The organism is Paenarthrobacter sp. NPDC089988 (assembly GCF_044748465.1).
Classification (GTDB): domain Bacteria; phylum Actinomycetota; class Actinomycetes; order Actinomycetales; family Micrococcaceae; genus Arthrobacter.
Genome location: NZ_JBIVGD010000025.1, coordinates 1 through 50,249 on the forward strand (window position 1 = coordinate 1; position 50,249 = coordinate 50,249).

General features: G+C 61.1%; 49 protein-coding genes. 21 read left to right on the top strand and 28 right to left on the bottom strand.

The window, feature by feature from the left end:
- Positions 1-310: 310 nt before the first annotated feature.
- The 6 genes from ACIPV6_RS21185 (at position 311) to ACIPV6_RS21210 (ending at position 6,792) form a co-directional block, all read left to right on the top strand.
- The gene (locus ACIPV6_RS21185; protein WP_400272793.1) at positions 311-2,587 is read left to right on the top strand and encodes an AAA family ATPase; all 2,277 of its coding nucleotides are present in this window, start codon (positions 311-313) and stop codon (positions 2,585-2,587) included.
- A 562-nt stretch (positions 2,588-3,149) separates the two neighbouring features.
- The gene (locus tag ACIPV6_RS21190) at positions 3,150-3,371 is read left to right on the top strand and encodes a hypothetical protein (protein ID WP_400272794.1); all 222 of its coding nucleotides are present in this window, start codon (positions 3,150-3,152) and stop codon (positions 3,369-3,371) included.
- 443 nt (positions 3,372-3,814) lie between these two features.
- Entirely contained in the window at positions 3,815-4,612 is a 798-nt protein-coding gene (locus tag ACIPV6_RS21195) for an amino acid ABC transporter ATP-binding protein (protein ID WP_400272838.1), read from the top strand.
- Entirely contained in the window at positions 4,609-5,265 is a 657-nt protein-coding gene (locus ACIPV6_RS21200; RefSeq protein ID WP_400272795.1) for an amino acid ABC transporter permease, read from the top strand. The genes ACIPV6_RS21195 and ACIPV6_RS21200 overlap by 4 nt, the downstream gene beginning before the upstream one ends.
- On the top strand, positions 5,262-5,960 hold the full coding sequence (locus tag ACIPV6_RS21205) for an amino acid ABC transporter permease (protein ID WP_400272796.1): 699 nt from the start codon (positions 5,262-5,264) through the stop codon (positions 5,958-5,960). Before ACIPV6_RS21200 ends, ACIPV6_RS21205 begins: the two co-directional genes overlap by 4 nt.
- A complete protein-coding gene (locus ACIPV6_RS21210; RefSeq protein WP_400272797.1) occupies positions 5,953-6,792 on the top strand; it encodes a substrate-binding periplasmic protein in 840 nt (279 codons plus the stop codon). The genes ACIPV6_RS21205 and ACIPV6_RS21210 overlap by 8 nt, the downstream gene beginning before the upstream one ends.
- A gap of 137 nt (positions 6,793-6,929) precedes the next feature.
- Here the strand turns inward: ACIPV6_RS21210 and ACIPV6_RS21215 are convergent, their stop codons facing one another.
- Positions 6,930-7,766 (bottom strand): substrate-binding periplasmic protein, encoded by an 837-nt coding sequence (locus ACIPV6_RS21215; protein WP_400272798.1) that lies wholly within the window; start codon positions 7,764-7,766, stop codon positions 6,930-6,932.
- A gap of 346 nt (positions 7,767-8,112) precedes the next feature.
- On the opposite strand from ACIPV6_RS21215, the gene ACIPV6_RS21220 reads away from it, so the two are divergent.
- On the top strand, positions 8,113-8,496 hold the full coding sequence (locus tag ACIPV6_RS21220) for a RidA family protein (RefSeq protein ID WP_400272799.1): 384 nt from the start codon (positions 8,113-8,115) through the stop codon (positions 8,494-8,496).
- Positions 8,497-8,608: 112 nt separating this feature from the next.
- On the opposite strand, the gene ACIPV6_RS21225 is transcribed toward ACIPV6_RS21220, so the two are convergent.
- Genes ACIPV6_RS21225 through ACIPV6_RS21245 form a run of 5 tightly spaced genes read right to left on the bottom strand, consistent with a single transcriptional unit; the run spans position 8,609 to position 13,468 of the window.
- Positions 8,609-9,448, bottom strand: coding sequence for a polysaccharide deacetylase (locus ACIPV6_RS21225; protein WP_400272800.1), 840 nt, complete (start codon positions 9,446-9,448; stop codon positions 8,609-8,611).
- A 40-nt stretch (positions 9,449-9,488) separates the two neighbouring features.
- Positions 9,489-10,625, bottom strand: coding sequence for an acyl-CoA dehydrogenase family protein (locus ACIPV6_RS21230; protein WP_400272801.1), 1,137 nt, complete (start codon positions 10,623-10,625; stop codon positions 9,489-9,491).
- Complete coding sequence (locus ACIPV6_RS21235; RefSeq protein WP_400272802.1) at positions 10,606-11,826, bottom strand: NAD(P)/FAD-dependent oxidoreductase; 1,221 nt, start codon at positions 11,824-11,826, stop codon at positions 10,606-10,608. Before ACIPV6_RS21235 ends, ACIPV6_RS21230 begins: the two co-directional genes overlap by 20 nt.
- A 26-nt stretch (positions 11,827-11,852) precedes the next feature.
- Complete coding sequence (locus tag ACIPV6_RS21240) at positions 11,853-12,614, bottom strand: SDR family NAD(P)-dependent oxidoreductase (RefSeq protein ID WP_400272803.1); 762 nt, start codon at positions 12,612-12,614, stop codon at positions 11,853-11,855.
- Positions 12,599-13,468 carry a citryl-CoA lyase gene (locus tag ACIPV6_RS21245; protein ID WP_400272804.1) on the bottom strand — a complete coding sequence of 290 codons (870 nt, stop codon included), beginning with the start codon at positions 13,466-13,468 and terminating at the stop codon, positions 12,599-12,601. Before ACIPV6_RS21245 ends, ACIPV6_RS21240 begins: the two co-directional genes overlap by 16 nt.
- A 127-nt stretch (positions 13,469-13,595) precedes the next feature.
- Between ACIPV6_RS21245 and ACIPV6_RS21250 the strand changes: the two genes are divergently transcribed.
- Positions 13,596-15,317, top strand: a complete 1,722-nt coding sequence (locus ACIPV6_RS21250) for a helix-turn-helix domain-containing protein (RefSeq protein ID WP_400272805.1) — start codon at positions 13,596-13,598, stop codon at positions 15,315-15,317.
- 106 nt (positions 15,318-15,423) lie between these two features.
- Here the strand turns inward: ACIPV6_RS21250 and ACIPV6_RS21255 are convergent, their stop codons facing one another.
- Genes ACIPV6_RS21255 through ACIPV6_RS21275 form a run of 5 tightly spaced genes read right to left on the bottom strand, consistent with a single transcriptional unit; the run spans position 15,424 to position 19,804 of the window.
- The gene (locus tag ACIPV6_RS21255) at positions 15,424-16,464 is read right to left on the bottom strand and encodes an NAD(P)H-dependent flavin oxidoreductase (protein ID WP_400272806.1); all 1,041 of its coding nucleotides are present in this window, start codon (positions 16,462-16,464) and stop codon (positions 15,424-15,426) included.
- Positions 16,461-16,907 (bottom strand): acyl-CoA thioesterase, encoded by a 447-nt coding sequence (locus ACIPV6_RS21260; RefSeq protein WP_400272807.1) that lies wholly within the window; start codon positions 16,905-16,907, stop codon positions 16,461-16,463. Before ACIPV6_RS21260 ends, ACIPV6_RS21255 begins: the two co-directional genes overlap by 4 nt.
- Complete coding sequence (locus ACIPV6_RS21265) at positions 16,900-17,814, bottom strand: nitrilase-related carbon-nitrogen hydrolase (protein ID WP_400272808.1); 915 nt, start codon at positions 17,812-17,814, stop codon at positions 16,900-16,902. Before ACIPV6_RS21265 ends, ACIPV6_RS21260 begins: the two co-directional genes overlap by 8 nt.
- On the bottom strand, positions 17,811-19,334 hold the full coding sequence (locus ACIPV6_RS21270; RefSeq protein ID WP_400272809.1) for a class I adenylate-forming enzyme family protein: 1,524 nt from the start codon (positions 19,332-19,334) through the stop codon (positions 17,811-17,813). Before ACIPV6_RS21270 ends, ACIPV6_RS21265 begins: the two co-directional genes overlap by 4 nt.
- Positions 19,331-19,804, bottom strand: coding sequence for a MaoC/PaaZ C-terminal domain-containing protein (locus ACIPV6_RS21275; RefSeq protein ID WP_400272810.1), 474 nt, complete (start codon positions 19,802-19,804; stop codon positions 19,331-19,333). Before ACIPV6_RS21275 ends, ACIPV6_RS21270 begins: the two co-directional genes overlap by 4 nt.
- Positions 19,805-20,068: 264 nt before the next feature.
- Here ACIPV6_RS21275 and ACIPV6_RS21280 point away from each other — a divergent pair, with 264 nt between their 5' ends.
- The 7 genes from ACIPV6_RS21280 to ACIPV6_RS21310 all read left to right on the top strand — a co-directional run bounded on the left by ACIPV6_RS21280 (position 20,069) and on the right by ACIPV6_RS21310 (position 28,480).
- Entirely contained in the window at positions 20,069-20,881 is an 813-nt protein-coding gene (locus ACIPV6_RS21280) for an aspartate/glutamate racemase family protein (protein ID WP_400272811.1), read from the top strand.
- Positions 20,882-22,093, top strand: a complete 1,212-nt coding sequence (locus ACIPV6_RS21285) for an NAD(P)/FAD-dependent oxidoreductase (protein WP_400272812.1) — start codon at positions 20,882-20,884, stop codon at positions 22,091-22,093.
- Positions 22,094-22,118: 25 nt separating this feature from the next.
- The gene (locus ACIPV6_RS21290) at positions 22,119-22,547 is read left to right on the top strand and encodes an acyl-CoA thioesterase (RefSeq protein WP_400272813.1); all 429 of its coding nucleotides are present in this window, start codon (positions 22,119-22,121) and stop codon (positions 22,545-22,547) included.
- A gap of 312 nt (positions 22,548-22,859) precedes the next feature.
- The gene (locus ACIPV6_RS21295; RefSeq protein WP_400272814.1) at positions 22,860-24,335 is read left to right on the top strand and encodes an APC family permease; all 1,476 of its coding nucleotides are present in this window, start codon (positions 22,860-22,862) and stop codon (positions 24,333-24,335) included.
- A gap of 5 nt (positions 24,336-24,340) precedes the next feature.
- Positions 24,341-25,843, top strand: coding sequence for a GMC family oxidoreductase (locus ACIPV6_RS21300; protein ID WP_400272815.1), 1,503 nt, complete (start codon positions 24,341-24,343; stop codon positions 25,841-25,843).
- A complete protein-coding gene (locus ACIPV6_RS21305; RefSeq protein ID WP_400272816.1) occupies positions 25,840-27,291 on the top strand; it encodes an aminobutyraldehyde dehydrogenase in 1,452 nt (483 codons plus the stop codon). Before ACIPV6_RS21300 ends, ACIPV6_RS21305 begins: the two co-directional genes overlap by 4 nt.
- Positions 27,292-27,604: 313 nt before the next feature.
- Positions 27,605-28,480 (top strand): SDR family NAD(P)-dependent oxidoreductase, encoded by an 876-nt coding sequence (locus ACIPV6_RS21310; RefSeq protein WP_400272817.1) that lies wholly within the window; start codon positions 27,605-27,607, stop codon positions 28,478-28,480.
- Here ACIPV6_RS21310 and ACIPV6_RS21315 read toward each other — a convergent pair.
- Positions 28,477-29,283: a helix-turn-helix domain-containing protein gene (locus ACIPV6_RS21315; RefSeq protein ID WP_400272818.1), complete on the bottom strand. Its 807-nt coding sequence runs from the start codon at positions 29,281-29,283 to the stop codon at positions 28,477-28,479. The genes ACIPV6_RS21310 and ACIPV6_RS21315 overlap by 4 nt on opposite strands.
- A gap of 71 nt (positions 29,284-29,354) precedes the next feature.
- On the opposite strand from ACIPV6_RS21315, the gene ACIPV6_RS21320 reads away from it, so the two are divergent.
- Positions 29,355-29,867, top strand: a complete 513-nt coding sequence (locus tag ACIPV6_RS21320; protein ID WP_400272819.1) for a VOC family protein — start codon at positions 29,355-29,357, stop codon at positions 29,865-29,867.
- 105 nt (positions 29,868-29,972) lie between these two features.
- On the opposite strand, the gene ACIPV6_RS21325 is transcribed toward ACIPV6_RS21320, so the two are convergent.
- The 10 genes from ACIPV6_RS21325 to ACIPV6_RS21370 form a co-directional block, all read right to left on the bottom strand.
- Positions 29,973-30,335 carry a VOC family protein gene (locus tag ACIPV6_RS21325; RefSeq protein ID WP_400272820.1) on the bottom strand — a complete coding sequence of 121 codons (363 nt, stop codon included), beginning with the start codon at positions 30,333-30,335 and terminating at the stop codon, positions 29,973-29,975.
- Positions 30,336-30,338: 3 nt separating this feature from the next.
- On the bottom strand, positions 30,339-30,599 hold the full coding sequence (locus tag ACIPV6_RS21330) for a DUF4235 domain-containing protein (RefSeq protein WP_400272821.1): 261 nt from the start codon (positions 30,597-30,599) through the stop codon (positions 30,339-30,341).
- A gap of 77 nt (positions 30,600-30,676) precedes the next feature.
- The gene (locus tag ACIPV6_RS21335; protein WP_397325462.1) at positions 30,677-30,853 is read right to left on the bottom strand and encodes a CsbD family protein; all 177 of its coding nucleotides are present in this window, start codon (positions 30,851-30,853) and stop codon (positions 30,677-30,679) included.
- Between the two features lie 86 nt (positions 30,854-30,939).
- Positions 30,940-31,614, bottom strand: coding sequence for a dihydroxyacetone kinase phosphoryl donor subunit DhaM (gene dhaM / locus ACIPV6_RS21340; protein ID WP_400272822.1), 675 nt, complete (start codon positions 31,612-31,614; stop codon positions 30,940-30,942).
- The gene (dhaL, locus tag ACIPV6_RS21345; protein WP_400272823.1) at positions 31,611-32,255 is read right to left on the bottom strand and encodes a dihydroxyacetone kinase subunit DhaL; all 645 of its coding nucleotides are present in this window, start codon (positions 32,253-32,255) and stop codon (positions 31,611-31,613) included. The genes dhaM and dhaL overlap by 4 nt, the downstream gene beginning before the upstream one ends.
- A 2-nt stretch (positions 32,256-32,257) precedes the next feature.
- Positions 32,258-33,259, bottom strand: a complete 1,002-nt coding sequence (gene dhaK, locus ACIPV6_RS21350) for a dihydroxyacetone kinase subunit DhaK (RefSeq protein ID WP_400272824.1) — start codon at positions 33,257-33,259, stop codon at positions 32,258-32,260.
- A 98-nt stretch (positions 33,260-33,357) separates the two neighbouring features.
- The gene (locus tag ACIPV6_RS21355; protein WP_400272825.1) at positions 33,358-33,528 is read right to left on the bottom strand and encodes a hypothetical protein; all 171 of its coding nucleotides are present in this window, start codon (positions 33,526-33,528) and stop codon (positions 33,358-33,360) included.
- 9 nt (positions 33,529-33,537) lie between these two features.
- Positions 33,538-34,926, bottom strand: coding sequence for an FAD-binding oxidoreductase (locus ACIPV6_RS21360; protein WP_400272826.1), 1,389 nt, complete (start codon positions 34,924-34,926; stop codon positions 33,538-33,540).
- Positions 34,927-35,133: 207 nt separating this feature from the next.
- The gene (locus ACIPV6_RS21365; protein ID WP_400272827.1) at positions 35,134-35,643 is read right to left on the bottom strand and encodes an amino-acid N-acetyltransferase; all 510 of its coding nucleotides are present in this window, start codon (positions 35,641-35,643) and stop codon (positions 35,134-35,136) included.
- Between the two features lie 78 nt (positions 35,644-35,721).
- Positions 35,722-36,732, bottom strand: a complete 1,011-nt coding sequence (locus ACIPV6_RS21370; RefSeq protein WP_400272828.1) for an NAD(P)-dependent alcohol dehydrogenase — start codon at positions 36,730-36,732, stop codon at positions 35,722-35,724.
- A 91-nt stretch (positions 36,733-36,823) separates the two neighbouring features.
- Here ACIPV6_RS21370 and ACIPV6_RS21375 point away from each other — a divergent pair, with 91 nt between their 5' ends.
- Both ACIPV6_RS21375 and ACIPV6_RS21380 read left to right on the top strand, forming a co-directional pair.
- Positions 36,824-37,483, top strand: a complete 660-nt coding sequence (locus tag ACIPV6_RS21375) for a TetR/AcrR family transcriptional regulator (RefSeq protein WP_400272829.1) — start codon at positions 36,824-36,826, stop codon at positions 37,481-37,483.
- Between the two features lie 110 nt (positions 37,484-37,593).
- Positions 37,594-38,832 carry a Fic family protein gene (locus ACIPV6_RS21380; RefSeq protein WP_400272830.1) on the top strand — a complete coding sequence of 413 codons (1,239 nt, stop codon included), beginning with the start codon at positions 37,594-37,596 and terminating at the stop codon, positions 38,830-38,832.
- Here ACIPV6_RS21380 and ACIPV6_RS21385 read toward each other — a convergent pair.
- From ACIPV6_RS21385 to lysS, 6 genes are all read right to left on the bottom strand, one after another.
- A complete protein-coding gene (locus ACIPV6_RS21385; protein WP_400272831.1) occupies positions 38,829-40,925 on the bottom strand; it encodes an alpha/beta fold hydrolase in 2,097 nt (698 codons plus the stop codon). The genes ACIPV6_RS21380 and ACIPV6_RS21385 overlap by 4 nt on opposite strands.
- An 80-nt stretch (positions 40,926-41,005) precedes the next feature.
- On the bottom strand, positions 41,006-42,268 hold the full coding sequence (locus ACIPV6_RS21390) for a glycosyltransferase (RefSeq protein ID WP_400272832.1): 1,263 nt from the start codon (positions 42,266-42,268) through the stop codon (positions 41,006-41,008).
- An 83-nt stretch (positions 42,269-42,351) separates the two neighbouring features.
- A complete protein-coding gene (locus ACIPV6_RS21395; protein ID WP_400272833.1) occupies positions 42,352-44,844 on the bottom strand; it encodes an ATP-dependent Clp protease ATP-binding subunit in 2,493 nt (830 codons plus the stop codon).
- 359 nt (positions 44,845-45,203) lie between these two features.
- A complete protein-coding gene (locus ACIPV6_RS21400) occupies positions 45,204-45,533 on the bottom strand; it encodes an Lsr2 family protein (protein ID WP_387439078.1) in 330 nt (109 codons plus the stop codon).
- Between the two features lie 127 nt (positions 45,534-45,660).
- Positions 45,661-45,834 carry a hypothetical protein gene (locus ACIPV6_RS21405; RefSeq protein ID WP_397325475.1) on the bottom strand — a complete coding sequence of 58 codons (174 nt, stop codon included), beginning with the start codon at positions 45,832-45,834 and terminating at the stop codon, positions 45,661-45,663.
- 2 nt (positions 45,835-45,836) lie between these two features.
- Positions 45,837-47,366 (bottom strand): lysine--tRNA ligase, encoded by a 1,530-nt coding sequence (gene lysS, locus ACIPV6_RS21410; RefSeq protein WP_400272834.1) that lies wholly within the window; start codon positions 47,364-47,366, stop codon positions 45,837-45,839.
- A gap of 56 nt (positions 47,367-47,422) precedes the next feature.
- On the opposite strand from lysS, the gene ACIPV6_RS21415 reads away from it, so the two are divergent.
- The 3 genes from ACIPV6_RS21415 to ACIPV6_RS21425 are packed head-to-tail and all read left to right on the top strand — an operon-like array spanning position 47,423 to position 50,060.
- On the top strand, positions 47,423-48,313 hold the full coding sequence (locus ACIPV6_RS21415) for an alpha/beta fold hydrolase (RefSeq protein ID WP_400272835.1): 891 nt from the start codon (positions 47,423-47,425) through the stop codon (positions 48,311-48,313).
- 9 nt (positions 48,314-48,322) lie between these two features.
- Positions 48,323-49,177, top strand: coding sequence for an alpha/beta fold hydrolase (locus ACIPV6_RS21420; RefSeq protein WP_400272836.1), 855 nt, complete (start codon positions 48,323-48,325; stop codon positions 49,175-49,177).
- Positions 49,178-49,226: 49 nt separating this feature from the next.
- Entirely contained in the window at positions 49,227-50,060 is an 834-nt protein-coding gene (locus ACIPV6_RS21425) for an alpha/beta fold hydrolase (protein ID WP_400272837.1), read from the top strand.
- Positions 50,061-50,249 lie beyond the last annotated feature (189 nt).

Genomic DNA, 50,249 nt, shown 5'->3' on the forward strand with positions numbered 1-50,249 from the left:
TCGCAAAGCCCCGTGAACCACGGTAAATGCAGCGTCGCGGTAGGTCTTGTCAGAGGAGATTAGTACCCAAACGAATATGCATCGTTACCAGTAAACCCCTGTGTATTGCAGCAGATGCATCACTTCGGTGCTCCGGCAGCGTCATTTCTGCCGGTTCCCGCTGCTTCCGGATGTCAGCCCTTGGTTTATGAGACAAATCGTGCAGGAGGTGGAGAAGGTTATGAGCCTCCTCATTGCCGGGGCGCGTCGTACTCACAAATCGCCGGGCGTGAGACACAATGATTGTAGGTCCAACTAAATAGGGGGAGAAGTGCTCTGCAGAATCGAGCAAATACATGGTGTCGGCCTGTTCCACCAAGTATCCGCAGCTCAGCATAAGCTCGAGGAAGCGACTCTCATCTATGCAGACAACGGCCGCGGCAAGTCAACCTTAGCGAGTATTCTGAGGTCTGTCGCCGAGAACGAACCTTCGATCCTCAACGAACGTCGGACCGTCGATGGCAAGGTGGACCCTGCCGTCACCCTGCAATTCCTAGCTGGGCATAGGGTGAAGTTCGAAAACGGCACCTGGACTGAAGCTCGGCCTGAAATCAAGATCTTCGACACGTCTTTTATCGAACAAAATGTTCATTCAGGCGGTCAGATCAGTCCGGAGCATCGAAAGAACTTGCTCGACTTCGCTATAGGCGATCGAGCAGTGGCTTCTCTAAAGAAGGAACAAGCTGCCGTTGAGGACCAGCGCACCGCCACAGCAGCCATCAATGCTTTCAGTCAGCAACTTTCACCCTATACGCGCGGTTATTCACTTGCGGCCTTTCGAGCGCTGAATCCTGTCAGTGACGCAGACAACCAAATCGCGTCCTTGGTGAAACGACGCACGGAGGCGCGGCGTGCGGGCGCTATCACTGCGCTGAATGTGCCTAGCCCAATGCCTGTGCCCGATCTCGACATCGAGCACATATTCTCATGCCTTCGAAGCACTCTGGAAAGCATTCATGACGACGCTGAGGAGCACATCGAGAAACATCTTAAAGCCTTGGGTGACACTAGCGCGGCATCATGGCTGAGCCAAGGCCAAGGTCTCGATAACGGAAATAGCTGCCCCTATTGCGGGCAGACTACGAACGGCGTGGCTCTAGTCCAGATGTATCGGCGCCACTTCAACGAGGCTTACCAGTCCCTCAAGAAAAAGGTCGCCTCCACTGCTGCCCTTATAGCTGAGAAGACCCGGGAGTCAATTGCCAAAACTATTATTGACCATCGTGCACACGCAAACGAACAACTCCAAGTTTGGTCGGAATACGTCACAATCGAAAAGCTTTCGGCAGATCAAGACGATTTGATAATTACCTCTCTAGCCAGCCTTGCAGCTCTCCTGGATAGACTAATAACTCAGAAGTCGTTGGCCCCCGCGGAATCCGTGGGAGCTCCTGAAGAGTATCAGGAAGCGATGAGATTATGGGGAGAAATCCAAGGAGCAGTGGAAGGCTGCAACGTGGATCTTAATGATTATCACGAAATCATCATTGATTATAAGTCCAAGCTCCACAATGAAGACGCTGAGGAACTGCAGAAATCCATCTCACTACTTGAGCTATCCCAGATACGCCACTCCCCTGCTGTCACATCGCTCCTCACCAAGCTTGCTGAGGCAGAAAATGCACTGAAGGAGGCTGAGGAACGAAAGAAGAAGGCTCGCGCCGATCTATCCGCGCTGATGTCCACGACCTTAGATCAGTATCATTTAGAAATAAATCGACACTTAGGGAATCTGGGCGCATCATTCAGAATTGACGCTATAAAGACGAATTACACCGGCAGCAAACCGCGGACGGATTATGGCATCTTGCTTCGGGGCCGTTCCGTAAGGCTGAACGGAAACCCCTCTTTTGCTACCGCGCTAAGCGAAGGGGATCGAAGGACGCTAGCCTTTGCATTCTTTATCGCCTCCACACTTTCAGACCCGAACCTCGGCAAACATATTATTGTTGTGGACGATCCTGTGAGCAGCTTGGATCGGTCCCGTCGAAATTACACCATAAATCTCTTGACGCAAATCGCCGATGAGTCCGCCCAGCTCATTCTGCTGGCTCACGACGCGAATTTCCTTCGCGAGGCCGGTAAGGCCTTCGTAAAGAAAAACCAGAACCTTAAAGTATCGACACTTCAGGTAACTCGAGTTGCCAATGCCTATTCCGCATTGGGTTCGATTGATCTCGACAAGGAATGCGAAACTCCCTATTTCACGCATTACCGCGTTGTTGATGAATATCTGGAAGGCAAGCATGCGGACGTGAAGCAGACCGCGGTCGCGCTCCGACCACTGCTTGAAGGCTACCTTCATCGTAAGTTTCCAGGGAAACTGCCAACAGACCTAACTCTAGGGTCGGTGTTGACTCAGATGGAATCGGCCCCCACCCCGGGCCCGTTCGATGCCCTGAGAAAGAATCTCCCGGAGTTTCGGGAGCTCAACACCTTCGCAGGCAAGTTCCATCACGATACTAATCCAGGATTCATTACAGACACGCCCGACGCCAATGAGGTTGCGGCTTTCGGTCACCGCGTTCTGGCTGTGATCCATGGCTAAAAATGAAGTGCGGCTATCACCTAGAGACCTAGCTTGACGGAATATCCGTTATCGGCTTTCCGGAGGAGATGTCATTAGACGCGAGAATCGCGCATTAAACGATGGTTAGCTGGTCAGATGAGCGACACAGATCTGGCTGATCGCGTCATTAACGCGGTCGCCGCTCACTGGACTGCAGATGTCCGCATTATCGGTGCCTGGCAGGATGGACCAGGCGCCTGCGTTGTGCATCAAAGAACCCGCGATCCGGACCGCGTGCTGGGCCACAGGTTTGAGTTCCACCTCCGAGGCAGTCGGGCGGTCCGAAGGAAGTCCACGACGAACGAGTGCGGGCTGCGCAAGGCGGCGGCCGTCACCCCGGGCGCTGGCATACCCCGAACCGCCCCGGCAGCAGACCAATTACGACCATTGCTGGCCTACCGAGGACGGTCTTGGAATACTCCCCATTCCGCGAGCCCTAAATCAGCAGATCTCCGATGGGGGTTATCCTGTTTCGCCGTCAGTATTGAATGTGTGCTGGACCGGGGCGGTGAATCGCCTTGCCGACGGAGGGAGGCCAACAGTGACGGAAGCACAGAACGTGCCCAGCTTGCCGTGGCCGACGATACTCGCCGGACGAATCGCGGAGCTCGTCTCCCATGGGGAAACTCTTTTCAGGGGCGTAGTGGACATCGTTACTGAAGACGGTGAAACCGTGTGGTTGATCGATCTTCTGGGTGAACGACGCATGTTCCACTCAGGCGATGGTTACACGGTCAACCTCCTGGGGATGGCAGCCGAATGAGCGGGATCCGCACCTCGCAACGGGAGAACAGAAATCCGAACATGCGCCCGGTTCGTCGCCAAGAGCAGGGCCCCTTTGCGGATTGTGAAGAACCCTGCCACTACTGCCTCGGCCCTGAAACGGACTAGAAGCCGCTGCCGGCTACCTCGAAGGCCACAGCGGCATCCTTTCTGGTTCCTTCTGCACCGGGGCCTCCCGTTCCTTATGAAGTGCGCGAGGCCCCGGCCAACATGGTTCCTGCTGCCCTGATAGATGTCCCCGGGCTCGTCCCCGGGTGTGGGCCGCCAGAAATCTAATCGAAGCAAATTCTTCTGATTCCGGGGCAAATACTTCGTTAGTATTCCGATTCTTGCGAATCCGCTCATTTCGTATGTTCTTAATCACCTGTTGAGGCGAGTTTGTACGCCGCACCCGAGTCACTGAGAAATGAGCATGCTGTGAATATTACTGAACCCGCTGAGGACCGTCATGGTGCTTCCAAACATGATCTCGTAAGTGATCGAAGAGTCGCCGCGGAGGCTCGGGGAGTTGTCGTTGACTTCCACGGACACAAAGCCGTAAACAATGTGGACCTGAAGCTATCTGCAGGTGAGGTTGTCGCGCTCATCGGCCCCAGCGGTTCGGGGAAAAGCACGCTGCTACGCACTTTCAACCATCTCCAGGAGCCGTCATCCGGCGAAATTCTCATCGACGGTCGTCCAACCACGAATTCAAGTCGAAACGACCTCCTTGCGCTGCGCCGGAAGGTAGGCATGTGTTTCCAGTCATTTAACCTCTTTCCTCATTTGACAGCGCTGGAGAATATTGAACTCGCCCAGATACACGCATTGGGCCGCTCACGCAAGGACTCAAAAGAACGCGGTATGGAGCTCCTCAAACGGGTCGGTCTGGAGGCGAAGGCCGACTACAAGCCGGCCAACTGCTCTGGCGGTCAGCAGCAGAGAATCGCCATCGCCCGCGCCTTGGCCTTGGACCCTGAAGTGATGCTGTTTGACGAACCGACATCGGCCTTGGATCCAGAACTCGGTGTGGAAGTGCTGAACGTGATGAGGGAGCTGGCACAGAGCGGAATGACCATGATGGTGGCCACCCACGAAATGCACTTTGCGGAGGACGTCGCTGACAGGGTGGTCTTTATGGCAGACGGGCAGATCCTGGAGTCCGGTCCGCCGAGCGCACTCCTGCGGACACCCCAACACGCCCGCACGCAGAAGTTCCTGGAGGCGGTGATCGGGCGATGAACGAGTACCTGCGTTGGCTCCAGGTCATCGGGACGGGTCTGGGAACGACCTTCATCCTCACCGTGGCCAGCTTTGTCATTGGCGGCGTCCTGGCCTTTCCGCTGGCGATGGCACGGGTAGCAAAAAATCCCCTGCCCCGGCTCCTGTCGAGTGGCTTTATCGCTGTTGCCCGTGGCATACCACCCATAGCCTGGTTGTTCGTGATCTTCTTTGGCCTCGGACAATTGGGTCTTAAGCTGAACAGCCTCACCGCGGCCATCTTCGGCCTTTCGGTGATCTCAGCCGGCTACCTGGCTGAAATTTATCGCTCAGGACTCCTGGCCGTCCCCGCGGGACAGCGGGAGGCCTCCTCCGCGCTGGGCCTAGCCTCTTCCGTAACCCTGCGAAAGATCATCATCCCGCAGGCAGTAGTGACGGTAGTGCCTATCGCCGTGGCATTCTTCATCGGCCTGCTGAAGGACTCAGCGATCGCATCTGTTATCGGCGTCCAGGAAGTCACCGCTTTTGCTCTGGCGCTGAGCCGGAGGGAAGCCGACAGCTTCGGTGTCTTTCTTGCCGCAGGCGCGCTGTACCTGATCATCAGCATACCCATCGCCGTCTTCGGCCGATGGCTCGGGCCGTGGACAGCACGACGGGTGGGAGTGGCAGCATGACTGACTCATGGATGAAACTGTTCGTCGATCTTCTCCCGGGACTCGCCTTGAGCCTGGGACTCACCGCGTCGCTGTTGGCAGTGGGGCTGCCGCTCGGCCTCTTGTTTGCTATTGGCCTGGGGCAAAAGAGCCGCATCCTGCGCGGCACTGCCATCGCTGTGGTCGAATTTGCCCGCGGAGTTCCTGCTCTCATCCTGCTCTACCTGGTGTACTTCGGGTTCCCGGAGTTCGGAGTGATCATCGACTCCTTCCCGGCAGCGGCTATTGCCTTGGGATTCAGCTTCGCCGGCTATGTCAGCGAAGTATTCCGCTCAGGCCTTGAAGCCGTAGGCAAGGGCCAGCATGAAGCCGCCGCCGCCCTGGGATTGTCCTCGTGGACGGCGTTCAGCAAGGTCGTCCTCCCACAGGCAGTCAAAATCGTCATCCCTCCGCTGCTTGGTTGGTCCATCAGCTACTTCCAGGCCACCTCCTTGGCCTTTGCCATCGCCGTCCCTGAGCTGATGAGCAGGGCCTACGTTCTGGCGACTACAAACTTTGCCTATCTGTTGATCCTTTCACTCGCTGCGCTCCTGTATGCGATTGTCTCCATACCCCTGGCGAACCTGGCCGAAAGGCTCAGCAGAGGACGGCAGCTCCGGCGAAACCCCACCTCAGTTCCCCTGGCCTCGATCAAAGAAGGATCCACCCATGCGTGATTTCTCTACCCGCACATCTACCGCAACTGTTCTCCTGGGAGCACTCGTCGCTTCCCTGCTCACCTCCTGCGCGGGAGCAACCTCAGCACAATCCCCGGAGTGCGTCCCCAAGTTCAAAACCGAAACCAGCACAGCCGGGACGCTCAAAATCGCGGCGCCGGACTACCCACCCATGTTTACGTACCAGAACAATGAACTCGGCGGCGTTGACGGCGTGTTTTACAAGCAATTTGCCCAAGATGCGTGCCTGACAACCGAGGTGACCATTCTTCCTTCTGCCGGGGTCATCGAAGCCATTAAGAACGGACAAGCGGACGTCGCCGGCGGCGGGTGGTTCCCCACCGAGGAACGCGCCAAAGTCATTGGCCAAACAACTCCCGCCTTCGACAACCCCGCCGTCTTCGTGGGTAATAGCCCACAGAGCAGCCTGGAGTCATACAAAGGAAAGACCATCGGCACGGTCCAAGGATTCCTGTGGGTCTCCGATCTGCAGGCATGGGGTGGGGACAAAGTGAAACTCTATGAATCTGCCGACGCAGTATTCTCCGATCTTCAGAACGGGCGGATAGACACCGCTCTTCTGTCCGTAAGCTCGGCGTCGTACCGGATCAAAGCCATGAACTCCAAGCTCACCTACGAAGTTGTGGACCCGCATCCGGCCATCAAGGCGTTCAACCAGCCGGCGGTAACCAACTTCCCGCACGTTAAGGCCAACACGTCCCTGGGCGAAGCATTGAACCTGGCAATCAAGACTTACCGGGAAGACGGGACCTTGGAGCGGATTGTTACAGCCAACGGCTTCAAACCCGAAGCTGCCCATCCTAAGAGCTGAGAATTCCCTCCGCAGTTACACTTACAAACGAGGACAGCCGCCGGATCCGAGGGGATCCGGCGGCTGTCGCCGTTCGGCTGGGGACGGCGGTGCTCCAGAAGACGCCGACGCTGCTGCCGGTCCTCTGGGGCCGTCCGTTATTCGGTGGCTGGGTTGGCCTGCTTTGGATCGATTCCGTATTCCTCCAGGATTTTTGCCAGCGTACCGTTTTCGCGGATCTTTGCCAGGTAGGCGTTGATGGCCTTGGTAAGGTCCGGGTTGTCCTTGGCATGGGGGAAGTTTGTCACAGCAGGGTGTTTCGTAGCTTCGACGAGGTCTGTCTTTTCAAACGAGACGTAGGACAGCCCGGACTGTGAGCCTTTGCCCAAGCGGAAGGCCGCCTCATTGACGGCCATGACCGCCACGTCAATGCGGCCGTTGGCCAGGTCCTGGTAGACGGCGTCCGGGGACTGGTAGAGCTTTACATTGTCCCCGCCCCAATTCACTAGGTCATCGACCCACAGATAGCCCTGGGTCGTGCCAACCTTCTTTCCGGCGTAGTCCTCGAGTTTGCCGGAAGGGTTCTTTCCTACGAGCACAGAGGGGTCGCCGTACGCCGGCACGCTTTGAGAGACGACCTTGGCGCGTTCCTCGGTGGGGTACCACCCGCCGGCCGCGATGTCGGCTTGACCATTTTTGAGCCCTTCAATGACTGACGCCGCAGGCAGCACCTTTGTGTCGGGCGTGAGGCAGCTGGCTTCGGCGAAACCCTGAAGTATCTTTCCGTCCACACCTCCGAGTGTCTGATTCTCAAAGGTGAACAATGGCGGATAGTCCGGGCCGACGATGGACAAGGTCCCAGGCGTGATGGTCTTGAACGTAGCATCAGGCTGGCAGGAGGTCTGGGCAGTGTTGGCGGAACTGCTGGAGCATCCAGACAGCAGCGTGGCCGCGGCAGCTATCGCTGCACAAGCAGCTGTCATGCGAATCTTCATGGGACTCTCTTTCTCGGATGGGTGAGAGGGATGCCGGACGGGAATCCACAATCAGCCGCAGTGTGGCGGGCTGCTACCCGCCAAGAAATGCCAGATTACGCAAAAGCTGCAGCTGAAATCACTGGAAAAACTCTCAAACTCACGTTCCTGAATTGTTATGCCGCTCACATATGGCAAACACGGCAAATCATGGCCCTTTGGAAAACTTCTGAAAAGACCGGCGGTATTTAGTCATTGTCCCTAGGGACTTGCAGGTGCCGAAGCGGGACCATGAAAGAGAAGCAAACATCCCCCGCATGGACGGCCCGGATTCGGGACCCTTCGCGGCTCTCCTGAAGGAATACTCTTGCGTATAGAAATTGACTCGGACAAGAACGCCTCGACCGGGACGAACTATAGTCAGGCAGTGGTTTTCGGCAATCTACTTTTCACCACCGGGCAGCTTCCCGTCGATGCCGACGGAAAGACAGTCGGTGACAACATCGTGGATCAGGCACGGCAAGTCTTCGTCAACATCAAGAACATTCTCGACGAAGCCGGCAGCAGCTTCTCACACGTCCTTAAGACGACAATGTATGTCACCAATCTTCATTCCATAGCCGAACTGGCTGAACTGCGCGCTGAGGTCTTCGGCGGAGTTCGTCCGGCCAGTGTCGGCATTGAAGTTCAGAGGTTCTGGGAGGCAGACCACCTTATCGAAGTCGAAGTAGTGGCAGCGATTCCCGCTTGAGAGCGCCAATGCCAAAGGGAGCCTCCCACTGGAGGCTCCCTTTGTGTTTCACCGATGTGTGATCGCTTTCCGCAGAGTGAGGCCGTGGCAGCCTGGTTCAGTCCTTCCGCGTTTAGTCTTGCCAGCATTCTGCGATGTCGCTGAGCGAGGCAAACCAGACGCCCTCGCGAGCGGCGAGGTGGTCGAGGAACCGTTCGAGCATCATTAGGTGATGGCCACGGCCGATGGTCTGTGGATGAAGGGTCAGTGTATAGACCCCTCCAGGCACGCGATCGTAGGCGAAGTCGAACAGGTCCGTCCAGCGGGCCAGGACACCGTCAGTGGCGGCCATTCCAACGCTGCGGGGCAGGTTTTCCAAAGGCGGAAAGTCGTCGAGATACCAGGACACGGGAATCTCGAGGACGGGGCTGGGCTGCCCAAACGTGTTGCCTTTTTCCCTGTCCTGGGCGATGACCGGGCGCGGCTTATAAACCTCGAAGTCCCGTCCCATGAGGGACGAGTCCCACGTGAAGCCAAATTCCTCCAGCAGCCCGAGTGTGTTCTCGGAAAAATCCCAGGCCGGCGAACGGTAGCCGCGCGGGCGCTGCCCAAGCAGCTGCTCGTGTTGTTGGAGCTGCAGTTCCATAAGCCGCCTCTCCTCCGCGGCCTCCAACTTGGGAATGTATTCGTGGTAGACACCGTGGGCAGCGATTTCGTGTCCGTCCACCAAGATGTCATCGCATTGTTGCCGGAAGGTCTGGATGGTGTGGGTAGGTACGCACCAGGTTGTCTTGATTCCGTAGCGTCGAAAGGTCTCCAGCAACCTAGGGACTCCCACTTCGGCACCGAACTCCCCCCTCGAAAGGTAACTCGGGGACGTTGAGCCGAATGAGCCCATCCATACGCTGTGGGCGTCGAAGTCGGCTCCGACCGACACTGCAAGGCGTTTCCCTTCGGGGAGTTTCAGTGGCATGCCGCGTTCCCTTCAGCCAGTCTTGTCTCCTGCGCGGAAGTTAGATCCATGAGAGGTCTTTTCTTCCCTGTCTGATCTTGTTTCCGATCAGTGCGTTCAATACACCGTTAGATCCTTCGCCAGCCAAAAACAGGGTGGCGTCGCGGAGGATGCGGGCAAACCGGTGGTCTTCGAGATACCCGTTCCCACCTGCCAATTCCATGGCAACGAGCGCGGCACGTACAGCGGTATCCGAGGCGAACACCTTCGCCGACGACGTTTCCAGGTCCCGTCTCCCACCGGACTGCTTGGCAGTCGCGGCCGCGAGGGTCAGGGCCTTTGACGCGGCGAGGGCATTGCCCACTTCTGCGAGCTGGGCATGGACAGCTGGCTGGTCGCCTACCAGCTTGCCGAAGGCTTCGCGCTGCTTGACGTAGTCAACGGCATTCCAAAGGGCGCTGCGGCCGACACCGACCGCTGCCGCCGCGACAGCCAGACGGCCTACTTCAAGGGCGTCCATGACTTGACCAAAGCCATGGCCAGGCACGTCTCCGATGAGCCTGTCCTGCGGGACACGCAGGTCACTTATGCGCACTTCGCAGGTTTCGACGGCCTTGGTACCCAACTTGGGCAGCGCACGCACAACCTCCCATTCCTCCCGCTGGACCATGAACAGGGACAGACCTGGAACTCCCGGGCTACGTTGGGCGGTCCTTAGGAGAATCATCATGGCGTCACTGTGTTCGGAGTGAGTGATGAAGGTTTTGTGCGCGTCGATGACCCAACCGTCGTTGACCCGGCGGGCCGTCGACGAGACGTTCTGAAGATCGGAACCACCATGGGGCTCTGTCAACCCCAGGCACGCCGTCCACTGCCCGGTTTTGAGCCGTTCCAGCCACCGGTACTTTTGGGCGTCGGTGCCATAGTTTCGGATGGTCCATACCGACGATGTGTGGGCATTCACCACGGGGATGAGACTCAGCCATCCTCTGGCCAGTTCTTCCAAGGCCAGGCAATACGTGGGCAGTGCCCTGCCGCTGGCGCCAAAGAAATCGAGTTCCTTTAAACGCTTGACCAGATCGTGGGGGTAGGTTCCCTCCGCATCAAGAGCGTCGGCGGCCGGGATGACTTCTTCGTCGACGAAGCGCGTAATACGCTCAAGAAAGTACTGGTCCTGTTCAGACAGTCTCGCGTGCATATCGTGGGTTTCTTTCCGTGTTCAGTCCCGGGCGCCGCGCGGAGAACGAGTCCAATGGAATCGTCGGGTCTTCGCCAGCAACCAGCTGCGCCGTCAACTCGCCACCGTAAAGTCCGGTGGCCGCCCCCGCGCTGTGCCCGGTGTTTACATACAAACCTTCAACGTGATCAATGATGGGGAGTTTGTCCGGGGTGTAGCCCACGATGCCCGCCCAAAGCCCGGTGACGCCCAACTCCCCATACTCCGGTCGGCGCTGGAGAATTGTGTCAATCATCGACCTGGAAGCTTCCATCGTGATGTGCGGGTTCAAGGAGTTGGCAGCGTCCAGCGTGTGGCCTACGAACAGATTGCCCTCCCCGTTCTGCACCACGACATCTTCGTACCCGGGTTTCCCAGGTTCGGTGGCGGGGGCAAAGACATCCGCCTGAAAAGACGGCAAAGCGCACAGTGGTCCGACATGCAGGGCTCCGCGCGGCCCCCTGGTCATGGCTGGCAGAACCTCCCGGATGGGTTGGGTCATCAGCAGGCCGACCCGGACAAGTTCCAAGGGAAGATGGATTCCTTCAGAGTCCAGGTTGGTGGCCCATGGCCCGGCGCACCAGACCACTCCGCCGGCCACGATATTGCCCCGGACGGTGCGGATACCCACAACTGTATCCCCGGAACGGATCAGGCTCAGCGCGGCGGTATTTTCATAAATCCGCACACCTCGCTTGCGGATGCTCTGCCCGAGGCCCTTGACGAGCTTGGACGTGCTGAGCTTGGCGTCCTCGGAGAAAAAGAGTGCACCCGTAGCTGTCTCTGGAATGCCGGGCGCCAGCTTTCGGGCCTCGTCCGCGGTGATGGAATCGGTGGCTATGCGCAGCCCCCGGCGTTCGGCGGCGAAGTCCGCCAGGATGCGCTCCTGGTCGTCGGTTTCGTGGAAGAAGACGCCGCCGGAAGTGACGTAGTCGAAGGTAGGTCCGAGCTCATCCTCAAGGCCTCGAAGAAGACCGAGGCTTTGGCGGGCAAGATCCAGCTCGGCTCCGGCGGACATGGACTGCAGCCAGACACCGCCGGAGTTCCGGCCTGATGCGCCGAAAGCAAGAAAGCGCTGTTCGACGAGAACAACGTCATAGCCCCTCCTGGCCAAGGAATGGGCCGTGGCGAGTCCCGCAATACCGCCACCGACGACTACGATGTCCGCTTGGTCCAAGTGCATGATCTTCTTTCCTACCTGGTGGCACCCTAGGTGGCGTGCCAACCTCCGTCGACGTGGATTACCTGACCAGTAATGTACGACGCCAAAGGACTGGCGAGGAACACCACCAAGTTGGCGACCTCCTCCGGGGTGCCGGACCTCTTGAGAGGAATGAGGAAGTCCATCTTCTCCGGGCTCGCCCCGACGCCACGATTCATGTCCACAAGGTGACCGATCTGGTCACCGGAGTTAGCCCGGATGTTCGTTGAAGTTACACCTGGGGCAACGACGTTGGCCGTGATTCCGTCCGGGCCGAGGTCAACAGCGAGGCGTCGTGTCATGCCTTCGATCGCTGCCTTACTCGCCGCATAGGCGAGACCATCGGCAGAGCCATGCTGGCCGGCAACAGATCCGATGTTAACGATCCTGCCGCCCTGTGGCTTCAGGGCCTTCCGGGCAGCCTTGCAGCCGTTGAAGTAGCCGGTGAGGTTCACGTCGATGATCCGCTGCCACAGCTCGTGGGTGGTGTCGTCGATGCCTGCATAGCCATCGAAGAGCCCGGCGTTGTTCACGAAGACGTCAAGACCGTCCTCACCGGCCGCTTCGCGGACGAAACTTTGCATTGACTTGTAGTCTGAAACGTCCAGTTGTGTGAAATGCACATCGCCGCTGATGGAAGCCTTGAGCTCGCCCAGGCGTTCTTCGGAGATGTCCCCAACATGTACTACATCGCCCTGCTCGGCGAATGCTGCTGCTATGGCACGGCCAATTCCAGCTCCGGCCCCGGTGATAGCTATCCTGCGACCCATCCCAATCCCTTCCAATCCTGTTCGAAATTCTTGATTGCCGTGTCGTATTCGGCCGTGCCTTCGGGCACAGTGCGGATCGGACGGCCACTGTTGAGTTCTTCGGCCACGTGGGCCACCACACCGGGCAGCATTGACAAGATGGCGATGCCGGTGGTTTCTTCCGGGCCGAAGCCCATCTCCACCAGGACCAGTCCCATCATGCCGATGTCGTTGAGGACGATGGATTCCTTGCCCGGCAGAGCCGTGAATGCGCGGTGGATCTCCTCAAAGAATTCCGCGCGGGGACCCCAGATGCCGGCCTCGACAGCCTTTTCCTTAAGTTTCTGGGCCCTGGGATCCTCGTATCGGAACACAGGGTGGCCAAGCCCGGGGATACGCTGCTTTTTGGTCCTAAGTTCCTCGACGATGGTTGCTGCGAGCTTCTTCGCAGGCACTCCCTCGACCTGCAACCTCTCGTAGGCGGCTAGGCAGAACGCAGCTGTTTCGGACGGGTCCATGGTGTTTTTGCCTACGCCCAAAACACTCGCTGCAACTGCCGCGGCCATGCTGGGGTTGGCGGATGCAATGTACCGGGCTGCTACCGTGCCGGATTTCTGGAGCGAGTAGTCGAGAATGGCGGAGAGCACGGCATCGAGAAGGTCAGCTTCGGTTGGAGTGGGCAAACGTCCTTTCAAGAGCAGGAAGGATGCCGCCGTGAAAGGCAGCTTTCCAATCATCTCCTCAAGGTCATAACCGCGGATAAATACTTTGGAGTCCGTAACCCGGCTGACGGACGTTGACCAATAGGCAGGGGCGATGACTCGGTCATCATTTTCCAGATCCTGTGGTGCTGCTGGTGCGGGGTTAGCGTTCATGAAAGGAAGCCTAGTTTGGATCACCACGAGCAAGTATTGGCAGGATTCTAGTAAGAGGCTCCTATTTTCGTTAGTTTAACCGAAGATTTGCGATCCTCACAGGTTGAACCCTCGATAAACTCTGGCTATGCCAGACTCAACGGACCGGCCCCAAGGGCCCCCCGAACATGATGGAGAACAGGCCGCGGGCCTGCCCTGTACCATCAATGACTTGCTGGCGCACCCTGCCTTACAGTTGCGGCCCATCCGGGTGCTCGACACGATGCGCGCCAGTCCGGTGGAGTCCGCCCAAATTATTGTGGAGCCCGAGGACCTTGATGGGCTCGGCCGCAATGAGCTGGTCCTCATCTTGGGCTCTGTCCCCAAGGACACCGAAGAACTTGAATCCCTGCTCGTGAAGATCAAGGACGTGGGCGCCGTTGCGGTTGCCCTACCTGAGACGTATCGGGGCATGCTTCGCAGTGAATTGATAGATGGACTCGTGACGGCGGGGCTGCCAGTTCTTGAAGTTCCGCTAACTACGCGGTTCGCCGATCTGATCGACACGGTCAACAGGTTCCAGTCGAGCCCGGACGCGGTGCGTTTCAACAAGATGGTGACCATGCAGCAGTCCCTGGTCGCTGCCTTGGGTCCCCGTGAACCTTTGCCGGCGCTGCTGACGCGATTGGCCAAGATTTGCGGCGGGGGTGCTGCCATGGTGGCCGCTTCCGGCGAGGTCCTGGCTTCCCAAGGTGTGCTTCCGGTAAGACTGCTGCTGGAGCAAGTGGCCGGGTCGGCCTTTCCGGAAACCGAAGTCAATTCGTCCGGGTGGAATGCTTTGGCGGTCCGGTTCGATGAGACTGCCTCCCGAAGTGCGCGCTGGTTGTTGGTCGGTGGCCGAAGGGATCATTTTGTCAGCTCCTATGTCAGGGCGGCTGCGAGGGTGGCCGCTTCGCTCATTGATGCCGCAGACCGGATTGACGTTCTGGTGGCCAACCAGGATCAGGCCGTTCGCAGTTCGGTCCTTGAACAGCTGCTGAATCTGAAACCGTACGACAGCCCGGATGTTCTGGCTGGTCGGGCTTCGTCGTTGGGAATCGTGTTTTCAACGGTGGTGCGGGTGCTGGACATTGTCAGCTACGGCCCCCAGACCGGAAAATCCGCGTTGGCGCGCCCCTTGGAAGAACGCATCGGCCGCGCCCTGCTCAAGGTCGGTGCTACGGCTCTTGTCTGCCGTCGGAGTACCAGCACTGCGGTGTTGGTCGAAGCTGATCCCGCGGTCCTCAGCCAGGGCCTGTCTCTACTGTTGGCCGAGGACCCCGGTCTGGTCGTTGGGCTGGGCCGGTCAATCAACCATGTGCGCGAGGCCAGCACGTCGCATTACGACGCTGTACTGGCCCTCCAACAGGCGCGCCAGCAGCCTGGGGCAAGAATATTCAGCTATGACGACTTCAAATTCACCACACGTCTGTTGGCCCACGTGGGCCTCGAACGCATGGCTGAGTGGTCCCTCGACACGATCGGAGCGCTTCAGGACAAGCCCATTCTTTTGGAAGCCCTGGACGCCTTCTTTACTGCTGAGCTGGATGTAATGGCCGCAGCCAAGGCGCTGCATATTCATCACAATTCGCTCCGGTACAGGCTACAGAAGATCGAGGACATCGTGGGAGGTTCGCTTCGCTCCCCCGACGTCATAGCCTCAGTCCATCTGGCCCGGTTAGCGGAGCAGGCCGGAACCGCTGCAGGCCGCGTGGTTCGGGTGCCGCGAGCGAAACAACCAGGAGTGGCCCGAGCAGCACTGGCCGCAGAAAGTCCCCTCGACTCGGGAGAGCAGGCTGCGGGGTCGATCGGCGCCGTTCCTTCCGACTAAAGGCGCGCGATGGCTCGCACGCAGGGAGTCCCTAGTCCATGACTCTGACCACAGAAGAGCCCCGGCGCTGATTCCATCGTGGATCATCGCCGGGGCCACTGTTGCCCTAGCTGAAGCGGTTGAAGATACTCTGAGCTTCCTCAACCATGTCTGTGACGATTTGCCCAGCGGGCAGGATCGCACGGACGCTCTGCACCCCCTGCCCCGCCGGCATCATTCCGGTGGCCAGGTCACCGTCCTGATAGCCGGTTTCCACCAGTGTTCCGGCGACGGCGTACTGCCCTGGGAAGTTGGAGATCTCAGCGGCGCGGGTCTCCCACTGCGCCGTCCAATCGTTTCGGAAAGCACGCAGCGGCTTGCCGGTGTAAGAACGGGTTAGGACGGTGTCCTTGCTTTGTCCCTCAACGACGCGCTGTTTGAAGGCGTCATGACCGTAGGCCTCGTTCGAGGCGATGAAACGTGTTCCCACCCACACAGCTTCGGCACCAAGACTCAATGCAGCCGCCAGGCCTCGCCCATCCGTAATGCCTCCAGCCGCAGCGACAGGCACGGATACGGCGTCCACGACGCCTGGGATCAACGCCATGGTACCGACATGGCCGGTGTGTCCGCCGCCCTCGGTGCCTTGCGCGATGATGAAGTCGACACCGTTTTCAACGGCCCGGCGGGCGTTTCCGATCGAACCGCTCAGAGCTCCTACGATGATGCCCTTTTCGTGGCACTGGGCAATGAACTCGCGGGGCGTCGCAAAAGTAAGGATAACGACAGGTGGAGCTTCGTCCATGACGACATCCACCTGCCCCTGCACCGCACCCTTGGTGAGCAGGGCCTCGACGCCTTTGAGTTTGGTACGTTCCTCATTGGAGAGCCGCTCCCAGAGTTCCCGCACCGGCGCCCAACTGCTGTCATCCTCCGAAGTCAGGATCTCGGGAAGGAGGAGGTTGACTGCGAACGGCTTGGTCGTGCGGGACTTGATGTCCTTTATCTCTGCCCTCAGGGCATCAGGAAGGAAGCTGACCCCACCGAGGCAACCCATGCCTCCGGCGTTGCTGACAGCCACAACCAGGTCAGCTTGGGCAACCCTTGCCATGCCTGCCGAAAGGACGGGATGCTCGATGCCCAGCAGCTCGGTCAGCCTGGTCTTCATGTTCGTACTCCTAGTGTTGGTAAATCACGGGGGTTTAAGGTTGCTGCCCTCAGCTTCGAGGCTATGGCCTCGGGTATGGAACGGGAGGCGGCAATGGAAGAGTCGACGTTGACGTAAACGCTTTCGACCTCGCATATGTTCAGGTCATCCACAAAGAAAACGAACCCAAGTGTGAGACTGGAAGTGCCGACTCTGGAGCATCTGACCTGGACTTCAACCAGGTCGTCCAATCGTGCAGGGCTGCGGAACTCCAGGGAAGTTTTCACAACGGACGGGTCAAAGCCTTCGGCCAACATTTGCGGGTAAGTCCAGCCAAGAGACCTGAAGAACTCCGTCATCGCGACGTCTGCATACTCAAGGTAGCGGGAGTTGAAAAGGAAGGTCTGAGCATCCGTCTCGTGGTACCTCACCCGGATCCGGTGGCTGAAGACGACCTCAGACATGGTGCACTGCACCTGTATTCCGTATCGACTCGTAGAGGTCAGGGCGGATGTATTTCAGGCCCGGAGGCTCAGGGTTCGCCCTGGACGCTGCCAAGAGCTCAGTGTCCAGATCCGCAAGAACCAAACCTTCTTGGCGATTATCCTCATGCGCAGCGAGGACGCCGTCGTTAAGTCCGAAGGTGCGGTCCAAGGGTGCGGTAACCATGGCATAACCAGTGCACCGAAGGGGGGAACCGTAAGGGATCCCGTTGTGCCCTACCAACGGGGACACCGCAACGTAGAGCTGGTTTTCCATAGCCCGCGCATGAGCACCGTACCGGACGCGGTTTGCGCCGCGGGTGTTCCAAGTCAGCGATGGCGCCAACAACAGGTCGGCCCCACGAAGAGCCAGCTCTCTGGAAACCTCGGGAAACTCGATGTCGGCGCAGATCTGAATGCCGACTGTGAATCCCTCTACACGCGAAAGGGTAATGGTGTCCCCTGGTGTAATCCCCATCGCGCGTTCCGGTGGCGTCAGGTGAAGTTTGTCCTGTTCATCGACTCGCCCATCGGGATGGAAAAAGTAGCCGGTATTTCGAAGGCTTCCATCCGGATGCCGGCGGATATTGCTTGCGCCGGCGATGGTCAGGCCGCTCCTTCGCGCAAAGCCCGACATTACGTCCACATAATGGTCGGCAATATAGGGCAGCAGGGTACGGTATGCCTCGTCAATCTCTCCGGGTTCCAAAGCGGACTGGTCGGGGTGGCTGGCCAGCAGGCCCGTGGTCACCAGCTCCGGAAGCAGCAGCAATTGCGCACCTGCATCAGCAGCATTGGAAACTGCTCCTGCGACATGGTCGGAGAATGACTCCAGGGAGATCTCCGGCCGGAGCTGGAATTGGGCTGTGGCGATGCGGAGCGTACTCATGCGCTCACCCCGGATTTCTGCAGGTCTGCCTTGACGGCCCGACGGTCAACCTTGCCCGTGCGGGAGTTGAGCGGGAAAGTTTCCACCGATACGAACACACCAGGAATCTTGTAGGCCGCGAGGCGTCCGGCACAGTGGCGCTTGAGGCCTTCCGGATCCAGTACTGCCGCCTCCCGCAGAACAAGGGCCGCGGCGACGAGCTCACCGTACATCTCGTCGGGAAGGCCGACGACGGCCGCGCTGCGCACGTCAGGATGCGTGCCCAGGACCGCTTCCACCTCGGAGGGCGAGACATTGCTGCCGCCCCGGATGATCATGTCCGAAAGCCGGCCTTCGACAAATACATAGCCATCGGAATCAACCCTTACCAGATCACCGGTGCGGTACCAGCCATCCTCGGTGAGGGCCTTCCCGGTTTGCTCCGGATTTTTCCAGTAGCCAAGGAAATGAGCCGGCCCCTTCCAGAGCGCCTCCCCCACCTGACCGGCAGGCACTGCGGTACCCTGCGCATCGATGATGCGCATCTGGCTGCCAGGGGCTACTTTTCCCGAGGATCCAAGTACCGGGGTGGGGTCAAGGTAAGGATCATACGTCACAGCCGGGAAGCACTCGGAGGCGGCATACACATCATGAACCACACAGCCGGTGGCTTCGCGCCAACGCTCAAAGACGGCCTCGTTGCGGGGCTCACCACCGGAAATGCACAACCTCAGTGCCGGAACGCTGATGGGCCCTCGAGAGTCCAGATACTCCGTCAGCTTTCCAAACATCGTCGTGACACCTGCCAGGAACGTGCCACCCAAGCGCGTCAAAGAATCGACGATCAGCTCAGGTTTTGTCCGTGCCAGGACGATCACCTCACCGGAAGACGCCAGAGTGGCCATGGACGTTGTCACCAATCCAAAAGCCCAGGCCATGGGCAGGCACACGATCGTACGGTCCTGCGGGCCCAGATGCCAGACAGCAGCGTAGGACAAGGCGCCAGCAAGCAATCCTGCATGTGAGTGCATGACCGCCTTCGGCGCCGCTGTGGAGCCCGAGGTGTAGCAAATCAGAGCCAAAGAATCAGGAGAGGTCTCAGCGTCCGACAGGATTCCCGTATCCGCCTCGGTTTCGACGGCGAAATCGGCGTTGGAAATAATTACGACCGTCGGCACTTGCTCCAAGGAGCCGGCGACTGCCGCTGCTCGCTCGTCGGCCACCATTACTGTCGCCTCTGAGTTCTCAAGGGCATACGTAACTTCAGCTGCTCCGGAGGAAGCATACAAGGTGGTCAGGACCGCTCCTGCCCGCCAAATGGCCACTGCTGCTGCCAAGTGGATCGCGGAATTATCCGCCATCAGCACCACACGATCACCCGGGCGGACTCCGGCTTCAACAAGATTGCCTGACAACCTGTCGGCGGTACGGTCCAACTGGCCGTAGGAAACCTTCAATGCCCCATCCGTGACGGCGTCCCGGTTGGGGTGGGTACCTGCGCGTTCGCGTAAGACGGCTGAGAACGTCGCCGGTGTCCTCACGCCTGCTCCCGTTTGAACATGACGATCCACTGACCCTCCTGGCAGACTTCGTCCTTTTGGTTGACGACAGAAACATCAAAGGTGATGATTCCCCGGTCAGGCTTGGAACCCGAGGGCTTCTTCGCAGCTACCACTTGTTCAACCCGGATGGTGTCACCAATCCGCACCGGACCTTTAAGGTTCCAGGTCATTCCGAGGAACGCTATCGCCGTCCCTTCTTTAATGCCGAGGCGGGATTCCAGCCCCGTGGCAACGGCGAAAACACCCGGACCGTGGAAGATTCGCCCGCCGAACTGGGTTGTCCGGGAGTACTCCTCATCGGTATGCAGTGGGTTGAAGTCGCCAGACAGCCCCGCGAACATCACAACATCAGCTTCGGTGATGGTGCGTGCCGGGGAAGTCCAGGACTGCCCGATTTCAAATTCATCGAAGAAGAGTCCCGTCGAGCCTTGCAGCTGGGTCCTGGTCATTCAGCATCGTCTCCAAGATGTAGATGGACCCCACAGCGGGGTCATTAGGTTGTCCCAGCCATAGTTACCCTTGGCGCAGTGAAGCTCTATTGGATGAATACTCAATCCTGCACCAGATCTTCATGAGAGTTACGACCTTCTACTCGGCGGCTGTCGTAACCAGCACAGAGCGACGGATCTTTTGGCTTTTTACAGAACCAAAGCGTTAGCTATTGGAAATCCACCTATTCCGAGGATGTTTTCAACGAGCGTAGCCTCGACCCCATGAACACGAACGCCACCGCGCCCTTGCGCATCTGTTTCCTCAACCCCTTCGGTACGGAACAGTTCGACGATCTGATCCGTCAAGTACTTGAGCACTCACTGCGTGATACCACGCAGCTCGATATCTGGCACCTTAATGCCGGACCCAGGAATATTGACTACTACGCCCCCAAGCAGGTTGTCCAAGTCGAGATCCTCAAGGCAGCCAAGGCCGCAGAAGCAGCCGGCTACGACGCTTTTGTCATCGGATGCCTCTACGATCCCGCACTGACCGAGGCGCGGGAGCTCGTCAACATCCCAGTAATCGGGCCCTTGGAAACGTCGACAGCCCTGGCCCGCATGTACGGACACCGATACGCCATCGTCACGGACCACCACAAGGCCGTACCCGAACTTGAAGACCGTCTGCGCATCTACGGGACCGACGCCAACTGCCGCAACATCGAAGCCGTCGGCTGGTTCGTCGACGACATGGTTAAGGACACCAACGCCTGCGCCACGGACACCTACGAGGTGGTTAAGTCGGCACTCGAAAGGACTGGCGCTGAAGCCATCTTGATCGGCTGCACCATCGTCTCCGCCTGCTATGAACTGGCCATCCAACAGGGACGGACAGAGCTCGCTGATCTTCCCGTCATCAACCCGAACCTTGTCGCCGTCAAGACCGCGGAAATGTTCGCTGAAATGCACCGGGCCGGCCAGTACCGGATTTCCCGCGCCGCGTACTACCAGAACCTCGGTGACCACGACCCTGCACAGGCGATCGAAGTTTCCCCCTACTTCGAAACCGACATCTACGAAAGGACCAACTAAGTGTCGAACTCAGTTCTTATTGTAGGAGGCGGCCTCGTTGGCACGTCCTCGGCATACTTCGCTGCCCGCGAGGGGCTGGATGTCACCCTCTTGGAGCAGAAGCATGTGGGCTACGGGGCCTCCGGCCGGAATCCAGGCTTCGTGTGGCTGCACTGCCGCAACCCCGGATGGGCTCTGAACATCTCCCTCAAGGGCCGCTCCCTCTACGACCAGCTCCGCCAAGACCTTCCGGTTCCATTTGAATTCCGGGCAGAAGGCGGCCTGATCTACTTCTACGACGACCGTCAAGAGCAGGTCTTCAAAGAGTTCGTCGCTGCGAGGCAGGCTGACGGCCTGGACATGTCACTGATCGATGGCAAGGAAGTACGATCGCTTGTCGGTCCCATCCGCGATGACGTACTTGGCGCCAGTTTCTGCGCCAACGACGCACAAATCAACACCCCAACGGTTGTCGCCGCCCTCGCGGCCGGCGCACGGGCGGAAGGGGCCACCCTCCGCGAGGGTATCACCGTCTCGAAGCTGATCTTCTCCGGGGACCGCATCATCGGCGTTGAAACCAACGAGGGCAATTTCTTCGCGGACAAGGTCGTGATTGCCTCCGGCGCTTGGACCGAAAAACTGATGCGAGCCAGCGGCCTTGAAGTACCCATCGGTCGGGAGCGCCTGCAGGTCATGGCCACCAAGCCACTGCCGCAGCAGATCAAACCGGTCGTCTACGGGCCCAATGCCACAAAAACGTACTCTTTGTTCCGAAACCTCCCCAGCTGGGACGATGACCTCTTCCGGAGCAAGATCGAGGAGGAAACAGGTTACTCGCTCCTCACGCTCGCAGCCCAGCGTGCTAATGGCGAAATCCTCATTGGCTGCCCGATGGACTATCCCTCTGAAGTGGACCTGTTCCCAAGCCTCGATGGTCTCAAGGCGCTGGCCGAAGACACGATCAACGACTTCCCCGGGCTCAAGAAGGTCGGCATCGACAGGGTTTGGGCAGGCGTTCTGCCGTTCACTTCAGACATGGTTCCCGTCATAGACGAAATCGCTCCCGGCCTGGTCATGGCCGCCGGCCACGTCTTCGGCAACTCGGCAGGACCGATGACAGGCAAGCTGATCAGCCAGCTGCTCACTGGCCAGGAACCGGAAGTGGACATTTCCGAAGCCAAATGGAACCGCCAACTGGACCCGGTCATCCCCGGAGCGACCGTCCACTGGTGAGCCGATCCTGGACACAGCTGACGACATGACAGCTCCCCTGACACGCGAATACCGCGCCGCACTTGGCGACGTCGATGCTGCAGGCGTCATCTACTTCGCTGCCGTCTTCCGCTGGCACGAAGCCGGTCTTTCGGAGTGGCTGATCCGCGACTACGAACCCCTTAGCCACATTCTGGCTAAGGGGTTCGGGCTGCCCGTGGTGGCCTGCTCCGCAGACTACAGCGACGGAATAGCGCTGGATGATCTCCTGCAGCTCACGTCGCGGGTATCCGAGATCGGGACGACAAGCTTCGTTTTCGAAACCACCATTACCAGGGAAGGCAGTCCGGCCTGCTCCGTGCGGACCAAACACGTCTGGACTCATCGCACAGACCATGACGGGTTCCGATCCCTACCCTTGCCGCAGGGGCTCCGTCAAAGCCTCGAAGCATCGAATGGATCAAAGGGCTCATAACAAGCACCAGGCCTGAAAATACGGAGCGGGAGGCGGTTTTTATACCGCCTCCCGCTTCCGTGTCTTCGGGCAGCACGACGACTTGGAGTATTGCTAACCATAACTCAGCGCATTCGTGAAGATTCCAATGGCAGCGACTTGCATCACGCCATAATGTCGATTGCATGATCCAGATCACCCCTGGGACAGCCACAGCGGAACTGCGAAAAGCAGCCGCCCCGACCGTATGCCCCCTATGAAAACCCGTCGCGGGGTAATCGGGAGGAATTCACCCAGCCCGTTTGGCGCCTTGAAGAATTTTGGAGCAGTTCCATGAGCAGTACAGAAACCCTCGGAAGCAGTGACGATGGCTTGGCCAGTCCAGTGACTTCCACTAAGACCTCAAAACCCGGCCTCGCAGGCCATCTCGGGACGGCTGACCTGGTTCTGGCCGCTTTGGCCTTTGCCGGCCCTCTGGCAGGAACCGCCGGCTACATCACCATTATTATTGCCGCGGGAAACGGCATTGGAGCGCCAGGTGTCTTCCTTGCCACCATGGCCGTGCTGCTGCTTTTCTCAGTTGGGTACGGCGCAATGACGCGCTCGGTCCCCAACCCCGGCGCCTTCTATGCTTACATCACTGCAGGCCTCGGCCGACGCGTTGGACTCGGATCCTCTTTCCTGATTCTTGCCTCCTACGTCGCCATCGGCATGGGTTTCTACGGCTTCGCCGGTCTGGCCGTGCAGGGGTTCGTCACAAGCCATGGCGGACCCGATATCCCCTGGTGGGTGTTTTCGCTCATGTTCTGGGTACTCGTAGGAACACTGGCGTATTTCAGGGTCGACGTTTCAGCGAAGGTGCTGGGCATTCTCCTGGCCTGCGAGGTATTGGTTGTCGTTATCTTCGACGTCGTTGTTTTTGCCCAAGGCGGGGCATCCGGAATCTCCTTCGAGCCCTTCACTCCCTCAGCGTTCACGTCGGGCCAGCTTGGCATCGCTTTGGTCTTTGCCGTAGCACTCTTCACGGGTTTTGAAGCCACCGCAATCTACCGTGAAGAAACCCGCGACCCAAACAAAACCATCCCCCGCGCAACCAAGATCACCGTCCTGCTTATCGGCCTCTTCTACACCATTACCGCCTGGGCACTCATCACCGGACTCGGAACTTCTGAGGCCCTGGCCCGTGCAACCGAAGACCCGGCCGGAGCGTTCTTTGCTGTAGCAACACAATTCGGCGGACCCATCCTCAGCGATGCAGCAAACGTCCTGCTGATCACCAGCATCCTGGCCGCGCACTTGGCCATTCAGAACGTCACCACCCGCTATACCTGGTCGCTCGGGGTCGATGGCATTCTTCCCGCTGCGCTGGGGAAGGCCCATCCCAGATTCCAATCCCCCCACAGGGCATCTATCACGGTGAGCTCGACCTACCTTGTACTCACAGGAATCCTCATCGTACTTGGCCTGTCGGCTGCGGAAATCTACGCATGGTTCGCCGGAGCAGCCGCCTTCACCATCATGGTTGCCATGACGCTGACCAGCCTTGCCGCCGTGTTCTACTTCCGAAAGAACCCGGACCCCACCCTTTCCCGCTGGAAGACTCTCATCGCTCCGGCCCTGGCTTTCGTGGCCCTCGTAGTGATGGATATTCTCGGCGTCATCAACTTCCCCTCCCTCATCGGAGGGTCGCAACTGCTGTCGAACATCATGCTCTTGTCGTCACTGTTTGTATTTGTGATTGGCATCGTCACGGCAGAGGTACTGCGGAGGAAGAAACCGAACGTTTATCAACGCATTGGAAGGCAGTAACTTTCGTGAAAGACCAGACAGAATTCGATTACATCATCGTCGGAGGCGGCAGCGCCGGTGCCGTCTTGGCGCGACGCCTCTCCGACGACCCGTCGGTGACTGTATGCCTGATTGAAGGTGGCGAAGCCTTCGAGCACGACCCCAAAGTCCTCCTGCTCAAGGAATCACTGGCCTTGGTCGGGAATCCCAAGTACGACTACGACTACCCGTTGGTCGAACAGGAACGCGGGAACTCCCTGCTCCGAATCAGCCGCGCGAAAATGCTCGGCGGCTGCAGCTCCCACAACGACTGCTGGGCACTGAGGGCGCCGGACGAGGACATGAACAGGTGGAGCGCCTTGGGCGCGACCGGTTGGGACGCGGCTGGCACGGCCAAGTACTTCGACCAGGTCTTCCCGGAGATGAAAGTCCATCCCGTGACCCAGAACTCGGAACTGTCCCAAGCCTGGATTGAAGCGGCGAACGAGCAGGGCTACAAAACGGTTGACAACACCGTCGGCGACTACAGCGAAGGCATCTCGTGGGTCTCCCTGAATGAAGAAGAAGGAGTCAGGGTCTCGACCGCTGTCGCCTATCTCTACCCAACATCGGATCTGCCGTCCAATCTGACTCTGCAATTGGAGACCCTGGCACACCGCATCCTCATCGAGGACGGCCGTGCAGTGGGCATCGAAACGAACAAGGGAACCTTCCGAGCCTCTCGCGAAGTTGTCATCTCCACCGGGGCCATCGACACGCCCAAGCTGTTGATGCTCTCAGGTATTGGTCCGGCCGACCACCTGCGTGAGCATGGCATCGATGTCGTACTGGACCTGCCGGGTGTTGGGTCGAATCTTTCCGACCACATCGAAACACCGCTGACCTGGGAGTCCGCAAAAGACCCCGGAGAAAGCATCAACGGCCTCGACCTTGGTTTCTACGCAGATGTACTTGGCGAAGAGGAATTCAACATCCAGGTCACCATCGGCCACTTCACCTACTGGTTGCACGAGCCTCCCTTCGATGACCTGCCGCGCCCCGAGCGTGCCTTCACGTTCGCCCCGAACGTAGCCCGGCCAGCAAGCAAGGGAACGGTTCGACTGGCCTCGTCCGACCCCAAAGACAAGCCGCTCATTGACCCGCGCTACTTCACCGACCCCGAGGGACGCGACGAAAAGCTCTTGGTCGAAGGAATCAAACTCGGACGCAAACTGGCCGAAACCAGCGCCCTCAAAGACTGGATCGTCAAAGAGGTATCACCCGGCGCCGAAGTGCAGTCAGACGAGGACCTCGGCGCTTACGCCCGCCGATACTCCAACACGGTCTACCACCCGAGCGCCACCTGCAAGATGGGTGCAGCTGACGACGCCGAAGCAGTCGTGGATCCGCGCCTTCGGGTACGCGGCATCGATGGTCTGCGCATCGCCGATGCATCCATATTCCCCGAACTTGTCCGCGTGAATCCGAACATGACGGTGGTCATGGTTGGGGCCAAGGCCGCAGACTTGATCAAGGAGGACAACCGATGACTCTTGAGGCAACCCGCACCGGCCTGCAGCTGCAGCACTTCATCAACGGTGAATGGATCGACGCGCCGGGAGGCGAGTCCTTCCCCGTCTTCGATCCCAGCACCGGCATCGAAGTCTCTCGTGCCCCGATTGCGTCACGCGAAGTGGTCGATACCGCGGTCGCTGCCGCGAAGAAGGCCTTCAGTGAGTGGCGGCTGACGACGCCCAAGGAACGGTCTCAATACCTTCTGAAGCTGGCAGACAAGGTCGAAGCGGCAAGCGAAGAAATCGCGCAACTGGAATCCCGGAATGTGGGCAAGCCTATCGCCAACGCCCGTGAAGAGCTGCCGTTGATCGTTGACCTGATCCGTTTCTATGCAGGAGCTGTCCGTGTCAACGACGGCGGAGCCACGGCAGATTACGAGCGCGGAAGTACCTCCATGGTGATCCGGCAGCCAATCGGTGTGGTTGGACTGATCACGCCGTGGAATTATCCGCTGCTCGAAGCGATCTGGAAGATCGGCCCGGCCCTGGCTGCAGGCAATACCGTGGTCCTCAAACCATCAGAGGTCACACCTGTAACCACGGTTAAGCTCGCCCAACTGGCCGCCGACGTCTTCCCTCCAGGTGTTCTCAATATCGTCCTGGGCGATGGTTCAACCGGCACGGCGATCGTCGATCACCAAGACATAGGGCTCGTCTCCCTCACAGGTGATACGGGGACCGGCCGCAAGATCGCGGCTGGCGCCGCAGCGACCCTCAAGCGAGTCCACCTTGAACTGGGCGGCAAAGCCCCCGTACTCGTCTTCGATGACGCAAACATCGCTTACGCTGCCGAGCAGCTTTCCCTTGCCGCTTTCGCCAACAGTGGCCAGGACTGTACAGCCGCCTGCAGGATCATCGTTCACGAGAACGCCTATGATGCGTTCCTGGACCGCTTCCTCCAACATGTGGAAACCGTAGTTGTAGGTGATCCCTCGGACGAAAAAACGCAGATCGGCCCTGTCGTGTCGGAGCGGCAGCTAAGCCGTGTTCTTGGCTTTATTGAGCGAGCCAAGTCCACGAAAGCGAACATACGTACGGGTGGGGAACGCATCGATCGACCGGGTTTCTACTTTCCACTCACGGTAGTGACAGACGTAGCTCAAGACGACGAACTCATACAGCGCGAAGTTTTTGGTCCCGTCGTCACCATCCAAAAGGCATCATCGGACGATGAGATGCTTTCGCTAGCGAACGACGTACCGTATGGTCTGTCTGCAAGCGTCTGGACATCCAGTCTTAACCGTACGACCCGATTCATGAAAGAGCTCGCGTTCGGAACGGTCTGGGTAAACGGGCACCTCTCCACCGTTCCGGAAATGCCATTTGGAGGATTTGGCGAGTCTGGATACGGCAAGGAACTCTCCGCGCACTCCATCGACGAGTACTCGCAGGTCAAGCACGTGATGATCACCAACATCGAGTAATGCCAATTTAGAAAGAACTACGAAGGCTACCAAAGACCCCTTTTGGTAGCCTTCGTTGTCCCCTGCATAATCGTCTCAGCGACCCTGCATCCGAGGGCCCGTCACTCAACTGCCCGGCTGAACTACACCCCAACCTGACGTCAGGCACCGCCCCCAAAAGCCGTCAGCTTAGGCCCTCCAAAGCCTTTTCCTGACAGCCCCGCAGCAACTCCAAAGAACCCAACCTGACAATCGGCGGCCCTCCTACAGCGAACCCCTCCCCAACAAATACTAAGCACCCTTAGAATAGTGAGGAACGAAGCAAAGGACCGTCATGACCCTCAACAACCGCCCCCTCGCCTTGGTCACCGGCGCCTCGTCCGGCATCGGTTTCGAACTCGCGAGGCAATTCCTCAGCAACGGCTTCGACACAGTCATGGTCGCGGACGGAGAGGACATCCGCAGCGCCGCCCGGAGCCTGCAGGGCCTGGGCGGCGAACCCATCCCCCTCCAAATCGACCTCGCGGACAGGCATGGCGCATCAACCCTGCAATCCGCAATCAACTCACTCAGAAAGCCCCTCGAAGCAGCCGCCATCAACGCCGGAATCGGGACAGGCGGCCCGTTCATCGAGACGGACCTCGCGCAGGAACTGAGGATCATCGACCTCAACGTAGCCTCGACGGTCAGTATCGCCAAGTGGGTCGCCAGGGACATGGCCGCCCGCAATGAAGGCCGGATCCTGTTCACGTCCTCGATCATCGCCCGGACCCCTGCCCCGTTCCAGGCGATCTACGGCGCGTCCAAGGCCTTCGTCCAGTCGTTCAGCCAAGCACTCCGCAACGAGCTGAAGGACACAGGGGTGTCCGTATCAACACTCCTTCCCGGCCCCACCGAGACGCCCTTCTTCGAGAAGGCAGACCTTCTGGACACAAGGGTCGGCGCGGAAGAAAAGGACGATGCCGCCCAAGTAGCCGAGCAGGGCTTCAAAGGACTCATGAAAGGCGAGGGCAACATCCTGGGCGGCTCCCTGAAGTCCCGCACGCTCGGCCTCGGCTCGAACGTCTTGCCGGACGCCGCCGGCGCCGCGTTCGGCCGCCGCCTCAGCGAACCGGGCTCCGCCAACGAACCCGGCTCGGCCGGCCAACCGGGCTCCGCCAGCGAACCCGAACCCAGACCCGACTCCGGCGAGGACAAGGAAGCGAACTAGTCCCCCGCAACTGCCCGCCGGTACCCACTCGGCGTGAATCCCAAATACTTCCGGAAGTCATTCGTGAGATGCGCATGGTCGGCGTAGCCCAGCTCGGCAGCGATCGCCGCCAGATCCGCTGAAGCGTCCAACCGCGCCCGCTCAGCCGCGTCCTGCAAACGACGACGCCGGATCAGCGCCGCCGGGCTGAGTCCCACGTACTTCCGCGCCACCCGCTGCAACGTCCGTGGCGAAACGGCCAGCACCGCGGCCGCGTCCTCCAAACGGAGAACAGACGGATCGGAAGCCAAGAGATCCATCATCCGGTTGGCGAGCAGCGCTTCCTCGGACACCCCGGCTCCGGCAAATACAGCCAGCCACGCCGCAAAGGCATCCACCGCGCGCTCCCGGCGAGCGCCGCCGTCGTCCGCTTCCAGAGGGGGAGGCGACATCGCTGCGGCGACAGTACGGTGAAGTTCGACGGCGGCAAAGTCCACTTCCGCGTCGCGGACTCCACGGGGGTCGTCCGTGAAAAGCGGGACGGCAGCGGGCCGCAGCAGCGCACCTACCGCCCACCCACGCCCGGAGAGGTCTTGGTGCCCCACCCGCGTGGTCGGGCCGGCAAAATCCACGCCATCAAGCCCCACCACGAGATTGCAAGCGGGGTACGCAATCACGTGCTGCCGCGAAGTACGGCCGGGTTCGATGTCCCACTCCGGAATCCAGAACCACTGGACCAGATGCTCCACCGAAGCAGGTGCCGGAAGCCGGTGGAACGTGGGCAAGCGGGCGGGGTAAAGGACTCCTTTGAATGAATGATCCATACCCGCCCTCGAACAAGAGTTGTCGCAAATCTCCAAGCGATGCCAGCGCGCGGAAGCGTAGCGTCAAAGACATGTCCGATACTACAAGCACCGAATCAACCACGGCCGCCCACGGAGAACACACCAACCACGGCGTTCCCAAGGGCCTGACCAGCCTCACCCCGTTCCTCGCAGTCAGGAACGCGAAGGCGGCCATCGACTTCTACAAAGACGTGTTCGGCGCGCGCGTCGTTGGCACCACGGAGATGGGCGGCGTGGTGGTCCATGCCGAACTCGACTTCGGCAACGGCCACCTGCAGCTCGGGGAGCCGAGCCCCGATTACCACCTTGTCCCCGCGCCGGAAGGCGAGGACGACTGCTACTCCATGGGCCTTTACTGCGCGGACGCTGACGGCCTGGTGCAGCGCGCCGAGCAAGCCGGGGCCACCGTGCGCGAACCATTCAGCACCTTCGTTTCGGGCGACCGCTACGCCAGCATCCGCGATCCCTTCGGCGTGCGCTGGTCCATCATGACCCGCGTGGAGGACCTGTCCGAAGAAGAAAGCAACCGCCGCGTCGAGGAATGGGCCGCGCAACAAGGCTAGGCAACAAGGCCCGGCAACAAAGCCCGGCACAAAAAAGCCCGGCAACAAACCCAGACAAAAGGGCCGGCACTGTCGAACGCAGTACCGGGCCCTCCGCGAAACCAGCTACGAAACGCACAAACAGAACGGATGCCCTGCCGGGTCCAGGAACACCCGGAAAGTCTCGCCCGGCTGGTGGTCGTGCTTCGTGGCACCTATGGCCAGGACAGCATTCTCGGCCTCATCCAGGTCTTCCACCATCACGTCAAAGTGCATTTGCTGCGGAATGGTCTGTCCGGGCCAGACGGGCGCTTGGTAGACGTCCACTTGCTGGAAGGAGATGCAGTTGCTGCCATCGGCGGGGCGGACATCTGCCCAGTCGCCGTCGTCGCGGGTGACTTCCCAGCCGAGAAGTTCTCCGTAGAAGGCCGCCAAAGCGGGGGCATCCGGACAATCGATGACAACACTGGGGTACTTTGCTATGGCCATTCGCTACACCTCGTCTGCTGTTTTCTTCATGCGGGCCAGGGCACTCTTTGTGCCGCGCTGGGTGAGGACGTGCACCACGGCACCAACCGCGGCAGAGACTACGGCAAACACGAGCACGCCGGGCAAGGAAGCGTCCAGGTCAGTGCCGTCCTTGGGCGCAGGTTTCCCGGTTTTCTTCTCCCACAACCCTTCGAGGGTCTTGTTTGCCAACGCGCCGGCTCCGAGGCTGACCGCCAGGCCGAACAGTTTCACCAGTAAGTTCACGGTTCTCCCCTTACGGATTTTCCATGCTGTGTCGAACACAAGGCAGGGCCGCTGCAACCAGCGGCCCTGCCCAATTCCTAGTCGTTCTTGAAGGCGTCCTTCACCTTCTCGCCGGCATTCTTGAGGTCGGCCTTGGTTTGCTCGCCCTTACCTTCGGCTTCGAGGCGCTCGTTGTCAGTCAGCTTTCCAGCCGCTTCCTTGGCCTTGCCTGCAATCTTTTCGCCAGCATTCTGTGCTTTGTCGTCCGCACCCATGTTGCACCTCTTTCGTTGTGAACCTGTATCTCTACAACATCACTAATCAGGATACTTATCAATATTTTGGGCGAAAACGATTGAACTCAAAGCTCCCCGAAGCCCTCCTCCACCAGCCTGCCCACATAGTCCACGGCCTTCTGTGCATCCGCGCCGTGGGCCTCCACGTGCAGGTTCGTTCCCTGGCCAGCGGCGAGCGCCATCAGTTCCATCATGGATGCCCCGTCGACGCCGTTGATGGTCACCTCAGCGTCCAGGCCAGACAGGCCACCGGCAATCTTGGCTGCCGGCCGGGCGTGGATGCCCATGGGATTGATGAGCTCGAATTCGGCCGTGGCATCCGGCTCACCCCGCACCACAGGACCGGCATCCGGCGCCACACCTCCCGCGGCTTCCGCAGCCTTGCGTACATCCCCGACGGCGGCACCTCCTTGGGCGGCGACGGCCGCGGCCACCAACCCCTCCACCAAAGGCGCATCGGCCAGCTGCACAGCATCGGGATCGCTGGCGAACTCCATGGCGGACTCCGCCGTCATCACTGCAGAGCCCAGGTCCGTCAGCACCACCACCCCTTCGCCACCCGCGTCAGAAAGGGACTGCTCGACGGCGGACAGCACCTTCTCGAGGCTGGTGCCGATCCGCCCGTCGTCGGTTCCCCCGGCGGCGACGAGTCCGACGTCGGGCGCCATCTGGGCGGCGAGTTCCACGGCACCTTCAGCGATCTTGCTGCTGTGCGAGACCACCACGATCCCAACGGTCATGCGACCGTGCCCTGTTTCGCGGCGGCGGCAGCGGCCCGAAGGAGCAGTGCCGTGGACTGCGCACCGGGGTCGCGGTGGCCGGCACTCCGCTCGCCCAGGTAGCTGGCACGGCCCTTGCGGGCAACCAAGGGTTCGGTGGCAACGGCTCCGGACTCAGCGGCTTCCGCGGCGGCCTCCAAGGCTGCGAGCGCATCGCCGCCGTCGTCGGCCACCTTCTGTGCCGCCTCCACCGCGGGGGTCCAGGCATCGATCATGGTCTTATCACCGGGCTCGGCTTTACCGCGGGCAACAACGCCGTCGCGCGCCGCAACCAAGGCGGACAGCACGGCTGCGGCATCAAGGTCCGTGGCATCGCCCAACGCCATGGCAGCACGCAAGTACGCCGTTCCGTAGAGTGGCCCGGCCGCACCGCCAACCTTGGACATGAGCGCCATGGCCGCAGCCTTCAGTGCCGCGCCGGGCGTTTCCGGTGGCGATTCGTCGAGCTTTTGGAGCACGGCCTGGAAACCGCGGTCCATGTTCTCGCCGTGATCCGAGTCGCCAATGGCCCGGTCCAGCTCAATAAGTTCAGTGCGGTGTTCGGCCATGGCCTCTGCCGAGAGCCTCAGCCAGCCGACGGCCCAATCGACGCCCAATCCCATGCTCACGCTCCCCAATGCAAGGCCGCGGTGTGGACTGGAGCGTCCCACAGGGTGGTCATCTCGTCATCGAGCCGCAGCACGGAGACGGAACAGCCCTGCATCTCCAAGGAAGTCACGTAGTTGCCCACCAGGGAACGCTCCACCGTGGCTCCACGTTCTGCCAGCACGTTCGCTGCCCGGCGGTAGACGATGTACAGCTCACTCAACGGGGTACCGCCCATGCCATTGACGAACAGCAACACTTTGTCCCCGGAGCCGATGGACAGGTCCTCAAGGACCGGTTCCAGGAGGCGGTCGGTAATCCCATCCGCCCCTTCCATGGGGATCCGGTGCCGCCCGGGTTCACCGTGAATGCCGATGCCAATCTCAATCTCGTCTTCGGCCAGTTCAAAGCTCGGTGTTCCGGCGTGCGGCACGGTGCAACCGGAGAGCGCGACGCCCATGGTCCGCACGTTGGCCACCACCCGCTCGGCGATGCCGGCCACGGCGTCAAGGTCGTCACCCCGCTCAGCAGCGGCGCCCGCGATCTTCTCCACGAGGACGGTACCGCCCACCCCGCGCCGACCGGCCGTGTACAGCGAGTCCTCCACGGCAACGTCGTCGTTCACGAGTACCGAACGGACAGCCACGCCTTCGGCTTGGGCCATCTCCGCGGCAGTTTCGAAGTTCAGGACGTCACCGGTGTAGTTCTTCACGATATGTACGACGCCGGCACCCGAGTCGACTGCCGTGGTGGCCGGGATGATCTGGTCCGGTGTGGGCGAGGTGAAGACTGCCCCGGGAACAGCGGCATCCAGCATGCCAAGCCCCACGAATCCTGCGTGGAGAGGTTCGTGGCCGCTGCCGCCTCCGGAAACCAGGGCAACCTTGCCCGCCACCGGCGCACCTTTGCGGACGACGAATTTCGGGTCGGGGTGGACGTCCACAAGGTTGGCATGTGCCATGCCGAAACCCTCGACGGATTCGTCCACCACCGCACGTGGATCATTGATGAGCTTTTTCATGGGATGCTCCTGAGCCTGCAGTGGTGTGGTGCTCTGACCCTACTACCGGCGGCAGTGACCACGGTAGGCCCGGAGTATCCCCTGTTGGCAGCCTTCGGCTATCCGCCTTCGTTTGCCGCTTTCGCTGGTGCCTCATGGCTCACTTGGACGTCCGGCCAGAAGTCGCCGGAGATCTCGTGGTGCGGGTGTCCGGCCCCGGACCACTCAGTGTCGTGCGGCCAGGAGCCGTGCGGGATATCGATCTGGAACGCCGAGAAGTCCGGAAACATGGCGGGTTCCTAGTTGCCCAGCACGGCGTCGCCGCCGGCAGTGACAACGTCCTCGAGGAGAACGGTCTGGTCGATCACCGGCAAGCCAACCACGTGGCCGAAGCTGAACATGTTCTTCGGATCCAGCTCCGCCTTGGCTTTACGCAGCCGTTCGCGGACGGTCGGACCCCAGGCCCGCTCCCGGTCCTCGGCGTCCACGAAGTGACCGTGCAGGTTCACGAAAGTCCCGCCATTGGAGGCCTCGCGCAGGTCCTCGCGAACGGCGTCGTACACCACGGGCAGCAGCCCAGCGAGAGGTGGGACGGCCATCCCGGCCATGAAGAAGCTGAAGGCCGCATCGCGGCCTCCCACGACGTCTTCGCCATCGGCGCACTCTGCCAAGGCCCCGCCCAGCAGGCGAAGTTCAGCCAGCAGGACGGGACTTTCGACGCCGTGGCCAAAGTGCCGCAGGATGGCTTCCTTGGCGGGGTCGTCGAGCCGGTCAAGCAGGAAACCCCGTTCCCGGACCGGCACAGGCTGGTCGGGGTCCTGGTGGATGGTGTCGAACTGCGTGGATTCAAGGGGCCCGGTGGCGTCCATCATGAGCGGTGCACACTGGCGGATGGGTTCCAACAGTTGGGTGGCAACCGCCGGATCACCTTGGAAGGCGTAGCGGACGTGGACCACGAACTTTCCCCGCAGCGGTTCGGGAATGATGTCCATGTCCGGCAGGCGCAGGAAAGCCAACGACGCCGATGCTTCAGTGGGGAGCGACGGCACCCATTCGCTGAACTGCTGGAGGACGGTGGCTGCGTGGACGCCGGCGAAGTAGAGCCCGCCGGCAAAAATGTCCTGATTCGGGAAGAGGTGGAATTCCATGGCCGTGACAATGCCGAGATTGCCCTTGCCTCCGCGGAGGAGGAAAAAGAGCTCGGGGTCTTCGTCCTTGGTAACCCGCCGCTGGGTACCGTCGGCAGTGACCAGCTCGAAGGCGATCACGTGGTCAGAGGCGAAGCCGTACTTGCGGCCCATGATCGGCAGTCCGCCGCCCAGGGTGTAACCCACTACGCCCACGTCCGTTGTTGAACCGCAAAGCCCCATGAGGCCAAAGGTCGATGCGAGGTCAACAACTGCCTTCCAACGAACGCCCGCACCTACACGGGCTGTCTTTTCGACGGGGTCGATGCTGAGTTCCAGCATGCGGCGGGTACTGATGAGCAGGCCGCCTTCGATTGCATTGGTGGCACCGTGGCCGGTGGACTGCACTGCGACGGGCATTCCCCGTTCTGCAGCCCATTTCACTGCAGCCGAGACATCCTCCGCATCGAGGGCGCCGAAGGCAACATCCGGCTGGTGTTGGGTGGAAAGGTTGAATGCGGCGACTTCGTCTGCGAAGCCTGGATCGGCGGGTGTGAACACTGGACCGCGCACGCTGAGTTGTAGTTCTGAAATGCTTGAAATGCCTGAAAAGGACGCGTGGGACTGCATGATCTTCTCTCGATATGACCGATGTGGCGGAAGCTCCCCAGCAAGCCTCAACCAGTTTATCCATCAACTTTAGATAAAAGAAGGGAGTTTAAATCACCCATAATTCGCGGGCTTTTGGCTGGAGTGTTGCAGGTGTGGCTAGAGGTGCTTGATCATGCGGGTGTTGCCCAAGGTGTTGGGTTTGACGCGTGCCAGATCCAGGAATTCGGCAACACCTTCGTCATGCGAGCGCAGGAGTTCAGAGTAGACCTCAGGATCCACGGCGCTTTGGTCCGCCATCACTTCGAAGCCATGGCGGACAAAGAAGTCCACTTCGAAAGTCAGGCAGAATACCCTGCTGACTCCCAGCTCGCGGGCCTTATCAATGAGGCTCTCCACCAGCTTGTGGCCCACCCCTTTGCCGCGCCATGAATCAGCAGCAGCAAGAGTCCGGATTTCGGCAAGGTCCTCCCACATGACATGGAGGGCGCCACAGCCTATGACCTCCCCCTCGGCGGATTCGGCGATCTGGAATTCCTGGAGGCTCTCGTAGTAGGCGACGGTTTCCTTGGAAATGAGGATCCGTTCGTCGGCCAGGCGTGCCACCAGCCTCTTGATCGCCGCAACGTCGCTGGTGCGGGCAGGGCGAAGGTTAAAGGCAGAATCCACTCCCCCATCCTAGCGACGCGCAGGTGTGGTTCCGGCCTTCGTGTCCGCCGGCCGTCCCTATCAGACCGGCCATCGCTATCAGACAGTGAGCGCGATCTTCCCGCGCGCGTGGCCGTCTTCCAGATAGCGCAGCGCATCAGCCGCTTGGGCCAGGGGGAAGGTCCTTTCCAGGGCCGGGCTGACTTTGCCTTCCTCAATGAGCTGGGTTAGCTCATTGAGGTCATCGGCGTTGACCACGCCAAAGAACATGGTCAATCGCTGCCTGATGAAGGGCGACAAGATGATGGCCCCCAACTGGCGGTGCAGGCCTCCGCCGAATTTGCCGCCACCTTCACCACCGGTGATCACAGCCGTCCCCGTTGCCGTGAGGGCACGACGCATTCGGCGGATGCCGGGATTGCCTGCGATATCGAGGATGAGGTCGTAGGGCCCTGAATCCGCGAAGTCCTCACTGGCGTAATCGATCACCCGGTCGGCGCCCAGGCTGCGCACGAAGTCCATCTTTCCGGAGCTGCACGTTGCCACAACCTCGGCGCCAAGGGCCTTGGCCAACTGGACCGCGTAGCTTCCGACGCCGCCGGATGCGCCGGTAATGAGGACTTTCTGGCCGGCCTTCACGCGGCCTGCACGCAAGCCTTGGAGTGCCGCGAGAGCTGACACCGGCACGATCGCAGCCTGTTCGAAGGTGATGCCCCCGGGCTTGGGGGCCAACTTGCCCTCGGACGCCACGGCATACTCGGCGAAGGACCCCCGGCCGCTTCCAAACACCGCGTCACCCACGCGGAACTTAGTGACGCCAGGCCCAATCGCCTCAACTATGCCGGCGAGATCCATGCCCAGGCCCGGATACCGTGGTTTCCCGATCCCGAAGGCAAGCCGTCCCAAGTACGGGAGGCCAGTCATCATGTGCCAAGCACCGCGATCAACTCCAGCGGCGTGGACCTTGACCAGCACTTCCTTGGCGCCGGCTTCCGGCCTCGGGAGGTGCTCCTCCCCCAAGACTTCAGGACCGCCATACGTTTCGCGGACCACGGCACGCATGCCGATGGACTGCCGGGCTTCGGGATGTGCGCGCTGCGGGGCTTTCATGGCTTTTCCTCCGAATGGGAATCGTACGCTGTACGAAAATGACGTTACAGTACACTGTACGAAACCGGAAGAGCCAACCTGGAGGAACCTCATGGCCGCAGCCATAAACACCACAAAGCGGCCTGAACTCAGTCGCGGCAAGGTGCTGCAGAAAGCCCTCGAACTGGCAGACGCCGACGGCATCGCTGCCTTGTCCATCCGTTCGCTCGCCCAAAGCATGGGCACCAAGCCCATGTCCCTGTACTACTACGTAGCCAACAAGGACGAGATCCTGGACGGACTCGTGGACCTGGTCTTCGACGAAATCCACACTCCGGAGGCCGGTGGCGAATGGAAGGAACAGATGCGCACCCGCGCCCATTCGGCACGTGAAGTGCTCCGGCGCCACCCCTGGGCCGTCGGGCTGCTGGAATCACGGAAGGCGCCCGGTCCGGCAACGCTGAAGCACCACGAGGCAACCTTGGCCACGCTGAGGGCCGCCGGGTTTACCGTGCAACAGACGGCCCGCGCCTACTCGCTCCTGGACAGCTACATCTACGGATTCGCACTCCAGGAAGCCGCACTCCCCATCGCCGGAGGAGAGCCCATGGCAGACGTAGCCTCACCGATCATGGAACGCTTTGCCACCGGCGAGTACCCGCACATGGTGGAGATCGCCACAGAACTCGTCATGCAGCCCGGATACGACTACGGCAACGAGTTCAGCCACGGACTCGAGCTGATCCTCGACGCCCTGGAGCGCTCCCGGTGATGACCCCAACTGAGGGTAAATCCGAGCCTTACCAACACTTATGCCGCTAAGTGTTGGTAGAAGCAATAGCAGGTAACACTTATGGTGCTAAGTGTTAGTAAACTGGATTCATGCCAACACCTCCCGATGGCCGCATTCCAATCGAACCAATCTCATTCGAGACCCTCGACTGGCAGCCCCGCGCACCTGAGATGTACTCACGAGCCGAGGTGAACAGGCAAACCGGACCCTACCAGGCCAGCATTACAGCCCCCATCTCAGAGTGGACACCCCAGATCTCAGGCGAAGACTCCGCCGACGTCGAGGATGCCACCCGCCAACTGGTCGCGTTCGACAAACACGCCCAGCGCAGATTGGGAACCAACAATCCAGCGCTCGGACCGATGACGGCAATCCTGCTGCGGACAGAGTCGGCTTCCAGTTCGCAGATCGAACAGCTGACCACGTCGGCAAAGCAGCTCGCCCTCGCCGAAATCCAGGAGGACGACAAAGCAAACGCACTGACCGTCGTCGGCAACGTCCGCGCCATGGAGGCAGCACTTCGGCTTGCAGACGAAATCAATGAAGACTCCATCCTGGCCATGCACAGAGCATTGATGCTTCACCAGCGCGGGTTCGACCCCGCCGGTGCTGGGCATTTTCGGAATGAGCAGGTGTGGATAGGCCCTGGTCAAGCAGGACCCCGGATGGCTGAGTTCGTCGCACCTCACCACGGCCGCATACGCGACGCGATAGGCGATCTGGTCACCTTCGTAGGCCGGCACGACGTCTCCGTCCTCGTCCAGGTAGCGGTCAGTCATGCGCAGTTCGAGACCATCCACCCGTTCCCCGACGGGAACGGCCGGACCGGGCGCGCCCTGGCTCAGTCCATCCTTCGCAACAAAGGACTCGTCGGCTCCACCGCGGTGCCGATCTCCGCAGGGCTCCTCGTCCACACGGATCGCTACTTCGCAGCCCTGGGCTCCTTCCGTGAGGGCGACGCCGGACCGATTGTCCGGGAATTCGCCATGGCGAGCAGGATCGCCTCGTCCACCGGGTCACGGCTCGTGGACGACCTCGTCGAACAGCTTGAGGAGTCCCGGGGGAAGCTGGCAGGGCTTCGCGCGGATGCCGCGGCGTGGCGCCTTCTTCCCACCTTGATCGGACAGCCTGCGGTGAACACGAGATATCTCATGGCCCAGCTTGGGCTCGGCGAGATGGCAGCACTGCGCGCGCTCGATGCTCTGACCGAGCGCGGCGTGCTGAGTGAATCCACAGGCCGAGACCGCAAACGCGTGTGGCAGCACCGCGGCATCCTTGATGTCCTGGACGCCTACGCCGCGGGCATCCGCCGTATGTCTGTAGGCTAAACCCCCAGCTCCTCCGGCAACTCCACGTCCTTCCCCAGGACCTGCTTGGCCAGGAAGTGCTCCACCACCCCGTACCAAACCTTCGCGTGCTGCGGCTGGAGCACCCAATGGTTCTCGTCCGGGAAGTAGAGGAAGCGGTGCGGGCTCTGTCCGTTTTCGTCGGCCGGCAGCCCGGAGGAGGAGAGCAATTCGTACCAGAGCCGCAAGCCTTCGCCGATGGGCACGCGGTAGTCCTTGTCGCCGTGGATCACCAGCATGGGTGTCCTAATGTTGCGTACGTTGAGGTGCGGCGAGTTCTCCATGGCCATCTCCGCCGTCATTTCCTTCAGCCAATACTGCGCGGCGTCCGTCGTCGGGCCGAACTGGTCCAGCGCCCACAGGCTGGCGTGCGTGACGATCGCCTTGAAACGGTCGGTCTGCCCGGCCACCCAGTTGGCCATGTATCCGCCGAAGGAGCCACCCATCGCGGCCGTCCGGGTTTCGTCGATATCCGCGCGCGCAACCACGGCGTCGGTCACGGCCATCAAATCCGAGAACGGCTTCTTGCCCCACTCACCCCAACCGCGCTGGATGAACTCCTGGCCGTACCCCGTTGAGAGTGCAGGGTCCGGCAACAGCACGGCATAGCCCTTGGCAACCAACAGCCACGGGTTCCAACGCCACGTCCAGGCGTTCCACGAGCCGAGCGGGCCGCCATGGATCCACAGCAGGAGCGGGGCGGGCCTATCGGCGGATGCCCCGGAGGGAAGCGCCAGGTACGCCGGTACACGCACACCGTCTGCCGTCGTCGTTTCCACCCGCTCCAAGCGACCGCTGTACACGGGACGCTCGGCGGGCGCCGGCAACCGTTCCACGTCACCCGTCGACAGATTGATGCGCACGGCTTCCGAGGGGAACTCGTATGAACTCCGCAGCGCGTACGCTGTGCGTCCGTCCCGCGCAACCACGACGTCGGTGTACGCCGCAGCGTCTTTCGTCACCCTTGCTACCCCACCGTCAGCGACATCCACCCGGAAAACCGGCGACGCGCCGTCGTCGTCCGCTGTGACCAAAATGCCGCTGCCGTCCGGGAGCCAGGCAACCGGCGTCGCCCAGCGGTCCCAGTCATGCGCCAGCGGCACAAGCCCGGCGGTTTCCCCGCTCGAGACATCCAGCAGGTGCAGCTTGACCAGCGGCGCCTGGGTTGGGGTGGTGTCGCTTTCGCTCTGCACAACCAGCGTGCGGTTATCCGGGCTCACGGGGCCGGGGAAGTAGCTCATGCCCTCGTGGTCCAACAGAACCTTGACGGTACCGGTAGCAACGTCGACGGCGGCGAGCACCTCCCGGCTGTCGGCCTTGGCGAGCGCTTTGCTGAGGCTCGTGTAGATGGTCTTGCCGTCCGGGCTCACCACGGTTTTGGCTTCCCGCAGCGAACCTCCGACGCCGGGAGTCAGGTTCCGCAGCTTGACCGGCGGTTCCGCGTCAACAGTGGCCGGCTTGCCGGGTTCGGCGTCCTGTCCGGCTTCGACCGCGAAGATGCGGGGCTCCGAGGGACCCAGATCCGCATCCCAATACCTGACCGGGTAGCCGCTGTGCAGGATGGCCGAGACCTTGTTGTCCTTGCGGGCCTTGCGCCGCTCTTCATCGTTCTCCTCGCCGGTGGATCCGGCCAAGATGTCGGCCACCAGGAACGTGGCCGGGGCATCCGTGGCAGCCAGCACGGAACCCACGCCACCTGCGCGGGAGTGCGCAACGCGGGCCTCTCCGCCATTGGAAGGAAGCACCCACAACGCGCTGACGGGATCCTCGTCGGGCTTTTCCGGGTCCGGCCGCGCCGAGGTGAAGTAGAGGTTGCCGTCGGCGGCGAACACGGCACCGGCCTCGCCCTTGGCACTCCGGGTAATCCGGCGGGCCTGTTCCCGGCCCGTCGGGTCGAGCTCCCACAGGGCGGTCATGAACTCTGTGCCCTTGCTGTTCAAGGTGGAGACAGTGGTAACCAATCGGTTGCCGTCCGGGCTGAGGGTGAGTCCACTGACCCGCGGGATGGCCAGGTAGTGGTCAAGGTCGTGGAAGGGAGTTTCGGGTTGCGGAGTAGGCGAGCCAGTCGAATCCATGGTCTGATTCAACACGGAATGTGCCGTCGATCACAGGGTGGTTCACTAAGAGTGAAACACTACTTTCACATCTCACCCAACTAGAGGGCAGCTAACGTTCCACCCAGCGCTGAGTGCGACGATAGCTGTCCCCTACTTGGGATGTTGCGGAGCGTCGCCAGCACTGGTGCCACCCCGTCCTCTCGGGCGATCGCCGCCGCCACAGCTTTCGCCCGGGCGGCGTACGACCGCGTGCTGACCGCCGCCTTAATGGCCTGCCCCAGCCGCGCCGCAGTGAGTTGCTTGTAAGGAATCGGTTCCGGGCCGGCTCCCAACGCCGCCACGCGCGATGCCCACAAGGGCTGGTCCGTGAAGACGGGAACACACACCGCGGGCACCCCCGCACGGAGGCCAGCCGCCGTCGTTCCTGAACCCGCGTGATGCACCACGGCAGCCATCCGGGGAAAGAGCCACTCGTGCGGGACCTCGCCGATGCCGATTGCGTCGTCGCTTTGAACGCGTCCGCCCTGGATCACGGCACGAACACCGGCAATCTGCGCAGCCTCCAAGGCGAGCTCCACATCGACTGCCGCGCCGCTGCCAAACCCTATGAAGACCGGTCGCGGCCCAGCGGCGAGAAACTCAGCCAACGCCGGGTCGGGCTGCCAGTTGCGCTGCCCCGGCGGCCACCAGTACCCCGCCATGACAAGCCCCGCATGCCAGTCCTTCGGACGGGGCAGCACCGTGGGACTGATGCCATGGAGGGTGGTTGCCTTGTTACGCCGACGACGGCGGTCGGCAGCTTGGCGGGACAGCTTGGGCAAGCCGAGCTCCCGGCGAATCCTCGCACCCGGAGCATCATATGGTGCTGGCCCGGCGAGAACCCTCCTGCCGATCACTTTGTTGCCAACTGCGCCGAGGTCACGCCCGGAACCGAGCAGCACAGGCGGATATGCTCCGCTCGGCTCCACGGGTTGCAGGTGGGCGCCGATGGCAGGAAGTTCCAGTGCTTCGGCGATGTCGTAGGCAAAGGGCGCCACGGAGTTCGCCAGGATAACGTCCGCCCCCGCCTCGGCCGCGGCCAGTGTTCCCCTCGCCGCCTGTTCCATGTAGCCGCCAAGGGCCTGCCACGAACGCCGGACGTCCTTGAATGAGGGCTTCTCCGCCGAGTCGGTTCGTTGGATGATGCGGGTGAGGTCCCCCGGGAGCGCCCTGTATTCACAGCCGGCCGACACAACGAGCGGGCCATAGGCAGGGTTTGCAGCAATGGCCACCTCGAAACCATGTTGCTGCAATGCCGAACCCAGCCCGGCCATGGGCGCCACGTCTCCGCGCGTACCAGGAGCCACCATCAAGATCCGCATTCAATCCTCGCTTCCGGAAAACACGAATGCCCCGCACACTCCTAGGAGAATGTGCGGGGCACTCTGCTTATGAGGCCTCTGCCTTACGCGGTGGGAGCAATCTCCGGGATCCGCGGCTTGGCGTTGCCTTCGAACGTGAACTTGGCGTCGTCACCTTCACCCTCGACGTCCACCACAACGATGTCTCCGGTGTGGATGTCACCGAACAGGATCTTCTCGGACAGCTGGTCCTCGATCTCGCGCTGGATGGTGCGGCGCAGCGGCCGGGCACCCATGGCGGGATCGTAACCACGGGTGGCGAGCAGGACCTTGGCGGCCTTGGTGAGCTCGATGCCCATGTCCTTGTCCTTCAGGCGACGCTCCAGACGGGTAACAAAGAGATCCACGATCTCGATGATCTCGTCCTGCGTCAGCTGCGGGAACACCACGACGTCGTCAACACGGTTGAGGAACTCGGGGCGGAAGTGCTGCTTGAGCTCTTCCGTCACCCGGGCACGCATCCGGTTGTAGCCGGTCTGGGTGTCCGTGCCGGACTGGAAGCCGGTAGCGACGCTCTTGGAGATGTCGCGGGTACCCAGGTTGGTGGTCATGATGATCACGGTGTTCTTGAAGTCCACCACGCGGCCCTGGGAGTCGGTCAGACGGCCGTCTTCCAGGATCTGCAGCAGCGAGTTGAAGAGATCGGCGTGCGCCTTCTCAACTTCGTCGAACAGGACCACGGAGAACGGACGGCGGCGAACCTTCTCGGTCAGCTGCCCGCCTTCTTCGTAGCCGACGTAGCCCGGAGGGGCACCGAAGAGACGCGAAACTGTGTGCTTCTCGGAGTACTCGGACATGTCCAGCGTGATGAGGGCGTCCTCTTCACCGAACAGGAACTCGGCCAGCGCCTTGGCAAGCTCGGTCTTGCCGACGCCGGTGGGTCCGGCGAAGATGAACGAGCCACCCGGACGCTTGGGGTCCTTCAGGCCGGCACGCGTACGGCGGATGGCCTGCGACAGGGCCTTGATGGCCTCGTCCTGACCGACCACGCGCTTGTGGAGTTCGTCTTCCATCTTGAGCAGGCGCGAGGACTCTTCCTCGGTGAGCTTGAAGACCGGGATGCCCGTGGAGTTCGCGAGGACTTCTGCAATCAGGTCCTCGTCAACCTCGGAGATGTCATCCATGCCACCGGACTTCCAGTTGCGCTCCTTCTCTGCGCGCTCGGCAATGAGCTTCTGCTCCTTGTCGCGCAGCGAGGCTGCACCTTCAAAGTCCTGGGCGTCGATCGCCGATTCCTTCTCCAGTTTCACGTCAGCGATGCGCTCGTCCATGGCCTTGAGCTCCGGCGGAGCGGTCATGCGGCGAATGCGCAGGCGGGCACCGGCTTCATCGATGAGGTCGATCGCCTTGTCCGGCAGGAAGCGGTCCGAGATGTAGCGTTCGGCCAGCTGCGCGGCTGAGGCGAGGGCGCCGTCGGTAATCGTCACGCGGTGGTGTGCCTCGTAACGGTCCCGCAGTCCCTTCAGGATCTCGATCGCGTGGGCAACCGAAGGTTCCTTCACCTGGATCGGCTGGAAACGGCGCTCAAGGGCTGCGTCCTTCTCGATGTGCTTGCGGTACTCGTCCAGCGTGGTGGCACCAATGGTCTGGAGCTCGCCGCGGGCCAGCATCGGCTTCAGGATCGACGCGGCGTCGATGGCACCTTCGGCAGCACCGGCACCAACCAGGGTGTGGATCTCATCGATGAAGAGGATGATGTCCCCACGCGTGCGGATCTCCTTGAGTACCTTCTTCAGGCGCTCTTCGAAGTCACCACGGTAGCGGGAGCCGGCAACCAGCGAGCCAAGGTCCAGCGTGTACAGCTGCTTGTCCTTGATGGTCTCCGGGACATCGCCGCGAACGATCGCCTGGGCGAGGCCTTCGACGACGGCAGTCTTACCGACGCCCGGCTCACCGATGAGTACGGGGTTGTTCTTGGTGCGGCGGGAGAGGACCTGCATGACGCGTTCCATCTCCTGCTCGCGCCCGATCACGGGATCGAGCTTGTTTTCGCGGGCAGCCTGGGTGAGGTTGCGGCCGAACTGGTCCAGCACCACGGAACCGGCGGGGGTTCCTTCCTGCTGGCCCTGGCCGGAACCCGATCCTGCGGTTTCCTTGCCCTGGTAGCCGGACAGCAACTGGATGACTTGCTGGCGGACCCGGTTGAGGTCGGCGCCAAGCTTCACCAGGACCTGGGCAGCAACGCCCTCGCCCTCACGAATGAGGCCGAGGAGGATGTGCTCGGTGCCGATGTAGTTATGGCCGAGCTGAAGAGCCTCGCGAAGGGAAAGCTCAAGTACCTTCTTGGCGCGCGGGGTGAAGGGGATGTGACCGGAAGGAGCCTGCTGGCCCTGTCCGATGATCTCCTGAACCTGTTCGCGGACGCCGTCGAGCGAGATGCTCAGAGACTCAAGCGCCTTGGCGGCAACGCCTTCACCCTCATGGATCAGACCCAAGAGGATGTGTTCTGTACCGATGTAGTTGTGATTGAGCATCCGTGCCTCTTCTTGGGCAAGGACGACCACGCGACGGGCACGGTCCGTAAATCTCTCAAACATTTCGCCACACTCCTAGCTACGACGTACTTTGATGCTACGTGCCGGGGCGGGACTTTTGGAGCGTGTTCGCCACAGGGGAAACATGACGTACTTGCGGAATAAATGTCATCATGCCTGCCCGGGACCGCACGCTTCCGTACCCGCCCCGCCCGGGGCACCACGCGCCGCGCTGCACATGTGCCGCCGGACCAATCCTCCGTTCCTGCCCCCTGCATTCCAGGTACCCAAAAGATCCCGCGTTGAAGCGTCACCGGAGGACTCCGGAATATCGCGGTCCGTCAAAAGGTGGCACGCCGGATGCCTAATAGGTTTTAAACACCAAAGCCCCGGCACTGAGGCCGGGGCTTAGAGGCGGTGAATCAGGAATTTGCCTTCTGGTACGCTTCCTGAATTTCAGCTTGAATGCGTCCACGGCTGTTGACCGTGTAACCATTATCCCGTGCCCACTGGCGGATCTGCGCCGAATCCTGGCTCCGCGCAGCCGTAGCGCGGCCCCGGGTGGCACGGCCGGAAGAGGAAGTCTTCCGGGCTTTGGCGACGTAAGGCTCAAGCGCCTGACGCAGGGAAGCTGCGTTTGCGGTGGACAAGTCCATCTCGTAGCTCACACCGTCAAGGCCAAAACGGACAGTTTCATCAGCTGCCCCTTCATCCAAGTCGTCAACCAGGATGATTTTTACTTTTTGTGCCATGAGTAGCCTCTCTTTTGGAGGGTTGATATTCAGAAATCCCCATGTTGCTATTCCTGATTATCGTTCACGGCACGCACACACGTCAAAGGCATATGTGGATTACTGCTTTGAGCCGCCAATTTCCGGGCTATTTAGCGGCAGGCCCGTCTGCTTCGGGACCTGAATTGCGCAGATTCGCCTCGGCCTGCGCACGGGCTTCTGCCTGGCGCTCGGATTTGTCCGCATTGAATATGGCCTTCATGGCAAACCAGAAGATCAAACCAACAACTACTGACGGCGCCAGGACGGCGATGTACTCCATGATCAGTGACCTTCTGGCTTGAGTAGTGGGAAGAGAATGGTTTCGCGGATACCGGCGCCTGTAAACAGCATGACCAGGCGGTCTATACCCAGGCCGATACCACCCATGGGCGGCGCACCGTATTCGAGGGCGCGGAGGAAGTCCTCGTCCAATTGCATGGCTTCGTCATCGCCCGCTGCGGAACGGCGGGACTGCTCCGTCAGCCGTTCCCGCTGGATCACGGGGTCAATGAGCTCCGAGAACGCGGTTCCACGCTCCATGCCGCCAATGATCAGGTCCCAGGCCTCGATCAGCCGGTCGTCCTCGCGGTGCGGGCGGGCCAGCGGCTGTGCCGACGGCGGGTAGTCGTAGACGAACGTGGGGTTAAGCAAGGTGGGTTCCACAATCTCGCCGAACAATTCCACAACCAGCTTCTCGGCGTCCCACTTGGGATCCACTTTGACCTCATGCTTGGCGGCAATGGCCAGCAATTCGTCCACCGTGGTGTCCGGGGTAATTTCAACGCCCACAGCTTCGGAAAGACCCGGATATACCGCAATCCAGGCCCATTCGCCGTCGAGGTTAATCTCGCCCGCATCCGTTTGGATGGTGCGCGTGCCCACAACGTCAGCCACATTCAGGATGATTTCCTTCATGCGCTCGGCCATGACGAACTGGTCCGCCCATGCCTCATAGCATTCAAGCGTGGTGAATTCGGGGCTGTGGGTGGAGTCGACGCCCTCATTGCGGAACACCCGGCCCATATCGTAAACACGGTCGATTCCGCCCACCACTGCGCGCTTCAGGAAGAGTTCGGTGGCAATGCGCAGCGTCATCTTCTGGTCAAAGGCATTCATGTGGGTCTCGAACGGACGGGCCGTCGCGCCGCCGTGGACCAGTTGCAGGATGGGCGTTTCCACCTCCACGTAGCCGTGGCGGTCCAAAGTATCGCGGACCGAGCGGGTGATGGCAGCGCGCTTGTACACCATTTCGCGGGCTTCATCGCGGACCATGAGGTCCACGTACCGCTGGCGGACGCGGGTTTCCTCGTTGAGCTCAGCGTGGAGAACAGGGAGCGGCCTCAGGGCCTTGGAGGCCATGGACCATGAATCAGCCATAACGGACAGCTCACCACGGCGGGAGGAAATAACCTCGCCCTTGATGAACACGTGGTCGCCGAGGTCAACCAAGGCCTTCCATTCGGCAAGCGCTTCCTGGCCGACGTTGGCCAGGCTCAGCATTGCCTGCAGCCGGACGCCCTTGCCGTCCACGCCGCCTTCCTGCAGCGTGGCGAAACAGAGCTTGCCGGTGTTGCGCACAAACACAACGCGACCCGTGACGCCCACTACATCGCCAGTGGTCTGGTCAGCTTCAAGATGCGCGTACTTCTCGCGGATTTCGCCCAGCGAATGGGTCCGCTCAACGCCCACCGGATAGGCCTCCGCGCCGCGCTCGATCAGCTTGGCGCGCTTGTCCATGCGGATGCGCATCTGCTCGCTGGCGTCGACAGGCTCGGCGGAGGTGTTCGGGGCGGAGGTGTTTGCGGAAGTCACAATCCTTAAGTTTACCGCCGATTACGGACCGCTACTTCCGGTCATAGACTCGGGCTGTGGAGACGTGGACTGTTGAAACGGACGACGGCGGCGGGCAGCTGGAGGTGCATACCTTCCGTCCGCTCTCCACGGCTTCTCTTCCGGGCCCGAAGGCACCCACCGAACCAGCCGGCGTCGTCATTGTGCACGGCACCTTGGTGACCGATTCGCTGTACTGGCCATTCGCCCGGAACCTCAGCCGCATGCTGGGGCGGCCAGTCCACTCCTACAACCGCCGTGGCCGCGGACAGTCGGCTCCCCAGCCCCCTGGCTACTCGGTTGAAACGGAAGTAGCGGACCTCGCCGCAGTGCTGCGAAATACCGGCTCGGCCGATGTCGTCGCCCACAGCTACGGCGGCTTCGTCGCCCTCAACGCCGTGCGGAGCACCAGGATCAACCGGCTCGTCACGTACGACGCCGCGGTCTCCCTGTCCGGAAACCTCCATGGCCGCTGGCGCCCGGAGTTGGAAGAAGCTGTCACGGCGGGCCAACTCGACCACGCCTGGGCGCACTTGGTCCAAGGGCTGGGAACAGCGGGACCCATCTCCTACCTGCCCATGGGCGCCTTGCGCGTGCTGAGCATCATTTCCGCCCAGACCCGGCTGGGCCTGGAGATGCGTTCCCTCTTGCCCACGGCTGTCACCGAAATGCGGGCCGTCCTCGCCGTCGATGCCAGGCTGCGCGATTTCTCTGGCCTGCAAACGCCCACGCTCATGCTCAGCGGCGGCTGGAGTCCCTCCTACTTTGCTGAAACCGGCCGCGTCCTCGCCGGTGCCGTACCGGCCATCGACTTCGCCATTGTGCCGTTGCAATTCCACGACGGGCCCCTGCGCCCAGGAAAGCGCCTCGCAACGCGAATCGCCCGATTCCTGTCCGGAGACCACGTTAACGCCGCCGTCGCCACCTAGGATGATCCGGTGAGGGAACGCGACATCAAGACGCACGACGGCGGCAAACTCGCCCTTTATACGTACGGCACGGAAGACGCACCCGGGGAACGCCGGGTCATCGTCATCGGTGGAGCCTTCCTGACCGCCCTGATCTACCGACCATTCTCGATTGCCTTGGCGAAGGGCCTCGGAGACGGCTGGGCAGTGGATGTCTACGATCGGCGGGGACGCGGCAAGTCCACCGACCAGCCACACAACTACTCCATGGCCACCGAGATAGCGGATGTGCGCACCATCATGGATGCCACGGACGGACGGAACATCCTCGGCCATAGCCTGGGTGGATCCGTAGCCCTTAACGCCGCGATGGCCTTTGCCGGAACACACCACGAGCCTGCCAAGCTTGCCGTCTACGACGCTGCCGTCAACATCGACGGCAGCATGAGCACCGACTGGCTGGCGGGATTTGCCGACGCCGTGGACGCGGGTGACGTGAGCCGGGCGATGGCGAGGATGAAGCGTGGCATGCAGCCCGGAACAGCCCTGGCACGAGTTCCCGAGCCGATCCTGGCAGGGCTCATGGCGGTTGTGTCGCGGACCAAGGTCAACAAACTCTTCCGTGAACTGCTGCCTTCCGGCGTGGGCGAATTGAAAGCGGCCTTCGAGGCCGATGCCACGCCCAGGGACTTTTCCGTGCTGCCGCCCACCACGCACTTCATGGTGGGCAAGAGAAGCCCCCAGTTCTACAAGGTCACCGCTGCGCGGCTGAACCGTGCCGTTGCCGGCAGCACCCTCGAAGTCTCTCCGCGGGGGTTCCACGGCTCCGTTCCGGCAGCCGTCAAAGAGCTGGTCCATGACATTTCGGACTACTTCAAGCGCTGATCCACGACGTATCCGGCCGCCGTTCAGGTGGCTCGGCTAGGCTCAAGTCATGACGCGCGAGATCATCACCACAGCTGACGGCGGACACCTCGAGGTACTCACTACGGGAGGTGACCGGACGGACGCAGGTTCCGGCGTCGTCGTCGTGCCTGCCTCCATGGTGACGGCATCCGACTACACCCGTTTCGCGCAGAAACTCAGCGAAGCCCTGGGCCGGCCCGTACACACTTTCAACCGTCGCGGACGCGGTGGCTCCTCCCCGCAAGCGGAGGACTACACGCTGGAAGCCGATATCCGCGACCTCGAAGCGGTCATGAACCACACGTCCAGCACCGATGTGTTCGGCCACAGCTTCGGCGGCGCGGTTGCACTGCACGCCGCACGCACGCTGCCCGTAGAGCGCCTGGCCGTGTACGACCCCGCCGTTTCCGTGAACCAGAGCGTCAAGGCGGACTGGACGGACGAATACGAACGCGCGACGGCGGCAGGAGACTACGATCGCGGGCTCGCCGTCCTGATCAAGGGCGTCGAGACAGGCGGCGCTTTCGCGCGCATGCCGCTCTCCATGCTTACCCTCGCCACAAAACTCACGGCCGGCACGCCGCTGGGCAAGCAGATGCGTGAGCTCATGACGTGCGGCGTGCGGGAGATCAAGGCCGTGATCGCTGCGGACATGCCGGCCGAGCCGTTCCTGGCGCTGCCCCTGGAAACCCTGATCGTGGTGGGCGAAAAGAGCCCTGCGTACTTCGGTGTGGCCTGCGGACAGATCCACGACGTACTCTCCGGCTCGAGCTACACCATCCTGCCGGGCTTCGGCCACGACGGGCCCAACAAGGCTCCGGACAAGCTGATCGCGGAGCTGTCAGAGTTCTTCTCCGGGTAGGTCCACCCGGGGCGGTTCCGCATAGCTTGTTGTGGGGCCTGTTGTGCGTGTTGTCGCGGGGTTTTGGGGTGTTGTGTGGGCCCCGCAACGGGTGTGGTTGTTAAAGTGGGAGGCCCCCCAACCGTGGTGGTTGGGGGGCCTCGACCTGTAAGTGTTGTCCGGCGGTGTCCTACTCTCCCACACCCTCCC

What these genes read in the sequence shown, in the direction of transcription:
- ACIPV6_RS21310 (WP_400272817.1), top strand. Translation starts at nt 27,605, where the DNA reads ATGACCCTCAACAACCGCCCCCTCGCCTTGGTCACCGGCGCCTCGTCC.
- ACIPV6_RS21250 (WP_400272805.1), top strand. Translation starts at nt 13,596, where the DNA reads ATGCCAGACTCAACGGACCGGCCCCAAGGGCCCCCCGAACATGATGGA.
- ACIPV6_RS21425 (WP_400272837.1), top strand. Translation starts at nt 49,227, where the DNA reads ATGACGCGCGAGATCATCACCACAGCTGACGGCGGACACCTCGAGGTA.
- ACIPV6_RS21210 (WP_400272797.1), top strand. Translation starts at nt 5,953, where the DNA reads ATGCGTGATTTCTCTACCCGCACATCTACCGCAACTGTTCTCCTGGGA.
- ACIPV6_RS21240 (WP_400272803.1), bottom strand. Translation starts at nt 12,614, where the DNA reads ATGGGTCGCAGGATAGCTATCACCGGGGCCGGAGCTGGAATTGGCCGT.
- ACIPV6_RS21305 (WP_400272816.1), top strand. Translation starts at nt 25,840, where the DNA reads ATGACTCTTGAGGCAACCCGCACCGGCCTGCAGCTGCAGCACTTCATC.
- ACIPV6_RS21235 (WP_400272802.1), bottom strand. Translation starts at nt 11,826, where the DNA reads ATGCACTTGGACCAAGCGGACATCGTAGTCGTCGGTGGCGGTATTGCG.
- ACIPV6_RS21275 (WP_400272810.1), bottom strand. Translation starts at nt 19,804, where the DNA reads ATGACCAGGACCCAGCTGCAAGGCTCGACGGGACTCTTCTTCGATGAA.
- ACIPV6_RS21265 (WP_400272808.1), bottom strand. Translation starts at nt 17,814, where the DNA reads ATGAGTACGCTCCGCATCGCCACAGCCCAATTCCAGCTCCGGCCGGAG.
- ACIPV6_RS21335 (WP_397325462.1), bottom strand. Translation starts at nt 30,853, where the DNA reads ATGGGTGCGGACGACAAAGCACAGAATGCTGGCGAAAAGATTGCAGGC.
- ACIPV6_RS21255 (WP_400272806.1), bottom strand. Translation starts at nt 16,464, where the DNA reads ATGAAGACCAGGCTGACCGAGCTGCTGGGCATCGAGCATCCCGTCCTT.
- ACIPV6_RS21205 (WP_400272796.1), top strand. Translation starts at nt 5,262, where the DNA reads ATGACTGACTCATGGATGAAACTGTTCGTCGATCTTCTCCCGGGACTC.
- ACIPV6_RS21380 (WP_400272830.1), top strand. Translation starts at nt 37,594, where the DNA reads ATGCCAACACCTCCCGATGGCCGCATTCCAATCGAACCAATCTCATTC.
- dhaL (WP_400272823.1), bottom strand. Translation starts at nt 32,255, where the DNA reads ATGGGATTGGGCGTCGATTGGGCCGTCGGCTGGCTGAGGCTCTCGGCA.
- dhaK (WP_400272824.1), bottom strand. Translation starts at nt 33,259, where the DNA reads ATGAAAAAGCTCATCAATGATCCACGTGCGGTGGTGGACGAATCCGTC.
- ACIPV6_RS21370 (WP_400272828.1), bottom strand. Translation starts at nt 36,732, where the DNA reads ATGAAAGCCCCGCAGCGCGCACATCCCGAAGCCCGGCAGTCCATCGGC.
- ACIPV6_RS21290 (WP_400272813.1), top strand. Translation starts at nt 22,119, where the DNA reads ATGACAGCTCCCCTGACACGCGAATACCGCGCCGCACTTGGCGACGTC.
- ACIPV6_RS21280 (WP_400272811.1), top strand. Translation starts at nt 20,069, where the DNA reads ATGAACACGAACGCCACCGCGCCCTTGCGCATCTGTTTCCTCAACCCC.
- ACIPV6_RS21400 (WP_387439078.1), bottom strand. Translation starts at nt 45,533, where the DNA reads ATGGCACAAAAAGTAAAAATCATCCTGGTTGACGACTTGGATGAAGGG.
- ACIPV6_RS21225 (WP_400272800.1), bottom strand. Translation starts at nt 9,448, where the DNA reads ATGCCACTGAAACTCCCCGAAGGGAAACGCCTTGCAGTGTCGGTCGGA.
- ACIPV6_RS21230 (WP_400272801.1), bottom strand. Translation starts at nt 10,625, where the DNA reads ATGCACGCGAGACTGTCTGAACAGGACCAGTACTTTCTTGAGCGTATT.
- ACIPV6_RS21390 (WP_400272832.1), bottom strand. Translation starts at nt 42,268, where the DNA reads ATGCGGATCTTGATGGTGGCTCCTGGTACGCGCGGAGACGTGGCGCCC.
- ACIPV6_RS21405 (WP_397325475.1), bottom strand. Translation starts at nt 45,834, where the DNA reads ATGGAGTACATCGCCGTCCTGGCGCCGTCAGTAGTTGTTGGTTTGATC.
- ACIPV6_RS21375 (WP_400272829.1), top strand. Translation starts at nt 36,824, where the DNA reads ATGGCCGCAGCCATAAACACCACAAAGCGGCCTGAACTCAGTCGCGGC.
- ACIPV6_RS21385 (WP_400272831.1), bottom strand. Translation starts at nt 40,925, where the DNA reads ATGGATTCGACTGGCTCGCCTACTCCGCAACCCGAAACTCCCTTCCAC.
- ACIPV6_RS21355 (WP_400272825.1), bottom strand. Translation starts at nt 33,528, where the DNA reads ATGTTTCCGGACTTCTCGGCGTTCCAGATCGATATCCCGCACGGCTCC.
- ACIPV6_RS21320 (WP_400272819.1), top strand. Translation starts at nt 29,355, where the DNA reads ATGTCCGATACTACAAGCACCGAATCAACCACGGCCGCCCACGGAGAA.
- ACIPV6_RS21395 (WP_400272833.1), bottom strand. Translation starts at nt 44,844, where the DNA reads ATGTTTGAGAGATTTACGGACCGTGCCCGTCGCGTGGTCGTCCTTGCC.
- ACIPV6_RS21315 (WP_400272818.1), bottom strand. Translation starts at nt 29,283, where the DNA reads ATGGATCATTCATTCAAAGGAGTCCTTTACCCCGCCCGCTTGCCCACG.
- dhaM (WP_400272822.1), bottom strand. Translation starts at nt 31,614, where the DNA reads ATGACCGTTGGGATCGTGGTGGTCTCGCACAGCAGCAAGATCGCTGAA.
- ACIPV6_RS21260 (WP_400272807.1), bottom strand. Translation starts at nt 16,907, where the DNA reads ATGTCTGAGGTCGTCTTCAGCCACCGGATCCGGGTGAGGTACCACGAG.
- ACIPV6_RS21200 (WP_400272795.1), top strand. Translation starts at nt 4,609, where the DNA reads ATGAACGAGTACCTGCGTTGGCTCCAGGTCATCGGGACGGGTCTGGGA.
- ACIPV6_RS21295 (WP_400272814.1), top strand. Translation starts at nt 22,860, where the DNA reads ATGAGCAGTACAGAAACCCTCGGAAGCAGTGACGATGGCTTGGCCAGT.
- ACIPV6_RS21245 (WP_400272804.1), bottom strand. Translation starts at nt 13,468, where the DNA reads ATGAACGCTAACCCCGCACCAGCAGCACCACAGGATCTGGAAAATGAT.
- ACIPV6_RS21325 (WP_400272820.1), bottom strand. Translation starts at nt 30,335, where the DNA reads ATGGCCATAGCAAAGTACCCCAGTGTTGTCATCGATTGTCCGGATGCC.
- ACIPV6_RS21215 (WP_400272798.1), bottom strand. Translation starts at nt 7,766, where the DNA reads ATGAAGATTCGCATGACAGCTGCTTGTGCAGCGATAGCTGCCGCGGCC.